At 73.4% G+C, this 54,716-nt stretch carries 52 protein-coding genes and 3 pseudogenes; 23 read left to right on the top strand and 32 right to left on the bottom strand.

Annotated elements, in window-relative coordinates; translation table 11 throughout:
- Positions 1 to 182: 182 nt before the first annotated feature.
- The 3 genes from ACF08F_RS18610 to ACF08F_RS18600 form a co-directional block, all read right to left on the bottom strand.
- Entirely contained in the window at positions 183 to 1,748 is a 1,566-nt protein-coding gene (locus ACF08F_RS18610) for an oxidoreductase (RefSeq protein ID WP_392299592.1), read from the bottom strand.
- 152 nt (positions 1,749 to 1,900) lie between these two features.
- Positions 1,901 to 2,392: a pyridoxamine 5'-phosphate oxidase family protein gene (locus ACF08F_RS18605; RefSeq protein ID WP_392299591.1), complete on the bottom strand. Its 492-nt coding sequence runs from the start codon at positions 2,390 to 2,392 to the stop codon at positions 1,901 to 1,903.
- 35 nt (positions 2,393 to 2,427) lie between these two features.
- Positions 2,428 to 3,870 (bottom strand): MFS transporter, encoded by a 1,443-nt coding sequence (locus tag ACF08F_RS18600; RefSeq protein WP_392299590.1) that lies wholly within the window; start codon positions 3,868 to 3,870, stop codon positions 2,428 to 2,430.
- 239 nt (positions 3,871 to 4,109) lie between these two features.
- Here ACF08F_RS18600 and ACF08F_RS18595 point away from each other — a divergent pair.
- Together ACF08F_RS18595 and ACF08F_RS18590 are read left to right on the top strand one after the other, a co-directional pair.
- A pseudogene (locus ACF08F_RS18595) lies at positions 4,110 to 4,265 on the top strand (RNA polymerase subunit sigma-24); the annotation flags it as partial.
- Positions 4,259 to 4,420, top strand: a pseudogene (locus tag ACF08F_RS18590) (RNA polymerase subunit sigma-24); the annotation flags it as partial. The pseudogenes ACF08F_RS18595 and ACF08F_RS18590, both read left to right, overlap by 7 nt.
- 41 nt (positions 4,421 to 4,461) lie before the next feature.
- Here ACF08F_RS18590 and ACF08F_RS18585 read toward each other — a convergent pair.
- The 3 genes from ACF08F_RS18585 to lepB form a co-directional block, all read right to left on the bottom strand.
- Positions 4,462 to 5,292: a hypothetical protein gene (locus ACF08F_RS18585; RefSeq protein WP_392299589.1), complete on the bottom strand. Its 831-nt coding sequence runs from the start codon at positions 5,290 to 5,292 to the stop codon at positions 4,462 to 4,464.
- Entirely contained in the window at positions 5,276 to 6,511 is a 1,236-nt protein-coding gene (locus tag ACF08F_RS18580; RefSeq protein ID WP_392299588.1) for a hypothetical protein, read from the bottom strand. Before ACF08F_RS18580 ends, ACF08F_RS18585 begins: the two co-directional genes overlap by 17 nt.
- A 71-nt stretch (positions 6,512 to 6,582) precedes the next feature.
- Positions 6,583 to 7,206 (bottom strand): signal peptidase I, encoded by a 624-nt coding sequence (gene lepB / locus ACF08F_RS18575; protein WP_392299587.1) that lies wholly within the window; start codon positions 7,204 to 7,206, stop codon positions 6,583 to 6,585.
- Between the two features lie 184 nt (positions 7,207 to 7,390).
- Between lepB and ACF08F_RS18570 the strand changes: the two genes are divergently transcribed.
- A complete protein-coding gene (locus tag ACF08F_RS18570; protein ID WP_392299586.1) occupies positions 7,391 to 9,226 on the top strand; it encodes an endonuclease/exonuclease/phosphatase family protein in 1,836 nt (611 codons plus the stop codon).
- Positions 9,227 to 9,329: 103 nt separating this feature from the next.
- Here the strand turns inward: ACF08F_RS18570 and ACF08F_RS18565 are convergent, their stop codons facing one another.
- Positions 9,330 to 9,551 carry a helix-turn-helix domain-containing protein gene (locus ACF08F_RS18565; RefSeq protein ID WP_392299585.1) on the bottom strand — a complete coding sequence of 74 codons (222 nt, stop codon included), beginning with the start codon at positions 9,549 to 9,551 and terminating at the stop codon, positions 9,330 to 9,332.
- Positions 9,551 to 10,036 carry a DUF2975 domain-containing protein gene (locus ACF08F_RS18560; protein ID WP_392299584.1) on the bottom strand — a complete coding sequence of 162 codons (486 nt, stop codon included), beginning with the start codon at positions 10,034 to 10,036 and terminating at the stop codon, positions 9,551 to 9,553. Before ACF08F_RS18560 ends, ACF08F_RS18565 begins: the two co-directional genes overlap by 1 nt.
- A 188-nt stretch (positions 10,037 to 10,224) precedes the next feature.
- Here ACF08F_RS18560 and ACF08F_RS18555 point away from each other — a divergent pair, with 188 nt between their 5' ends.
- Positions 10,225 to 10,698 carry a carboxymuconolactone decarboxylase family protein gene (locus ACF08F_RS18555; protein WP_392299583.1) on the top strand — a complete coding sequence of 158 codons (474 nt, stop codon included), beginning with the start codon at positions 10,225 to 10,227 and terminating at the stop codon, positions 10,696 to 10,698.
- A gap of 102 nt (positions 10,699 to 10,800) precedes the next feature.
- The gene (locus tag ACF08F_RS18550; RefSeq protein ID WP_392299582.1) at positions 10,801 to 11,727 is read left to right on the top strand and encodes an RNA polymerase sigma-70 factor; all 927 of its coding nucleotides are present in this window, start codon (positions 10,801 to 10,803) and stop codon (positions 11,725 to 11,727) included.
- A gap of 40 nt (positions 11,728 to 11,767) precedes the next feature.
- Here ACF08F_RS18550 and ACF08F_RS18545 read toward each other — a convergent pair whose 3' ends face one another.
- Both ACF08F_RS18545 and ACF08F_RS18540 read right to left on the bottom strand, forming a co-directional pair.
- Positions 11,768 to 13,831, bottom strand: a complete 2,064-nt coding sequence (locus ACF08F_RS18545) for a calcium-binding protein (RefSeq protein ID WP_392299581.1) — start codon at positions 13,829 to 13,831, stop codon at positions 11,768 to 11,770.
- 246 nt (positions 13,832 to 14,077) lie between these two features.
- Complete coding sequence (locus ACF08F_RS18540; protein WP_392299580.1) at positions 14,078 to 15,088, bottom strand: YncE family protein; 1,011 nt, start codon at positions 15,086 to 15,088, stop codon at positions 14,078 to 14,080.
- Between the two features lie 121 nt (positions 15,089 to 15,209).
- On the opposite strand from ACF08F_RS18540, the gene ACF08F_RS18535 reads away from it, so the two are divergent.
- Positions 15,210 to 16,271 (top strand): ArsR/SmtB family transcription factor, encoded by a 1,062-nt coding sequence (locus tag ACF08F_RS18535; RefSeq protein ID WP_392299579.1) that lies wholly within the window; start codon positions 15,210 to 15,212, stop codon positions 16,269 to 16,271.
- 27 nt (positions 16,272 to 16,298) lie between these two features.
- Here the strand turns inward: ACF08F_RS18535 and ACF08F_RS18530 are convergent, their stop codons facing one another.
- Positions 16,299 to 16,865, bottom strand: a complete 567-nt coding sequence (locus ACF08F_RS18530) for a SixA phosphatase family protein (protein WP_392299578.1) — start codon at positions 16,863 to 16,865, stop codon at positions 16,299 to 16,301.
- A gap of 97 nt (positions 16,866 to 16,962) precedes the next feature.
- Positions 16,963 to 17,424 (bottom strand): RrF2 family transcriptional regulator, encoded by a 462-nt coding sequence (locus ACF08F_RS18525; protein ID WP_392299577.1) that lies wholly within the window; start codon positions 17,422 to 17,424, stop codon positions 16,963 to 16,965.
- Between the two features lie 344 nt (positions 17,425 to 17,768).
- Between ACF08F_RS18525 and ACF08F_RS18520 the strand changes: the two genes are divergently transcribed.
- The 3 genes from ACF08F_RS18520 (at position 17,769) to ACF08F_RS18510 (ending at position 21,404) form a co-directional block, all read left to right on the top strand.
- A complete protein-coding gene (locus ACF08F_RS18520) occupies positions 17,769 to 20,456 on the top strand; it encodes an FAD/NAD(P)-binding protein (protein ID WP_392299856.1) in 2,688 nt (895 codons plus the stop codon).
- 178 nt (positions 20,457 to 20,634) lie between these two features.
- Positions 20,635 to 20,880, top strand: a complete 246-nt coding sequence (locus ACF08F_RS18515; RefSeq protein ID WP_392299576.1) for a helix-turn-helix transcriptional regulator — start codon at positions 20,635 to 20,637, stop codon at positions 20,878 to 20,880.
- A complete protein-coding gene (locus tag ACF08F_RS18510; RefSeq protein WP_392299575.1) occupies positions 20,880 to 21,404 on the top strand; it encodes a hypothetical protein in 525 nt (174 codons plus the stop codon). The genes ACF08F_RS18515 and ACF08F_RS18510 overlap by 1 nt, the downstream gene beginning before the upstream one ends.
- A 56-nt stretch (positions 21,405 to 21,460) precedes the next feature.
- On the opposite strand, the gene ACF08F_RS18505 is transcribed toward ACF08F_RS18510, so the two are convergent.
- The 6 genes from ACF08F_RS18505 to ACF08F_RS18480 form a co-directional block, all read right to left on the bottom strand.
- Positions 21,461 to 22,186: a VOC family protein gene (locus tag ACF08F_RS18505; protein WP_392299574.1), complete on the bottom strand. Its 726-nt coding sequence runs from the start codon at positions 22,184 to 22,186 to the stop codon at positions 21,461 to 21,463.
- 72 nt (positions 22,187 to 22,258) lie between these two features.
- The gene (locus tag ACF08F_RS18500) at positions 22,259 to 22,894 is read right to left on the bottom strand and encodes a TOPRIM nucleotidyl transferase/hydrolase domain-containing protein (protein ID WP_392299573.1); all 636 of its coding nucleotides are present in this window, start codon (positions 22,892 to 22,894) and stop codon (positions 22,259 to 22,261) included.
- 112 nt (positions 22,895 to 23,006) lie between these two features.
- Positions 23,007 to 23,810 carry a metallophosphoesterase gene (locus ACF08F_RS18495; RefSeq protein WP_392299572.1) on the bottom strand — a complete coding sequence of 268 codons (804 nt, stop codon included), beginning with the start codon at positions 23,808 to 23,810 and terminating at the stop codon, positions 23,007 to 23,009.
- Complete coding sequence (locus tag ACF08F_RS18490; protein WP_392299571.1) at positions 23,807 to 24,058, bottom strand: hypothetical protein; 252 nt, start codon at positions 24,056 to 24,058, stop codon at positions 23,807 to 23,809. Before ACF08F_RS18490 ends, ACF08F_RS18495 begins: the two co-directional genes overlap by 4 nt.
- 35 nt (positions 24,059 to 24,093) lie before the next feature.
- Positions 24,094 to 25,497, bottom strand: a complete 1,404-nt coding sequence (locus ACF08F_RS18485; protein WP_392299570.1) for an FAD-dependent oxidoreductase — start codon at positions 25,495 to 25,497, stop codon at positions 24,094 to 24,096.
- An 85-nt stretch (positions 25,498 to 25,582) separates the two neighbouring features.
- Positions 25,583 to 25,906, bottom strand: coding sequence for a plasmid stabilization protein (locus ACF08F_RS18480; protein ID WP_392299569.1), 324 nt, complete (start codon positions 25,904 to 25,906; stop codon positions 25,583 to 25,585).
- 79 nt (positions 25,907 to 25,985) lie between these two features.
- Here ACF08F_RS18480 and ACF08F_RS18475 point away from each other — a divergent pair, with 79 nt between their 5' ends.
- The 5 genes from ACF08F_RS18475 to ACF08F_RS18455 all read left to right on the top strand — a co-directional run bounded on the left by ACF08F_RS18475 (position 25,986) and on the right by ACF08F_RS18455 (position 30,310).
- Entirely contained in the window at positions 25,986 to 26,495 is a 510-nt protein-coding gene (locus ACF08F_RS18475; RefSeq protein WP_392299568.1) for a hemerythrin domain-containing protein, read from the top strand.
- A gap of 221 nt (positions 26,496 to 26,716) precedes the next feature.
- Positions 26,717 to 27,835, top strand: coding sequence for a glutamate--cysteine ligase (locus ACF08F_RS18470; protein WP_392299567.1), 1,119 nt, complete (start codon positions 26,717 to 26,719; stop codon positions 27,833 to 27,835).
- 274 nt (positions 27,836 to 28,109) lie between these two features.
- Entirely contained in the window at positions 28,110 to 28,379 is a 270-nt protein-coding gene (locus tag ACF08F_RS18465) for a CDGSH iron-sulfur domain-containing protein (protein ID WP_392299566.1), read from the top strand.
- Positions 28,376 to 29,392 (top strand): iron-containing redox enzyme family protein, encoded by a 1,017-nt coding sequence (locus ACF08F_RS18460; RefSeq protein WP_392299565.1) that lies wholly within the window; start codon positions 28,376 to 28,378, stop codon positions 29,390 to 29,392. The genes ACF08F_RS18465 and ACF08F_RS18460 overlap by 4 nt, the downstream gene beginning before the upstream one ends.
- 156 nt (positions 29,393 to 29,548) lie before the next feature.
- The gene (locus ACF08F_RS18455) at positions 29,549 to 30,310 is read left to right on the top strand and encodes a nucleotidyltransferase family protein (protein ID WP_392299564.1); all 762 of its coding nucleotides are present in this window, start codon (positions 29,549 to 29,551) and stop codon (positions 30,308 to 30,310) included.
- A gap of 87 nt (positions 30,311 to 30,397) precedes the next feature.
- Here the strand turns inward: ACF08F_RS18455 and ACF08F_RS18450 are convergent, their stop codons facing one another.
- Both ACF08F_RS18450 and ACF08F_RS18445 read right to left on the bottom strand, forming a co-directional pair.
- A complete protein-coding gene (locus ACF08F_RS18450) occupies positions 30,398 to 30,586 on the bottom strand; it encodes a CsbD family protein (protein WP_392299563.1) in 189 nt (62 codons plus the stop codon).
- Between the two features lie 24 nt (positions 30,587 to 30,610).
- Complete coding sequence (locus tag ACF08F_RS18445) at positions 30,611 to 31,195, bottom strand: type 1 glutamine amidotransferase domain-containing protein (protein WP_392299562.1); 585 nt, start codon at positions 31,193 to 31,195, stop codon at positions 30,611 to 30,613.
- 180 nt (positions 31,196 to 31,375) lie between these two features.
- On the opposite strand from ACF08F_RS18445, the gene ACF08F_RS18440 reads away from it, so the two are divergent.
- The gene (locus ACF08F_RS18440) at positions 31,376 to 32,302 is read left to right on the top strand and encodes a SigB/SigF/SigG family RNA polymerase sigma factor (protein WP_392299561.1); all 927 of its coding nucleotides are present in this window, start codon (positions 31,376 to 31,378) and stop codon (positions 32,300 to 32,302) included.
- On the opposite strand, the gene ACF08F_RS18435 is transcribed toward ACF08F_RS18440, so the two are convergent.
- Positions 32,250 to 32,735 (bottom strand): ATP-binding protein, encoded by a 486-nt coding sequence (locus ACF08F_RS18435; protein ID WP_392299560.1) that lies wholly within the window; start codon positions 32,733 to 32,735, stop codon positions 32,250 to 32,252. The genes ACF08F_RS18440 and ACF08F_RS18435 overlap by 53 nt on opposite strands.
- Complete coding sequence (locus ACF08F_RS18430; protein ID WP_392299559.1) at positions 32,719 to 33,141, bottom strand: STAS domain-containing protein; 423 nt, start codon at positions 33,139 to 33,141, stop codon at positions 32,719 to 32,721. The genes ACF08F_RS18435 and ACF08F_RS18430 overlap by 17 nt, the downstream gene beginning before the upstream one ends.
- Positions 33,142 to 33,289: 148 nt before the next feature.
- On the opposite strand from ACF08F_RS18430, the gene ACF08F_RS18425 reads away from it, so the two are divergent.
- The 3 genes from ACF08F_RS18425 (at position 33,290) to ACF08F_RS18415 (ending at position 37,464) form a co-directional block, all read left to right on the top strand.
- Positions 33,290 to 33,727: an STAS domain-containing protein gene (locus ACF08F_RS18425; RefSeq protein WP_392299558.1), complete on the top strand. Its 438-nt coding sequence runs from the start codon at positions 33,290 to 33,292 to the stop codon at positions 33,725 to 33,727.
- A gap of 22 nt (positions 33,728 to 33,749) precedes the next feature.
- On the top strand, positions 33,750 to 34,232 hold the full coding sequence (locus ACF08F_RS18420) for an ATP-binding protein (protein WP_392299557.1): 483 nt from the start codon (positions 33,750 to 33,752) through the stop codon (positions 34,230 to 34,232).
- A gap of 256 nt (positions 34,233 to 34,488) precedes the next feature.
- Positions 34,489 to 37,464, top strand: a complete 2,976-nt coding sequence (locus ACF08F_RS18415; protein ID WP_392299556.1) for a HAMP domain-containing protein — start codon at positions 34,489 to 34,491, stop codon at positions 37,462 to 37,464.
- A gap of 59 nt (positions 37,465 to 37,523) precedes the next feature.
- On the opposite strand, the gene ACF08F_RS18410 is transcribed toward ACF08F_RS18415, so the two are convergent.
- Entirely contained in the window at positions 37,524 to 39,800 is a 2,277-nt protein-coding gene (locus ACF08F_RS18410; RefSeq protein WP_392299555.1) for a SpoIIE family protein phosphatase, read from the bottom strand.
- 124 nt (positions 39,801 to 39,924) lie between these two features.
- Between ACF08F_RS18410 and ACF08F_RS18405 the strand changes: the two are divergent.
- From ACF08F_RS18405 to ACF08F_RS18385, 5 genes and pseudogenes are all read left to right on the top strand, one after another.
- Positions 39,925 to 40,389 (top strand): annotated as a pseudogene (locus tag ACF08F_RS18405) (S1 family peptidase); the annotation flags it as partial.
- A 489-nt stretch (positions 40,390 to 40,878) separates the two neighbouring features.
- Entirely contained in the window at positions 40,879 to 41,436 is a 558-nt protein-coding gene (locus ACF08F_RS18400; protein ID WP_392299554.1) for a heme-binding protein, read from the top strand.
- Positions 41,437 to 41,512: 76 nt separating this feature from the next.
- Positions 41,513 to 42,106 carry an ankyrin repeat domain-containing protein gene (locus tag ACF08F_RS18395; RefSeq protein ID WP_392299553.1) on the top strand — a complete coding sequence of 198 codons (594 nt, stop codon included), beginning with the start codon at positions 41,513 to 41,515 and terminating at the stop codon, positions 42,104 to 42,106.
- 237 nt (positions 42,107 to 42,343) lie between these two features.
- Complete coding sequence (locus ACF08F_RS18390) at positions 42,344 to 43,900, top strand: FadD3 family acyl-CoA ligase (RefSeq protein WP_392299552.1); 1,557 nt, start codon at positions 42,344 to 42,346, stop codon at positions 43,898 to 43,900.
- Between the two features lie 13 nt (positions 43,901 to 43,913).
- Entirely contained in the window at positions 43,914 to 45,527 is a 1,614-nt protein-coding gene (locus tag ACF08F_RS18385) for a flavin-containing monooxygenase (RefSeq protein WP_392299551.1), read from the top strand.
- Between the two features lie 100 nt (positions 45,528 to 45,627).
- Here the strand turns inward: ACF08F_RS18385 and ACF08F_RS18380 are convergent, their stop codons facing one another.
- The 9 genes from ACF08F_RS18380 to hsaA (ACF08F_RS18340) form a co-directional block, all read right to left on the bottom strand.
- The gene (locus ACF08F_RS18380) at positions 45,628 to 46,545 is read right to left on the bottom strand and encodes an alpha/beta hydrolase (RefSeq protein WP_392299550.1); all 918 of its coding nucleotides are present in this window, start codon (positions 46,543 to 46,545) and stop codon (positions 45,628 to 45,630) included.
- Entirely contained in the window at positions 46,542 to 47,306 is a 765-nt protein-coding gene (locus tag ACF08F_RS18375; RefSeq protein ID WP_392299549.1) for a glucose 1-dehydrogenase, read from the bottom strand. Before ACF08F_RS18375 ends, ACF08F_RS18380 begins: the two co-directional genes overlap by 4 nt.
- Positions 47,306 to 48,988 carry an FAD-dependent oxidoreductase gene (locus ACF08F_RS18370; protein WP_392299548.1) on the bottom strand — a complete coding sequence of 561 codons (1,683 nt, stop codon included), beginning with the start codon at positions 48,986 to 48,988 and terminating at the stop codon, positions 47,306 to 47,308. The genes ACF08F_RS18375 and ACF08F_RS18370 overlap by 1 nt, the downstream gene beginning before the upstream one ends.
- Positions 48,989 to 49,050: 62 nt before the next feature.
- The gene (locus ACF08F_RS18365) at positions 49,051 to 49,920 is read right to left on the bottom strand and encodes a MaoC/PaaZ C-terminal domain-containing protein (RefSeq protein ID WP_392299547.1); all 870 of its coding nucleotides are present in this window, start codon (positions 49,918 to 49,920) and stop codon (positions 49,051 to 49,053) included.
- Complete coding sequence (locus ACF08F_RS18360) at positions 49,920 to 50,402, bottom strand: flavin reductase family protein (protein WP_392299546.1); 483 nt, start codon at positions 50,400 to 50,402, stop codon at positions 49,920 to 49,922. The genes ACF08F_RS18365 and ACF08F_RS18360 overlap by 1 nt, the downstream gene beginning before the upstream one ends.
- Positions 50,390 to 51,283, bottom strand: coding sequence for a VOC family protein (locus ACF08F_RS18355; protein WP_392299545.1), 894 nt, complete (start codon positions 51,281 to 51,283; stop codon positions 50,390 to 50,392). Before ACF08F_RS18355 ends, ACF08F_RS18360 begins: the two co-directional genes overlap by 13 nt.
- 86 nt (positions 51,284 to 51,369) lie before the next feature.
- A complete protein-coding gene (hsaD, locus tag ACF08F_RS18350; RefSeq protein ID WP_392299544.1) occupies positions 51,370 to 52,245 on the bottom strand; it encodes a 4,5:9,10-diseco-3-hydroxy-5,9,17-trioxoandrosta-1(10),2-diene-4-oate hydrolase in 876 nt (291 codons plus the stop codon).
- A 17-nt stretch (positions 52,246 to 52,262) separates the two neighbouring features.
- Positions 52,263 to 53,429 (bottom strand): 3-hydroxy-9,10-secoandrosta-1,3,5(10)-triene-9,17-dione monooxygenase oxygenase subunit, encoded by a 1,167-nt coding sequence (gene hsaA, locus ACF08F_RS18345; protein ID WP_392299543.1) that lies wholly within the window; start codon positions 53,427 to 53,429, stop codon positions 52,263 to 52,265.
- 222 nt (positions 53,430 to 53,651) lie between these two features.
- A complete protein-coding gene (hsaA, locus tag ACF08F_RS18340) occupies positions 53,652 to 54,662 on the bottom strand; it encodes a 3-hydroxy-9,10-secoandrosta-1,3,5(10)-triene-9,17-dione monooxygenase oxygenase subunit (protein ID WP_392299542.1) in 1,011 nt (336 codons plus the stop codon).
- Positions 54,663 to 54,716: the final 54 nt, after the last annotated feature.

The following is a 54,716-nucleotide window of genomic DNA, read 5'->3' as shown; positions in this document are numbered from 1 at the left end:
GGGGCCCTGGGGGCCGGCTAGGACCTGTCCGGTCGATCAGGGTCGGCAAGGCCGCGGCGGTCGGCGCGGTGCATCGCAAGGCGCCAGAGCGGCGCGATAGCGGAGCTATCGGGCCGTTTCGGCAACGCGGCGAGGTGCCGTGCCGGCTGCCGCGGCCCCGGCCATGATCGACCGGACAGGTCCTAGTTCCTCTGCAGGGTGCGGGTGACGCCAGCGATGACGGCGGTCGTCAGCACCCAGCCGAGGGCGATCAGCAGGTAGGCCAACCACTGGAGGCCGCTGTCCGTCCAGTACCAGTTCATGCGCTGTCCCAGACCTCCGATGGGGATGAGGAGGTCGAGGGTGTAGACGAGGGGCTGGAACGGGGCGCCTTCGCCTTGTTTCACCGGGTGCGGGGTGTCGGTACGGAAGGACAGCGCGCCCAGCAGGACCAGCGCGAGGAGCCAGATGCCGGCCAGCCAGGGGCGGTAGCCGTAGCCGACGGTCACGTCGAGGAGACGGCCCCAGGCGCGGGACGCCAGGGACAGGGTGCGGCGCCGGTGCCGCTGCTTGGCGAGGAGGACGCGGCGGGCGTCGTCGTCGTGGCCGGCCTTGCGGTACCAGGCCGCCAACTGCTCGTACGGCTGGGGGTTGTAGCCCGGACTGCTGCGTATCCACGCCAGGCGACGATCCACGGTCCGCCGGTCGCCCACGGCCTCGTGGCGCTCGTCGTTCGCGCCGGCCGCCTTGATGGAGCCGTAGACGAAGCCGTCCAGCTCGACCCTCTCCGGCCAGGTGTGCTCGTTCTCGTGGAGGTACGACACCTGGGCGCCCCGCAGGTCCAGGGTGCCCGACGGGCGTCGGGCGAGGGTGAGGTCGAGGTCGACGGCCTGGAGGTGCATGGCGACGAGGGCCGGGGCCGTTCCCGCTTCGGTGCTCGGGCCGTTCAGGACGGCTCCGTCGAAGGTCACGTTGTCCGTGACCCGGGTGCCGTTCAGCCGTACCGTGCCGTTCGCGGTGAAACCCTCGGAGAACTTGAGCGACGAGGCCACGGCGTTGTCCAGTGCGAGCGCCACGCCACGGGGGCCGGTTCCTTCCAGCCGGGCGCCGTGCATGACCAGGGTGCCGGGCAGCTGCGCACCCACCAGGCTCACCTCGCCGTGGGCGACGAACCCGTTCCGGCAGAAGACGCCGCCTTCCACGGCCAGTCCGCCGGCCGACAGGGCCCACCCGTCGGGTGCGTTCAGCCGGGCGCCGTTGAGCAGGAGTCCGCCGTTCACCCGGGCGTCGGTGAGCGAGAGCGCGGTGATCCTGCGGGTGAAGGGGGTGGGGGCGCCGCTCTCCACCACGCCGTACCGCAGGGAGAAGTTGCCCTCGACGCGGGCCGAGTCGGCCTCGATGCCGGGTATCCGGCTCTCCGTGAACACCAGGGCCTGCGTCGACGCCCCGAGGAGGTTCACGGGCCCCTCGAACCAGCAGTTCTCCAGCCACACGGCGTGGTCGATCTGTGCGCCGGCCAGGTCCAGGGTTCCGGAGATCCTCGCCCCGGTGAGCCTCAGGCGCGCGACCGCGCCCGGCGGCCCGGTGTTCGCGCCCAGCAGCAAGGCGGCGATCACCGACGCCCGTACCGTCCGTTCGGGTCCCCACCGGCCGCCGTCGGCGACCCGGTCCTCCTCGGGCGTACCCGTACGCAGGTCCACCCGCCGTCCTTCGGGGAACGCGTCCCACAGCTCGCGCTCGGGTGAAGTCAACTCGTCGTAGGAAAGCACCCGTACAGCGTAGTGATCTTGCCTCGGGTTCGGCTCGCCCACCGCCCGTTCCGCGGGAAAGGGAAGCGGCCCCTTCCGCCGGTCGGTGGCCGGGCGCTCTCGCGCGCCGGTCCCGCCCCAGGAAGGGGCCGTGCCGTCGTCCCTGCCGCCGGTCAGCGGTGGTCCTCGTCGGTCCAGATGCGGCTCTTGAGGTCCGAGCCGCGGAGCACCTGCACCCACCAGGGGTCGATGCGGAGCGCGTGGTAGCCGGGGTCCTCGGGGCCGCCGCGCCAGAAGCCGATCGGGTCGTAGCCCACGCCCGCGGGGCTTCCCTCGCGGTAGAGGTCCCAGGCGTGCCGCCGGGACTCCGGGTCGGTGGCCCAGGTGGAGACGCTGTCGATGAACACGGCGTTCTGGCGGGGGTTCCAGTAGGAGTAGGTCGTGTGCGGGTTGTGGGCCAGGTGGGCCGCCTTGACGGGCGTCTTGTAGGCCGCGAGCCAGCCGACCGGTCTTCCGTCGACCATTTCCCAGACGGGGAGGAGCACACGGGCTCTGGGGCGGGATTTCCTGTCCACCGTGATCATGGTGCAGTAGACGATGTCCTGGATGTAGGCGAAGAACTTCTCCTCGATCTCCGAGAAGGACTCCACGGTGGCCGCGGGCATGTCGTTTCCTTTCGTGGTCGCGGAAAGTGCGGGGATCAGCGCGCCGCCTCGACGGGCGCGCTCTTCTCGGGAGCCGGGGCGGTCGGTACGGAGGGGCTGTCGCCGTCGCCCGCGCCCGCTCCGGCGCGGCGCAGGCCGAAGGCGCTGATGACGACGGCGGCGAGGGCGGCGGCCAGCGGTACGACGAGGGCGGCGCGGTAGCCGTCGAGGAGGGCCGCCGGGGACGTCCCGTCCGTCGCGCCGATGTTCACCGCCGCGACGAAGGACAGACCGAGGGCGGCACCGAACTGGAAGGAGGTGTACAGCAGGCCGCCGGCCACGCCCTGCTCCTCCTCCGCGACGCCGTCGGTGGCCAGGATCGTGAGCGGCCCGTAGGCGAGGGAGAAGGCCAGGCCCAGGATGATCAGGCTCGGGAACATCGCCCCGTACGTCCAGTCCGCGCCGACCGGCAGGAACAGGGCGTACGAGAGGGCCGCGAGGAGCAGACCGCCGAAGATCACCTTGGCGTTGCCGAACCGGGCCACGAGCCGGGGCGTGAGGGTCGGGGAGAGGATCGCGTCCACCCCGATGACGATGAGGGCGAAGCTGGTCTGCAGGGACGACCAGCCGCGCAGTTCCTGCAGGTAGAGCACCGCGATGAACTGGAAGCCGAAGAAGCCCGCGGCGAAGAGCAGGCCGGCCAGGTTCGCGCGGACCAGCGAGCCGCTGCGGAAGATCCCCAGGCGTACGAGCGGCGAGGCCGCCCGCCGCTCGATCGCGACGAACACGAGGAACAGGACCAGGCCCGCCCCGATCGTGGCCGCCGTCCAGGCCGCGGGGGCGTGCGCGGCACGCTCGACGCCGAAGACGAGGAGCAGGATCGCGCCGGTCACGCTGAGCGCGCCGGCCAGGTCGACGCTCTGGCCCCGGCGGTCCGGGCTCGGGGACCTCGGGATGAGCACGAGCGCCGCGACGAGGATGACGAGGGTGAGGACGACCGGGGCGAAGAACACCCAGCGCCAGTTCACCGCGGCCAGCAGACCGCCGACGACCAGGCCGATGGAGAAACCGCCGGCGGCCGTGCCGGAGTAGACCAGGAGTGCCTTGTTGCGCTGCGGGCCCTCCTCGAAGCCGGTGGTGATGATGGACAGGCCCGCCGGCGTCATGAACGCGGCCGCCACACCGGTGACGAACCGGGCGACGATCAGCATCCAGCCCTCCGTCGCGAGGCCGCCGAGACCGGAGAACAGCAGGAAGACCACGAGCCAGGTCACGAACATCCTGCGGCGCCCGAACAGGTCGGCGGCCCGGCCGCCGAGCAGCATGAACCCGCCGTAGCCGAGCACATAGGCGCTCATGACCCACTGGAGCATGCCCGTGGACATGTCCAGGTCCTCACGGATCGCGGGCAGGGCCACATTGAGCATGGCCACGTCGATGCCTTCGAGGAAGATCGCACCGCAGAGCACGAGGAGCACACCCCACGCACGCCCGCTCATACGTCCGACGTCACTTCCGGAAATCGATTGCGGTGTGGACACAGAATTATCTCCTTGTAGGCGGGGGGAATAATTCCGGGGAACGGCCTGCATTCCGGCCGTGGGCGGGCGGAATTCCCTGGACGTGCGTGAGAGGGCCGGATTTCCGTGCCCTCTCTCTGCACCACCGAAATCATGCGGGGGCGGCGGGAGACGCGGAAGAACGCACTTCGAAGTCACCCAGGCACCTCGAAGGAACCATGTGCGGGGCACGGGCACGGCCCAGGAGCGAGAGGAAGCGGGAAGTCCTCGTCCGCCGCGGAGCCGACTTCGCGGCGGACGAGGACGCCGTGCAGGAAGCCCTCGTCGAGGCCGTCCGCGTCTGGCCGGACGACCCGCCCCGCGAACCGACGGGCCCCGGGCCGGCCTAGGGCATGTTGCGAAAGTAGCGCCGGCCGCCCGAAGGCTCCACGAACGCGACGGCGACGTGGTGACCGCCGCGAAGCTCTACGCCGAGGCCGCCCGGAAGGCGCCGAACCTCGCCGAACGCGACCACCTCACGCGCCGGGCCCCCGGCTCGACACGGGCCGGAGGGACGGATGAGACAGGAGGTCAGAGGGGTGGCAGCAGATCGCTCTCGCTGACGGTGTACGTCAGCCGCGGGTAGTCGAAGTCCGTCTCCCGGTTCTCACGGCGCCGCAGCCGGTAGAACTCCCGGCTCTGCTCCTCGTCGGCGGGGAGGAGGCGCTGCCCTTCCGGCAGGTACGCCTGTCCGTCGCGGAACCGGACGAGGGTCTTCGACGTTCGGAACGTCACGCCGAGCCATCGGTTGTCCGGCGCGTCTCCGGGCGTGTCCAGGACGATCCGGTGCCTGAGCCGCCGGTTCGACTCGACGGAGAACGCGACGAATGCGTTGTGGGTGAGAGGGATCTCGAACCTCTCGCCGTCGGACCCGTCGCGATCGGGCGTCTCGCGATCGGGCGTCTCGCGATCGGATCCCTCGCCTTCCGACCCCTTCGGCTCGAAGACGAGCCTTCTCGGCGGGCCCGCCTCCGGGTTCCGGTAGCAGGAGAAGACGGCGATGAACGACCCGTCGGCGAGGTCGAGGGCCTGGTCGGAATGGGCGCCCATGGTTCGGTAGGCGTTCGTGTAGTTCTCGACGAGCGCGTTGTTGAAGCCGACCGGCAGTGCCGCTCGTTCCTGGATCTGCCGCGCCAGCCGTTCGTGCACCGACCGGAAGCGCTGCGCCGGGCTGCCGTACCGCGTGGTGGTGCGTACGAGGGGCACGCCCCCCGATTCGTCGACCCTGGTGAGCACGGCGCCCTGCCGGCCCTTTCCCACGCCCTCCAGTCGAGCCGAGGCCGAGAGCTCCGCGAAGATGTCGCCGTCGACGGGCAGGGTGTACGAGGCGATCCGGTCCGCGATCCTAGATTCGGGGGGCAACGTAGTCTCCCGTGTTCATGCTGAAGAGGAAGGCGTCGCCGTAGTCGATGAAGGACGAGGTCCTGTTCTCCTCGGCGTACAGCCTGCGCAGCTCGTCCATGCCGTCCTGTGTGGGCGGCTCCAGCTTCACGAGCTCTCCGGCCGCCCTCTTGAGGAAGGTCTGGCCGTCCTTGTGGACGGCTTCGGCGCTCGAACAGCGCACGACGTATCCCAGGCGGGTGGGGAGCAGCTCGGCGTCCAGGGCCGCGGGGCGGATCTCGTGCGTGTACAGGCGGTTGGTGGAGAGCGGCACGAAGAAGACGGAGCCGGGGTGGAGGGCCACGCTGAACTGCGTGGGGAGAGCGGTCCCGCCGTGGGTCTCGACCGGCTCCTTGAGACGGAAGTGGAGTCTGGTCATCCCGCTGACGCCCTTCACTCCGCGGTCGAAGGCGTCCCCGGGCAGGGGCTGCAAGGTGTCGAGCCCGTCGTAGAAGGTGCAGAAGGCCATGATGCCGTTGACGGGCATGTCCTTGGTCTTGTCGGCGTGGGACGAGATCCTGGCCTTGGACTGCTTGCGCTCGGCCGTGGCCTGGGTGTTGTGGTAGATCTGCGCGAGGACGTGGTTCAGCGGCGCGTGGTTCCGGAACACGGCGGCGGCCTCGCGATTGAGGTCCTCGACGATGTCGGTGTCGGTCGGGCCGAAGCTCTCGGTCGGCCCCGAGAGGTTCGTGGAGCAACGGAGCAGACGGAAGTGCAGTTCGTCGTCGTCGTTCCGTGTGACGGGCGTGAGATAGATGCCGCTGCGGTGGGCCGTTCCCGGCTTGGTGGACTCCGTCAGCGACTGGAACGCGTGCTCCGCCCGGATCCGCTCGAAGTGGTCGTCGGCGAGTCCGAAGAAGCGGCGGTAGTACACGCCGACGCCGTGGACGCGGAGCGGAACCCGGCCGAGGCCGACCGGGGTCCACCCGCTGTCGCGGTCGTCGTGGTCCCCGTGCGACAGCTCCCGGACCACGAACACCCGCGCGGCCCCTTGCAGGAGGCCGCTGTCGATCGCGGACACGTCGCCGCACAGGTAGACGGTCCTCGCCGTGAGGTCGAGCGCACCGGAGGCGAGCTCCTCCGGTGTGACGGTGGACCCGAGGAAGTCCCTGACCAGGTCGTCGTCGTGCATCGACGAAGGCGCGACCAGGACGGTGGCCGCCTCCTCGATGCGGGCTTCCGTCAGCTCGGTTGTGTCCATCGAACGGCACCTGTCTTCCGCGGATCTTGGTGTATGGCTCAGAGACGTGGGTACGGCGAAGACCCGGGCAACTAGGGCGTGTTGCGAAAGTCCCGCCTGCCCCGGTACCAGAGGCCGGCGCCCGCCAGGGTCAGTGCGGCTCCGAGAGCCGCTGTCGTCGTGACCACCGGTGGCGCTCCCTCGGTGACGCGCCCGAGGACGGCGGAGGTCGCGACGCCGCCCGAGTGGTCGTCGAGGAAGTACCGCGAGTCGTTCGCGTTGCCCCGGTTGTCGCCCAGCAGGAACAGGTACCCCTCGGGCACGCGCACGTCGTACGGCTCCGCCGCCGGTCCTACGGAGGCGTTCGTCGCGTACGGCTCGTCCGCGGGGCGGCCGTTCACCGTGATCCGGGTTCCGTCGGACACGACGTGGTCACCGCCCGTCCCGACGACCCGCTGCAGGACCGGAGCCTCCCGGTACCGGTCGGGGACGCGGATGAGGACGACGTCGCCCCGGCCTATGGCCTCGGCGTCGACGCGCTCGGTGAACAGCCGCTCGCCCATGCGGTACGTGGGCTCCATCGAGGCGCCCATGACCTTGACCCCTCTGTGGGTCACGAGGAAGGACGCGATGCCGCCCAGTGCCAGGAGCAGTCCACCCAGCACCATGACGAGCCCCGCGGTCCTCGGTCGACCGACCGACACCTGCCGCCGCATGAACGTTCCTCCCTCGTGCCGCCCTCGGATCGGACGGACCTGCCGAGGGTAGAGGGTTCCGGCGCGCCGGGTCGCCCGACTTCCGTGGCGCGAACTCGCGTTCGAGTAGTGTTCACCGTTTCTGCGACATTCCGTCAGGGGGATTCCCATGCCAAGATCCGGGCCTTTCCGTGCCCTTCTCGCCGTGCTGGCCCTGGTGTGCGCGGTCACCACGGTGACGGTGCCTCGGGCGCGGGCGGCGGACACGGTGACCTCGTCGACGGCGCCGCCCGTCAGGACGTTCACGTACAACCTCTGCGGCAGCGGCGGGACTCAGGGGTGTCTCGTCTCCGCCGCGGAGAACAAGGCCCGGCACGACGCGGTCGTGGCCGAGACCTCGGGTGCCTGGAGCGCGGACTACATCTTCCTGGTCGAGATCTGCCGGTACCAGTACGACGCCGTGAACACCAGTCTGCGGCCCCGCGGTTACACGGGCCGGTACGTCGAGACCGTCCCCGCCGGCAGCCTCGGCCCGGCGTGCAAGGATCCGGCCGGCGGCACCACCCCGAGCTACGGGATGGCCGTGTTCGTCAGGGGGCAGTTCGTCGCCGGTACCGACCTCACCCTGGACACCAGGGCCGCGATCCTCGACACCGTCGGCCCCGTCACCCTCGGCCCCGTCACCGCGGAGGACATCAAGGCGCCCTGCGTCAAGGCCTGGGTGCAGTACAGGCAGACCTGGGCCTGCTCCGTACACCTCTGGTGGGGAACCCCGACGGCCCCGGTCCGCCCCGATCCCGCCACCCCCGAGGACCTCGCCGTGTACGAGGACAGGGTCGCGCGGCACGCGGTGATGGTCCGCGAGGCCGATCTCCTGGCCCGCAAGGCCAAGGAGTGGGAGGACTCGGGCGTCCCCGTCGTCCTCGGCGGCGACTTCAACTCCTCGCCCCGGGGCGACGTGCTCGACCGGTTCTACGAGCCGGGCGCCGGCGGGGGCGCGTACGGCACGTTCGTCGAGGCCGACGAGACCGATCGCGACCACTTCGGCCGGATCGGCACCTGCGCCGACCCCTCGGTAGTGCGGTGCCGCACGGGCGACCTCACGAAGTTCGACGCCGCGCACACCACGAGGGTGCAGAAGCTCGACTACACCTTCTTCGGCTCCCGGTACTTCCGCGGTGTCGTCGGTGACGTGCCAGCCGAGCCCCGGACCCCGGGAGGCCAGTGGATCTCCGACCATCTGCCGGTCCGCGCCGCCGCCTTCTGGCAGGACTGCGGCCCGTACGGCACCGCTCCCGGCGCGGTGTACCGGCGGGACGCCGTCGGCGGCCTGTACCGCTACGAAGGCCGCGCCGACGGTGGGAGCGCCGCTCTCGCCAGGCCGTGCAAGGTCGGCACCGGATGGACGGGCATGAAGGCGGTGGCCCGTCAGGGGACGACGCTCGCCGCCGTCGACGCGGCGGGCGGCCTGTGGCACTACCCCGTGAGCGCGGAGGACGGTTCGTACGCGGGCGGCGCCCGCCGCCATGCCGCCGGTACCGGCTTCCAGGGCGACGACCTGCTCCTCGCCCCGGGTGACTTCGACGGGGACGGGACGGCCGACCTGATCACCCGTGACACCACGGGCGGTTTCTGGCTCCACCGGGGGACGGGCGAGCACAGCTACGCCCCGCGCACGCGGATCGCCGGCGTCGGCGGCGACCCTGCCACGTACCGCTCCGCGGTCGCCACGGACTTCACCCGGGGGACGGGCGCGGCGCAGGGCGCGGCCGACCTCGTCACGGTCGACAGGCTCGGCGTCCTCTGGCTGCAGGAGGGGAACGGCGACGGGACGCTCGCGGAGCGCAGGGCCATCGGCAACGGCTGGCAGATCTACGAGGTCCTCGCGGCGCCCGGCGACCTGAACGGAGACGGGAAGGCCGATCTGACCGGCCGGGACGCCGGGGGCGACCTCTGGTTCTACAAGGGCGACGGTGCCGGCGGCTACGCCCCGCGCGTGAAGGTCGGGTCCAGCTTCCCCGCCGGAGAGCTGCTCTTCTGACCCGGTCCGATCAGGCCGCCGGGCGGGCGGCCCGTCTCCGGGCCCCGGGCGGGCGGGCGGCGGCCCGCCCGGGGCCCGGTGACGGGAGGAGGGCGCGCGGACGTCAACCGTCCGTGTCGTCCTCCGGCTGCCAGCGCAGCAGGTCGCCCGGCTGGCAGTCGAGCACCTCGCAGAGCGCGGCGAGGGTCGCGAAGCGCACGGCCTTCGCGCGGCCGTTCTTGAGTACCGCCAGGTTGGCGGGGGTGATCCCGACGCGGTCCGCGAGCTCGCCCACGGACATCTTCCGCCTCGCGAGCATCACGTCGATGTCGACGGCGATCGGCATCAGATCACCTCGTCCAGCTCGGCCCGCATCCGCGTCGCCTCGACGTCGCGGGCGACGGCCTGGACGAGCAGCATCCGCAGGACGAGCACGATGAGCGCGACGCCCAGGATCGCCAGGCCGACCCCGGCCATGATGACGGTGACGCCCGGGTCCTCCCGCTGGCCCGGCGCGTTGACGGCCGTGACCGCGAACCAGACGAGGGAAGCGGCCACGATCGCGCCGATCACGCCGTCCACGTACCGGAAGGCCGCGTGGGAGAACACGGTTCCGCGTCGCACCATCGCCACCAGCCGCCAGACGCAGACCAGGGCGACCTGGGCCGCCAGCATGCCCAGCATGGTGAGCACCCGCAGCGGGGTCAGCGGGAGCGTCCCGTCCTCGGGGTCGGTGGCCAGCGCCCACACCATCGACACCTGGACGAACACGGTGCCGACGAGCACCACCGCGAGCACGGCGCGCAGCGCACGCACGGTCAGCTTTCCCATGATCCAGCCACCTTCCATCGATTCACGATGGGAATCTATCGATTGTCGATAGGCAAGGCAAGAGTGGAGGCCGCTCTTCGACTTTCGGCCGGCGGAGTGGCCCAGGTCACATCCCTTCGTGTCACAGGGTGGCGGGCTGTCTCGTCTCGGGGGTGCAGCCACCTTCCGGCACCGCAAAGGAGCACACCATGGACGCGCGACTCGACTTCTTCGCCAGCCCCGCCTCCGGCAAGGCCCTCAAGCACGTCATGACGGCGGGCAGGGCCGTCAAGGACTCGACGCTCCCCGCCACGACGCAGGAACTGGTGTCGTTGCGCGTGAGCCAGATCAACGCCTGCGCCGTCTGCATCGACATGCACACCAAGGAGGCGGCCGCCGCCGGGGAGACCGCGGTGCGGCTCAACCTCGTGACGGCGTGGCGGGAGGCCACCGTGTTCACCGAGGCCGAGCGTGCCGCGCTGGAGCTCGCCGAGCAGGGCACCCGTACCGCCGACGGCGCCGGCGGGGTGGACGACGAGGTCTGGGCGCGTGCCGCCCTGCACTACGACGAGGAGCAGCTCAGCGCCCTGGTGCTCCTGATCGGCTTCATGAACCTGGCGAACCGCCTGAACGTCATCACCCGGCAGCCCGCGGGCGACTACCGGCCCGGCTCGCTCCACTGACCGCCTTCCGGACGCCGGGTGGTCCGGACGATCATGGCAGGGGCCCGTGCCGCCGGAGTCCGGCCGGGCCGTGGAGCCTCATTCACGGGGAGAGGAACGCGCATGAGCAAGGTCGAGGAGTTCGAGGAGCTGCGGCCCCTGCTGTTCTCGATCTCCTACCGGATCCTGGGCAGTGTCAGCGAGGCCGAGGACGCGGTGCAGGAGACCTGGCTGCGGTACGACGGTTCGGGCACCCGGCCGACGTCGGCCAAGGCCTTCCTGTCCGCCACCGTGACGCGCATCTCCATCGACGTGCTGCGCTCCGCGCGCGTGCGGCGCGAGGCGTACGTGGGCCCCTGGTTCCCCGAGCCGTTGCTGAACGACCCGTACGAGGACCCCGCGCGGTCGGCGGAGCTCGCGGACTCGGTGTCGATGGCGGCCCTGCTCCTGCTCGAACGCCTCAGCCCACTGGAACGGGCGGTGTTCCTGCTGCGCGAGGTGTTCGGCTTCGCCTTCGAGGACGTCGCCGAGGCGGTGGGGCGCTCCGAGGCCGCGTGCCGGCAGCTGCTCGTACGGGCGCGGCGGCACATGCGGGCGGGACGGCCCCGGTTCGCCGCGGACCGCGAGGAGCGGCAGGAGCTGGCGACCCGGTTCTTCGACGCGCTCAAGGACGGCGACGTCGACGGACTGCAGACCCTGCTCGCCGCCGACGTGCAGCTCCTCGGTGACGGCGGCGGCAAGACACCGCAGTTGGCGAGGGCCGTCGCCGGTGCGCAGAACGTGGCCCGTCTCCTGGCCTCGGTCTTCCCCTGGCTGCTCCGGATCGACGTCTCGCTCACGCCGGCCGAGGTCAACGGCGAGCCCGGTGCCGTCTTCCGCGACCGGGACGGAAGGATTCTGCACACCATGTCCCTCGACGTGGCCGACGGCCGGATCCAGGCCATCCGTTCCGTGAGCAACCCCGACAAGCTCGGTCACCTCGGGCCCGTCGGCGACGCCTGGGCCGTCAGCGACGAGGTCAAGCGGGCCCGGCGCCGTCGCACACCCTGACAGGAGGGGCGTACGACGGCTTCGGGGGGCCGGGCGAGGGTCAGGGGCAGCTGACGCGGGTGTCGCCCGGGTCGGTGGTGCAGGTGTCGGTGCCGAGGCCGCCGTTGGCGGTGTCGTTGGCGGTGACGCCGTCGGTGGTCGTGAGGCGGTCGTTGCCGTACGAGCCCGTCAACGTGTCGTTGCCGGGGCCGCCGTTCATCGTGTCGTCGCCGAACGAGCCGTCGAGGTTGTCGTTGCCGTGGCCTCCGTGGACGGTGTCGTTTCCGTAGCTCGCGCGGACGGTGTCGTTTCCGCCGAGGCCGCAGATCACGTCGTTGGCGTAGCCGCCGGTCAGGGTGTCGGCGCCGCTGGTGCCGATGATCGTGCAGCCGCGGGCGTTGTTCACCGACGTGGTCGTCGTGGCCGTGTTGTCGGAGGTCATGGGGTCCGTCGGGCTGCCCGCGACGGTCGCCGTGTGCGTGAGGGTGCCGGTCGAGCGGGGTTCCGCCGTGAGCGTGAGCGTGGTGCTCGCACCCGGGGCGAGCGACCCCAGGGCGCAGGTGGCCCGGGTCGCGGTCGTCGTGCAGGTGCCCTGCGTCGGGACGGCGGAGATCAGGGTCGTACCGGCGCCCGCGAAGGTGTCGGTCAGGCTGATGCCGGTCGCGGTGGCGGTGGAGCTCGCCTTGTTGGAGACGGTCACCGTGTACGACACCCGGTCGCCGATGCTCACCGCGGCCGCGGTGCTCGTCGTCACCGCCAGGTCGGCGCGCGGCGGCGGTGGCGTCGTGCCGTCGCCTCCCTCGTAGCGGGCGAGCGCGAAGGCGAAGCCCGCCCCGTAACCGGCCGCGACGACCTTGCCGTCCGGCTGGACGAGCACCCCGCGGGCCTCGTCGAAGTCCCCGAACCCGGTCACCACGAATCCGTCGCCGCCGAAGCCGGTGTCCACCGAGCCGCCGGGGAGGAATCGGGCGAGCCCGAAGTCGTTCGCCTCGACGCTGTTCGGGTCGTCGGCCCGGCCGGCCAGGACGATCTTGCCGTTCGACTGCAGGGCCATCGCGTACGCGGTCCCGCCGCCCCCGGGAAAGCCGACCGAGGTACGGCCGCCGGTGCCGAAACTCCCGTCGGGGCTGCCGTCCGCGTTGTAGCGGAGGAGCGCGAAGCCGGCGCCGCCGGAGCCCGCGGCGAGGATCTTGCCGTCGGGCTGGACCGCGACCGCGTTGCCGAACTCGGTGCCGCCGAAGTCGGCGGTGGCCATGCCGTCGCCGCTGAAGCCGGTGTCGAGGCTGCCGTCGGGCAGGTAGCGGACGACGCCGATGTCGAAGGCGGTGTTGCCCACGTAGCCGACGGACACGACCCTGCCGTCCGGGAGGAGGGCCGTGCTCCGGGCGATGCCGCCGGCTTCCTGGGGCGAGGAGGGCGTGAACCCGGCGACGACCGCGCCGTCGCCGCCCAGGCTCGGGTCGAGGTTCCCGTCCGGGTCGAGGCGGACCAGGGCGAACCCGCCGCCCCCGCCCTTGCCCGCGGCGACGATCCGGCCGTCGCTCCGCACCGCCACGTCCGCGCCGTCCGCGGACCCGCCGAACTCCTCGACCCGCACGAGGCCGCCGTCGCCGAACGCCGGGTCCAGCGTGCCGTCGGGCAGGTAGCGGGCCACGGAGAAGAAGCAGCAGCCACCGCCCTCCTCCCCGAACACCTCGGTGGTTCCCGCCACGACGATCTTCCCGTCGGCCGGCTGGATCGCGACCGCGTTCGCCGAGTGGGCGCCACCGCCGAAGTCGCTGGTGACGAGGCCGCCGGTGCCGAAGGCCGGGTCGAGGCCGCCGCCGGGCAGATACCGCGCGAGTGTGAACCCGCCCTCGCTCAGGCCCGCCACGACCAGCTTGCCGTCGGCCTGCCGCGCGATGTCGTGTCCCTCCGCGTAGCCCGGGAAGGGGGTGACCACCCGGCCGTCGGGACCGAACGTCGGGTCCAGGTCCCCGGGCGCGGCCCATGCCGCACCGGGCAGCGCGAGGGCGAGGACGGTGGCGAGCGCGGACGAGGCGGCGGCCCTCCCCCGCGCCCTGGCTCTCGTCTTGGCCCTCGCCTTGCGGCGCCACCGTGCGGGTCTCGGATGTTCTGGGGTCATCGGCGTACGGCCTCCGTCGTCGAAGGGGATGCGGACAGCAGCGGCGCACAGCTTCGTGACCGAGGCCCGCCCGCGTACCGCAGGCACCGCCGTACTGCGCCCACTGGCCCTCTCGAACCACCCCGGCGAGGGAGCGTGAACGGAGCGGCCGGCCGCCCGCCGGACGGGCGATCCCCCGGCGGGACGCGCTCCCCCGCCCGTCCGGCGGGCGCGTCCTTCCGCCTCCCGTGGTCCTTCCCCCTCCCGTCAGTCGTCGCCGCACGTCGGGTCGGTGATCGCGCTCACCGTGTACGGGGGCCGGCCGGGCCTGTCGTCGAGCTGGCTGTTGACCACGTACAGGCGGCAGCCGTGCCGGGCGAGCGTGGTCGGCAGGTCGAAGGGGCCATCGGTGAGGCGATGGGTCACCGTTCCCGACCGCAGCTCCTCGTCGAGCCGGGCGACGTACACGCCGTGCGGGGCGCCGTAGTTGAGCACGGCGTACAGGGTCCGGCCGCGCAGCAGCATCCCGTCGGGGCCGAAGGACTCCCCGCCCAGTTCGAGCCGGCTGACGTCCCGGTCGGCCGTGCCGACGCGCCAGACGGCCTCGGTGCCGTTGGACGCGACGAGCAGGGCCGTGCCGGACTCGTTCGCGACGATGCCGTTCAGCAGCCAGTACCGGGCGGGGAACTGCGGGAACGCGGAGCGGATGTCGAGCCAGGGTTCGAGCGGACCGATCGTGCCGCCGCGCCGGATCTCCGCCCGGAGGACCACGGGGTTGGCCCAGTCGGTCACGTACACCGCGTCCTCCGTCACCGCCAGGTCGTTCAGGTCGGGTGCGCCCAGCGGACCGGCGGGGGCCAGCCGTGCGGCCAACAGCCGCCCGTGGCGGTCGTGGACGGTGAGCGTCTCACCGCCGACCGAGAGGACACGGCCGCGCCGGTCGGTGTGGACGCCCCGGGAACTGGGGCGGCCCTCCAGGCCGCGCGCCGGGAAGGGCTTCATCTCGGGGGCGCCGACACGGCCGCGGTAGAGGGCCCCCGTGCCGTCGGAGGAGACGTACATGGTGCCGTCCCGGGTGATCGCCACGCCCTCCGGGAGCACGCCGGGCTCACGGGAGACGACGTAGGAGTCGGGCAGTTCGCGGGCGGAGGCCGGGCCGGGCACGGCGGAGAGGGCCGCGAGGAGGGTCGTGGCGGCGGTGAGGCGGACCGCCGAGCGGCGGGCGACGGAGCGGAAGGTGCAGGGGCGGGAGGTGACGCGGGCACGGATTCGGCGCATCGGGACGGCCTCCGGTACGGGGTCGACGACGTGGACACCGGGAGCGTGCACCGGAGTCCGCGGTGACGCATCGCCTTTCCCCTCTGGGTAAAAGGGTCCGCCGCGCCGATAATCGGTTCGCATGATCCGCCTTCACTTCACGGCCGACGATCTGCGCCGGATCACCCTCGCCCCGGCGGCCAACGCGCTCTCCGAGACCGCCCTGAGCCTGCGGCTCAGCCTGCGCCTGCGGGCGGACGGTGCACGCGAGGGCGGCGGCGTCGGTGGCGGCGGTCGTCACGGGTACGGACTGTGGGACAGGCCGCGGCCCGCCGCCCGGCAGTGGCACCGGTCCCTGCGCGGGGCCCCGAGCGCGCGGGCCGGCGTCCTCGCCGAACTGGTCACCGAGGACGGGTTCCTGCCGGACTTCCTGCTCCAGCCGTCCCTGCCCGGCTTCGCCGACGCGCTCGAGGCGGCCGTCTCGACGCCGGCGGAGCAGCTCGCGAGCGACCTCGGGATCCCCCGGCCGGCGGGCCGGAACGGCCGTCTGACCCGGCCCGGACCGTGGGCCCTGGAGCTCGCCCAGGGCTCGGCGAGCGCGACCCGCGCGCTGCTCGACGACACCCGCCGGTACTTCCGTACCTCCGTCGAGCCGCTCTGGCCACGGATTCGCGGCGACGCCCTGACCGATCGCGCGCTGCGCTCCGAGATGCTGCTGCGCGGAGGCGTGGACGCCCTGCTGACCACCTTGGCGCCGGCCTGGCGTTGGGAGCCGCCGACGCTCCACCTGCCGTCGGCCTCGGCGTACGACATCCCGCTGTGCGGTCGCGGACTGCTGCTCGTGCCCTCCTGGTTCGCGACCGGCCCGCTGGTCATGTACCGGCCCGCGGCGGCGACCGTGCTCGTCTACCCGCTGCACGACGGATCGGAGGGCGGCTCCCGCGGCGCTGCTCCCGGGGCCGCCAGGAGTGGGACGGAGGCGCTGGCCGCGCTCCTCGGCGGCACCCGCGCGCACGTGCTCGCCCTGCTCCGTACGCCGGCCACGACCACCGCGCTGGCCGAGCGCGCCGGCATCTCGCTGCCGGCGGCGAGCCGGCACACGCGGGTGCTGCGTGAGGCGGGACTCGTCGCGACCACCCGGACCGGCGTCGCCGTCCTCCACACCCTCACGCCCCTGGGGCACGGCCTTCTGGCCGGAAACTGACGGTCGGCACCCGCCTCCGACGGGAGTTCACGGGGCCTTAGGGCCGCGCGGAATCACCAGGCCGGTCAGGAACGCCCCGCCCGGCCGGAGTTCCGGCCAGCTGCCGTGCCAGGTCAGGACGGCCGTCACGGAGGTCGGGAACTTGGTCCGCACGCGGTCCAGGGCGTCCCCGGCGCCGTCGGCCGCGAGCAGCAGGACGAGGTCTTCGAGGCCCGGGTTGTGGCCGACGAGCAGCAGGGTTCCGGTCTCGTCGGGCACGCCGTGGAGGACGTCGAGGAGCTCGTCGGCGTCCGCCCCGTAGAGGCGGGGGTCGTGGCGGACCGGTGGAGCAGCGGCCAGTTCGGCGGCGGCCAGGTCCCAGGTCTGCCGGGTGCGACGGGCCGGGGAGCACAGGACGAGGTCGGGCAGCACTCCGGTCTCCGCCAGGGAGCGCCCGGCCGCCGGGGCGTCCCGCAGACCGCGGGGGCCGAGGGGCCGGTCGAGGTCGGGGACGCCTTCCGGCCAGGCGCTCTTGGCGTGCCGGAGGACGACGAGCCGGCGCGGCCGGACTTCGGCGGTGCGGGAGGGCGCAGGCGTTTCGGTGGGGTGTGTCACGTGCCCGAGGGTAGGGGGCGGTCCCCTCGGAGGGCCATGGACGCCACGGACCCCCGGGGCGCGCGCTGCCAGTGGGGTGCCAGGGGTGCGTGGGGTGTCAGGGGTACGTGCGGACGTCGTCGTTGTAGTCGCGGGCCCGGTCCCGTACGAGATCGGGCAGCGTGCCCGCGGCGAGATCCGCGAGGGTCGTGCCCTCCAGGACCTGGCGCAGACTCGTCCGCACGGCGCGCCACACGTCCGGCATGGGCGCCGCCGCGCCCTGGTACTCCAGGCCCGTCAGCTTCAGGTCGCGCACGCTGACCATCGGTCCGTCCATCGCGCGGATGACGTCGGCGAGGGTGATCTCCTCGGGCGGGCGGGTGAGGGTGTAGCCGCCCTCGGGGCCGCGCACGCTGCGTGCGAGTCGCGCCTGCCTGAGGTCGCCGAGCACGACGAAGAGGAACCGGACGGGGATGTCCTGACGGCCGGCGATGTCCTCGGCCTTGAGGGGGCGGTCCGGGGAGCAGGCCAGCTCGGCCATGGCCCGGATGGCGTAGTCCGTTCGTGCAGAGATCCTCACGCACTCAATGTCTCACGACCGGCCCTCATCCCGACCTGGGCGGCTTGTCACGGACTCGCCGACAGGTCCGCCCGGAGGTCCGTCGGCGGACCGGCCGCCGGGCTCGCCGACACGCGGGCGGCGCGGGCTTCTTGTCCGGAAGCGGCGTTGCCACTGCACTTTGTTCATCGAGATAGTGAACATTGCTCGTGCCGTGCACGTCCCCCCTCGTTTCGGAGGTCTTCGTGGAGTCCGTGGAGTCCGTGGTGTCCGTGGTACCTGTCGTGTCGTCGTCGGCCGTCGCGTCGGCCGAGTCAGCCGAAGTCCCGGAACCCGCCGCGCCCGTGCGGCCTCCACGCCCCACCGTGGCCGTCGTCGGCGCGGGCGCGGCCGGTGCGCTCGTCGCCGTCCAGCTGTGCGAGGCCGCGGCCCGCCGCCGCATCGCCCTCGACCTCGTCCTCGTCGACCCGGCGCCGGAGGCGGGCCGGGGCGTCGCGTACGCCACCGAGGTCCCCGAACACCGGCTCAACGTGCCCGTCGGGGGCATGAGCTGCTACCCGGACGACCCCGGGCACTTCCGTCGCTGGCTCTGCCGCCACGGCGAATCCACCGTCACCGCGGCGGACTTCGCCTCCCGGTACCGCTACGGCTCGTATCTCGCCGACACGCTCGGGCGCGCCGTCATCGCGGCGCACGGCACGGTCTCCGTGCGGCGGCTGCGCACCCGGGCCACGGGCTGCGCCGACGCGGCCGGCGGACGGCTCGCACTGCGGCTGGCCGACGGCGGCACGGTGACGGCCGACAGCGTCGTCCTCGCCACCGGGCCCGCGGCGGGCGGGGCGGCCTGGGCGCCGGCCGAGCTCGTCACCTCCGACCGGTTCGTCGCCCGCCCGTGGTCCCCGGGCGCGCTCGACGCCGTCGGCGAGGCGGACGACGTCCTGCTCGTCGGCACCGGTCTCACCGCCGTCGACCTCGCGCTGGTCCTCGACCGCCCCGGCCGCACGGTGCACGCGGTGTCGCGCAGCGGGCTGCTCCCCCAGCCGCACGCCGTCGCGCCGCTGCCGGCCGTACCGCCGCCGCCGGGTCTCGCCGGGCTCCCGTTCCACCGCCTCCGCCGGGAGCTGACGCGGCACTTCGCCGCCACCCGGCGGCTGCACGGCGACTGGCGGCCCGCGCTCGACGGGCTGCGGCCCGAGATCGTACGGCTCTGGCAGGGCCTCACGGACGACGAGCGGGCGGAGTTCCTGGGCCGCGACGCCACCCCGTGGAACGTGCACCGCCACCGCATGGCGCCGTCCACGGCCGAAACGGTCGCCCGGGCCCGAGCCGCCCGCAGGCTCCGGATCCACGCCGGCCGGATCGCCGCCGCGGCACCGGGTCGGGACGGCGGCCTCGTCGTCTCCCTCGCCGACGGCCGGGAGCTGCGCGTGGGCTGGGTCGTGGACTGTACGGGGCCGGGGCTGCGGGCCGACGCCGGCGGCGATCCGCTGTGGTCCGGGCTGCTCGCCGACGGGCTCGCCGTCCCCGGGCCGCTCGGCATCGGCGTCTCCACCGAGCGGGGACGGCTGCTGGACGCCGAAGGCCGGCCGGAGCGGCCGCTGTTCACCCTGGGGGCGCCCCGCCGGGGCGAGCTGTGGGAGACGACCGCGATCCCCGAGATCCGCGCGCAGGCCAAGGAGGTCGCCGAGGCCGTGCTCGCCCCGCTGACGGGCGCTCCCCGGCCGGTCCGCCGGCGGCCCACCGACCAGTTCGGGCTGCCGCTGTCCACGCACGCCGCCGCGGCGGCGTCCTTCCGGAGCGGGCTCGGCCGGGTGATCACCGTACGGGCGAAGGCGGCGGAGGCGTTCGCGCGCGCCACCGAGCTGGATCCCGGGTTCGCGCTCGGGCACGCCGCGCTCGCGCTGCTCGGGCACGAGTGCGGGGCGGACGTGGACGTCGCCCGGGAGCTCGCGGACGCGCAGCGCAGCGTGCGGGAGCGGGGGGACGAGCGGGAGCGGTCGTTCGTCGACGTCGTCGCGCGCCGCGTCACGGAGCACGACGCCCGGGGAGCCGGTGCGGGCCGGGGCGCGGGTGACGGCGACACGGCGCTCTTCGAGCACCTCGACCGCTACCCCGGCGACGCTTTCGCCCTCGGGATCGCGGTCCCCACCATCGCGTTCTCCGGTGTCGCGGACCTCGACGGGAGCCTCGCGCTCGGGCTGGTGGAGCGGGCCGCGCCCGCCTACGAGGGGCACTGGTTCCACACCTCGCTCCTCTCGTTCGTCCGGCAGGAGCAGGGCCGGATCGGGGAGGCCGGGGAGCTGGCGCGGGCGGCGCTCGCCGAGGAACCCGCCTCCGGCCACGCCGTGCACGCCCTCGCCCACGTCCACTACGAGTCCGGGGAGCACGGCACCGGGCGGGACTGGCTCGACGGCTGGATCGGCAACCAGGGGCGGGGAGCGGTGCACCGGGCGCACTTCTCCTGGCACGTGGCGCTCCACGAGCTGGCCCTCGACGACTCCGCCGCCGTGCGCCGCCGATGGTTCGCGCAGCTGGCGCCGGGTCAGGTGAACGGGGTGCGGGCACTCGTCGACTCCGGGTCGCTGCTGTGGCGGGCCAGGATGTCGCGGAACTGGACGGGCCGCGTGCCCGTCGACGGGGTGCTCGACGCCGTCGCCCGCGAGCTCGTCGAGCGGCCCGCGACCGCGTTCACCGCGCTGCACAGCGCCGTCGCGCTCACCGCCGCGGGCGACCTTCCGGCGCTCCGCCGCCTGAGCACGCACGCGGCGGGCGCGGACGCGGTGCAGCGGGAGGTCATCGTCCCGCTGTGCGGCGCGCTGGAAGCCGTACTGGAGGAGGAGTGGGCGACGGCGGTGCGCGGACTGCGCGGGCTGCTGCCCTCGCTGCGCCGGGTGGGCGGCAGCGCGGCGCAGCGCGAGGTCATCGAGGAGACGCTGCTGTACGCGCTGGTCGAGGCGGGCCACAGCGACACCGCGCGCGATCTGCTCGAACAGCGCCTGGACCGGCGCGCGTCGCCGCTCGACCGACGGAGGCTGGCCGGGCTCAGCGCCTGACGGAGGCGACGCCGGCGGCGCTCACGGAGGCGGCTCACGCGGAAGTGACGGAGGTGGCGTCGGCGAAAGAAGCCACGCCGTCGGCGATGTGAGGTGTCGTCACAGGAGGGGCGGGGACTTCGGTCCCCGCCCCTCCTGCATGTTGCGTCCCTACTCCCAGATGTAGTACTTCTTATACATGAGCGAGCAGGTGCACAACAGGCTGGCGGTCGTTCGGGCCGAGCGGAAGGTGTCGCGACAGGCACTGGCCGAGGCAGTGGGCGTCCACTACCAGACCATCGGCTACATCGAGCGCGGCCAGTACAACCCCAGCCTCGACCTGGCCCTGAAGGTGGCCAAGTTCTTCGGGCTGCCGGTGGAGGCGTTGTTCTCCCTGGAGCCGTTCCAGCCGCTCACCGACGAGGTCTACGGGAGGAAGCAGTAATGACCACGACGCGCTACGACCGGCACATGTACGCGCTGATGAACGACCGCCGCGCGGCTGCGGTCCACGCCAACACGACCCGGCGCCGGCTTGCCGTCACGGCCCATGTCGCCCTGACCGTCGTCGGGGTGGGCGCCTGGATCGGCACGGTCTTCGGGCCCGGCTGGGGACCGGCCCTCGTGGTCGCGGGCGCGCTGCTGCCCTGGGTCCTGCTCACCGGCGTCCTGAACGGCTCCACCCGCGGGCTCCTCGAACTCCGGGGCCGGATGCTCGACGAGCGGCAGCTCGTGGAGCGCGACCGGGTGCGGGCCCTGGCCCACCGGATCACCCTGTGGCTGCTGGTGGCTGCGGCGATCGGGGCGGGCGCCTACAGCGCCCTGGCGGATGCGCCGCTGCGTGCGGCCGTGACGCCGGTCCTCGTCGGCGTGCTCGCCGTGCACTGGATGATGCCGCTGTGGGTGGCGGCCCTGCGTGTCCAGGACGAACTCGGAGAAGCGGAGGACGAGTTCGCCGACGCACCCTGAACGAAGCGCGCCGCCCGAGGAGGTGTCGACTCGGGCGGCGCGGCGGAGAGCCGATCTCAGCGGGGAGTCAGTACGCGGAACTCGTTGCCGTCGGGGTCGGCCAGCGTCACCCAACCGGTCTCGGCCCCGGACGTCTCGACACGCGTCGCCCCGAGTGCGACGAGCCGGTCGACCTCCGCCGCCTGGTCACCGCCCGCCGGGGGCGCGAGGTCGAAGCGCAGCCGGTTCCGGCCCTCTTCCCTCGGCATCATCGGCGGACCGCCCCAGGTGACCTTCGGCCCGCCGTGCGGCGAGCGGATCGCGGTCTCCTGGTCCTGGTCCCAGACCAGCGGCCAGCCCAGCGCCTCGCTCCAGAAGTAGCCGACGGCCTGCGAGCCGTCGCACGCGAGCGCCCCGATGAACCCGCAGTCGGCCAGGAAGTTGTTGCCCGGCTCGATCACGCAGAACTCGTTGCCCTCCGGGTCGGCGAGCACGACGTGCTCGTCCTCCGCGGTCTGGCCGACGTCGATGTGGCGGCCGCCGAGCGCGAGCGCCTTGGCCACGACGTCCCGCTGGTCGTCGAGCGACGCACTGGTCAGGTCGAAGTGGATGAGGTTCTGAACCGTCTTCTTCGCCTGGCTCGGGACGATGCGGAGCCGGAACCCGGTGTCGTCGGCGGGCAGGAGCACGATGCCGTCGTCGGTCCCGGCGCTCTCCTCCCAGCCCAGGAAGGAGGCCCAGAACCGAGCGAGGAGAGCCGGGTCGTTCGCGTCGATGCTGAGCGCGTGCAGGTGGGACGTCATTCCCCGGAGCCTGCCCGACGGGCGCCGAACGATCAACCGAATATCCCGGTGCCTCGAACGGCGGCTCGCCGGTCAGACGTTCGCGAGGAGGTCTTCCAGCGGGGCGGGCACCTGCCCGTCGTCGAGGGCCTCGACGAGAAGGGTTCCGTAACGGATCTTGCGCCCCTTCTTCGTCCCGAGGAAGCGGCGCAGCTGCTGGTGCCGGGGGCGGCCCTGCTGCGCGGGCTGGTGCAGGAAGGTCTGCCAGGGGCGGAGGTCGCCCTCGGTCTCGACGATCTCCTCGACCTTCGCCGTGCCGAGGGCGCGGATGAGCTCGTCCTCCAGGTCCGCCGCGCAGACGAAGACGTCCCGCTCGGACGCCCTCGCCCGGGCCCGTTCCAGACCCCGGTCGTAGTAGGGCCGTTCGCGCTCGTCGCACAGTCCCGTGAGGCGGAGGCCGAGGCCGGGCGGGCCGAGCAGGGCCGCGTAACGGCCGACGTTCATCGCCCCGCCCATGGAGAGCAGGCACACGCCTTCGGCGCCCAGGTCCCGGCCGCGGCGACCGGCCAGCACGTCGACGGCGGCGAGGTCGCTCAGCCCTTCGAGCAGCACGACCGTCCGCAGCCCCAGCCCGGTCGCCAGCTCACGGGCCCGCTCCCCCGCGGGCGCGTCGGGACCGCCGCTCGCCCAGTCGCCGACCGCTGTCCGGAACGCTTCCCTCTCGTGCATGGCGCGAGTCTGCCTCTCCGCCGACGACACGGCACGCGGTTTTCTCGGCGGCCTGTCCGGACGCCCGGCACGAGCAGTGGCCCGCGCTCCACCGGGCGCGACGCGCACGGGCTCACCGGGCGGTCTCCGACCGGGGCTCCCGCCGCACCCGGTCGACCGCCGGGCGGAGCGGCAGGTGGTAGAGGGCGAAGGCCTTGCCGATGACGGGCTGGGCCACGTTGCGGACGCGTACCCCGCCCGCCGTCATGCCGTGCTCCGTCCCGAGGTGGGCGTGGCCGTGGACCGCGAGGTCGGCGCCCGCCTCGTCGATGGCCTCGGCGAGGAGGTAGCTGCCCAGGAAGGGATAGATCTCGACCGGCTCGCCCGCGAGGGTGTCCGGCACGGGGGCGAAGTGCGTGAGGGCGATCCTGGCCCCGCAGCCATCGGCGTCCAGGCCGCTCAGCGCCCGGTGCAGGTCGTCCGCCGCGCGGCGGGCGGCGCGGACGAAGTCCTTCATCTCGCGTTCGCCGAACTCGCCGGCACTGCTTCCCGCGAAGCCTCCGCAGAAGCCCTTCACCCCGGCGATGCCGACCTTCCCGGCGCCCACCGGCAGGACCACCCCGTCGCCCTCCAGGACCGAGACCCCTGCGTCGCCGAGGACGCGGGCGACGTCGGTCTCCCGCTCGGAGTGGTAGTCGTGGTTGCCGAGCACGGCGACCACGGGGACGCCGATGTCCCTCACCTCCTCGGCGACCACCTCGGCCTCGGGGACCGTCCCGTGGCGCGTGAGGTCGCCGGCGAGGAGGAGGACGTCCGCGCAGAGCGGCAGGGTCGCGAAGGAAGGACGGAGCAGACCCCGGCAGTCGGGGCTCAGATGGATGTCTCCCACCGCCGCCACCCGGACGGCGGCGCCGTTCTGTCCGCCGTCGCGCGTCACGACAGCTCCTCGGACCGCTCGGGCGGGTCCGCGCAGGCGATCAGCAGGTCCGTGCGGACCGGGATGCCGGCCAGCTCCGACGCGGCGATCCGGAGGATCTCGTCGCGGCGGTCGGCCGACGGGAGGGTGCCCCACAGCACGACGGAGTTGCCGCGCATCTCGACGCGGACGCCGAGTTCGGCCGCCTCGCCGCGCGCGAGCCGGTCCTTGAACCGGGCGATCCGGTACTCGCCCTCGTCGGTGGTCATCGTCGTCTCCTTCCGTACGGGAGGGCGGCCTGTGCTCAGTCCTCCAGCGGGCGTGTGGCCGGGCCCTGGAGGACCGTGCCGTCCGCGGCGAAGCGCGAGCCGTGGCAGGGGCACTCCCAGGTCAGCTCCGCGTCGTTGAAGCCCAGCTCGCAGCCCATGTGTGTGCAGCGGCGACCGGACGGCCTGCCGGACAGGTAGTGACCGGCGACGGCGGTCTGCCGCCGCACCACGCCGGGCACCTCGCGGACGGGCAGGTGTCGGCGGGGGTCCACGAGCTCCGTCCAGGCCGGGCGCGGCGCGCCCGTCAGGTGTGCGGTGAGCAGGCGGGCCGCGGCGACCCCGTTGCTCAGGCCCCAGCCGCCGAATCCGGTGGCCACGTAGACGTGCTGGGTGTCGGGGTGCTCGTGGCCGACGAACGGCAGGCCGTCCGACGTGTGGACGTCCTCGGCGGCCCACCGGTGACCGGTGGGCGCGTCGGCGAAGCCCGGGAGCTGGGCCCTCGCCCAGCGCTCCAGGCGTTCGAGCCGGTCGTCCGCGCCCTCGCTGCCGGGTTCGAAGGCCTCGCCCGCGACGATCAGCAGGCGTCGGCCCTCGCCCGCCGGGGCGGTGCGCACGGACCGGGTGCCGAGGTCGGAGGTCACGTACATGCCGTACGGGGCGTGGCGTTCGTCGACGGCGGCGGCGACGACGAACTCGCGCCTCAGGGAGAGCCGCATGAGCAGGGTGGTGTGGCACCGGAGCGGGAACTGGGTGGCCAGGACGACGTCACGGGCGTGGACCGTGCCCCCGCCCTCCAGGGTGAGGCGGCAGTCGGCTCCCTCCCGGAGGTCCGTGACGCGGGTGTTCTCGTGGAGGCGGACTCCGTGTGCGACGAGGTCGTCCGCGACGCCGAGGAGGAAGCGGCGTGGATGGAACTGGAGCTGGCCCTCGACGCCGACGGCCGCCGCCACCGGGAACGGGAGTCCTGTGTCGGTCACGGCGGCGGCCCGCAGACCGGCCGCGGCGGCCGCGGCGGCCTCGGCGTGGATCTCCGCCACGCGCGCCTCGTCGAGGGTGTACGTGTACGCCGGGCGGGCCTCCAGGTCCGCGTCGATCCCCAGCTCCTCGCAGATCCGCGTCACCTGCCGCAGGGCGTCCTCCTGGGCGTCGGCGTAGAGCCTCGCCGCCTCCTCGCCGTGCCGCCGGCGCAGGCGCTCGTAGCGCAGCCCGTGGAGGGAGGTCAGTTTGCCGGTGGTGTGCCCGGTGACCCCGCCCGCGATCCGGCCGGCCTCCAGGACCACCACGTCGCGCCCGGCCCGGTTCAGCTCGCGTGCGGTGCACAGACCGACGATCCCGGCTCCGACGACGACCACGTCGGCGGAGAGGTCGCCCACCAGCGGTGGGAGCGCGGCGCGGGGCGGGGCCGAATCCATCCAGTACGAGCTTCCGGTCGCGGGCATGACCTGCTCCTCTCGGCGGTAGGCCGTCAGGCGTCTACCCGCAACCGTCGCACGCAGTCGGCCGCCCCGCCGGTTCGGTGCCCCGTCAGTGCCCGAGCTCCCTCTTCAGCTCCGCCTTGTTCATGGACGACCGGCCGTGGAGGTTGCGGCGCTTTGCCTCCTCGTACAGCTGGTCGTAGGTGGGGCCCTGCGAGCCGCTGTGCGAGCGCTGCCCGCCGCGCTTCGACGACGACATGTCCTCGAGGGAGGTCTTGCTCGCGGTACGGGACTCCCCGGCACGGGCGCGTTCCTTGTTCACCGTGCGGGCGGCGATCTCCTCGGCCCGCTCGGTGCTCTCGCCGCGCTTCTCGGCACTCTCCTTGATGTGCTCGTACTGGCGTTCCCTCTTGGCGTTCGATCCTCGGGGCATGACGGCGTCCTCTCAGCGGAGTCGGAACCGGCGTGTACCCCCATGAATACGGATCAACCGCACGGGTACACGGAGAGCCATGACTGCCAAGACCGACAGGACGCAGGATCACGACGTCATCGCGGTGATCATCGAGGACCACCGCGCCATGGAAGACCTCTTCCGCCGGATGCGGAGCAACGCCGAGGACCGCTCGGCGGCGCGGGAGGAGTTCTCCGCGCTGCTCGTCGCACACAGCGAGGCCGAGGAGGCCGAGGTCTACGGGGCGCTCAAACGCTTCCGAGGCGTGGACAGCGAGGACGTGGAGCACGGCGCCGAGGAGCACGCCGACGGCACCAAGGCCCTGCTCGCACTGCTCGAAGTGGACGACGTCCGTTCCGAGGAGTGGGACACCCGGCTGGAGGAGCTGGTCGAAGCCGTCTCCCACCACTTGGACGAGGAGGAGCGGACGGTCCTCAACGAGGCCAGGGCCGGCGTTCCCGAGGGCCGGAGGGCCGAGCTGGGCGCCGCGTTCCAGAAGGAGCGCGCCAGGCAACTCGCCGCGGGCTGCGGCAGCCTGGAGAACGTACGCGGGCTCGTCCACGGCTGACCCACATTCCCGGAGGCGGTCCGGACCGCGCCGCTCCACAGTGGAGCGGCGCGGCGGCGTGCGAGTGATCCGGAGGGCGGGGCCGTCGGCGGGCCCCGCCGCTTCGAGGCGGCGTCACGGTCGCGCCGACGCCGGAGCGCCTGGGCGAGCCGGGGGGTGGTGGGGGTGGCATGACCGGGCCCTGGGCGGGTAACCGCGTGCCGAGACGCGAGGAGCCCGCCATGAAGATCCTGACCATGGGTGTCGAGGAAGAGTTCGTGCTGGTCGACCGCGTGACGCGGGCGCCGGTGAACCGGGCTCCCGAGGTGATCCGAGGAGCGACCGGTGAGCTCGGCGGACAGGTGCAGACCGAACTGTTCAACGCCCAGATCGAGATCTGCACCGGGCCGACCGGCTCCCGCGACGACCTGCGGAACGAACTCCTCTGGCTGCGCCGGGTCGTGGGCGCCGCGGCGCGGGACGCGCGGTGCGCGCCCGTCGCCTGCGGCACGCCCGTCCTGCCTCCCGAGGAGCCGCTCACGGTGACCGACACCGAGCGGTACCGGCTGATGGCCCGGCGCTTCTCCCATCTGATCACGCGCGAGGACGGCATCCCGCGCGACGACGGACTCGTCTGCGGCTGTCACGTCCACGTCGGGACCCTGGACCGCGAGCAGGCCCTCGCCCTCGCGATGCACATGCGGCCCTGGCTGCCGGTCGTCCAGGCGCTCGCCGGGAACTCCCCCTACGCCCACCGCCAGGACACCGGCTACGAGAGCTGGCGTGCCGTCGAGCACGCGCGATGGCCGACCGTGGGGCCCACCCCGGTCCTCGACGAGACCCAGTACCTCGCGCATGTCGCACGGCTCGTCCGGGACGGGACCCTCCTCGACGACCGCATGGTGTACTGGCACGCCAGGCCCTCCGAGCACGTTCCCACGCTGGAGGTCCGGGTGGCGGACGTCAACGCGGAGCTCGACACGGTGGTGCTGCTGGCGATCCTGGTCCGCGGCCTCGCCACCACCCTGCTCCCCCGCGTCGACGCCGGGGAGCAGCCGCCGCGGATCCCCGGCCCGAGGCTTCTGCGGGCCCATCGCCTCGCCGCCGAGCACGGTATGCGGGGCATCGGCCTGGACCCGGTCGCCGGCCGGGAGCGTCCGGCGGTGGAACTCGTGGACGCGCTGCTCGACTTCGCCGAGCCCGGCCTGGAGGGGGCCGGCGACACGGACTGGGCCCGCGCCCGGTGGACCCGGATCCGTGCGGAGGGCGGCGGCGCGTCCCGGCAGCGTGCCGTGTTCCGCCGGCACGGCCGGTACAAGGCCGTGGTCGACGCGCTGGCCGCCGCGACCGTGGGGAGCTGAGGGCGCCGGCCTCCACCGTCGCATCCGGTCGGAGTGCCACTCGCCGCGTCGCCGCCCCCGGCCGCACCGCCTCGTGACATCTCCCGTGCGTCGATCGCCACCGTACGGCTCGCCGCGCTGCTGCACCGCTGCCGGATCCGCGCCCTGTACGACGATCCGCGCGAGCAGGGCGTGAGCCGGGGCGGGTGCTCCTGGTCGGTCCGCGCATGGGAGCGACGGAGCCGGGCACTCGAACGGTGTCAGCAGAGACGGACGGGATCGGTGGTGTGTGGTGATGTCGGCTTCCCCGAGCGAGAGGGTCCCGCGGGTGACACCCGTCGTCGAAGGACCGCTGCTCATGGAGGGCCCGGCGGAGATCGTCCTGCCCGACGGGTCCGTGGTTCTCTGCGAGCGGCCCGTGTTGGCGCTCTGTACGTGCCGGCGGACCCTGCGCCCGCCGTTCTGCGACACGAGCCACCGTCCGCGCCTCCGGGTGACGCGTACGAGGAGGCGAGCCCCGGGCGCGGAGACGCGGGGCGCGACCGAGGAGCCCGGACCGTCATGACCGTCGTCGACCGCCCCGTGACGACGAGACCCGAACTTCCCGAGGCCCGTGGCGAGGTGTCGCGAGGGGTGCGCGACCGGCTCCTCGGCGGCCCGGGGCGGCTGCCCCGCGAGGCGGACGTCGCTCGCGCGTCCCCGTACGGCGAGGACCTGCACCTCGCCCTGCACCTCTGCTACGAGCAGCACTACCAGGGCTTCGCCCGGGTCCCCGACACCCTTGAGTGGGACCCGGACCTGCTCAGGGTGCGGGCCCTGGCGGAGCACCGGTTCGAGAGCGCGCTGCGGCACGACTGCCGGGAACTCCTGGGCGTGGAGGAGGCGTTGGCCGAACTCCTCATGGAGCCGGTCGGCGGCACGGGCGTCTCGCGCTTCCTGATCGACCACGGGGAGTTGTGGCAGCTGCGCGAGTACGCGGCGCTGCGCTCCGTGCACCAGCTCAGGGAGGCCGATCCGCATCTGTGGGTCGTCCCCCGGCTGCGGGGGCGCGCGAAGGCGGCCATGGTGGCGATCGAGTACGACGAGTACGGCTGCGGCCGGGCGGAGCGGATGCACGCGCGGCTCTGGGCGGACCTGATGGTCGACCTGGGGCTCGATCCCTCGTACGGGCACTACGTGGACGCGGCCGGGGCCGAGCTCCTGGCGGCCTCGAACGTGATGTCGCTGTTCGGTCTGCACCGGAGACTGCGCGGTGCGCTCGTGGGGCACTTCGCCGTCCTGGAGACGACGTCGCCGCCCGCCGCGGCCCGGCTCGCGGAGGCCATGCGCCGTACGGGAGCCGGTCCGGCCGCCGAGCGGTACTTCGACGAGCACGTGGAGGCCGACGCCGTCCACGAGCAGCTGGTACGCCGGGAGGTGGTGGCCGGACTCCTCGACGACGAGCCCGAGCTCGCCCCCGACGTGGCCTTCGGCATCGCCGCGACACGGCTCGTGGAGGAGCGGCTCGGCGAGCGGCTGACGGGCGCCTGGTCGCGGGGGGACAGCGCCCTCCGCTCTCCGGCCGCTCCAGGGCCCTGAGCAGGTCGTGGGGCGGTCGGGTCACCGGCTGCCGTCCCCGTCCGCGGATGACCTCCGTCCGGCGGGGTAGAGGCAGGTCCCCGCTCCGGCGGCACCCGGCACGCTCGCCGATCGAGCGGCGGCGGGGTCCGCCGACGGCGACGACAGGAGCACGCCATGAACCTCACGGAAGGCCCGTTCCCCTACCGGTCCCTCGGCGAGGCCGCGCCCGACCGGCCCTCCCGGCAGGTCACCCGCTCCGTCGGCGACGGGCCCCGCGAGGCCGGCCCGGACCGGCGGGGCTCACCGGACGAGCCGTTGCCGGCGGACGGGAGCCGCTCGACCGACCTGCCCGCGGACCACTCGCAGGCGATCCTGGAGACGACGAAGGAGGTCGGGGCCGTGCTGAAGGCCTCGGGGCTCCCCTTCGCCCTCGTGGGCGGCGTCGCCGTCTACGCGCACGGCATCCCGGTCCGACTCCAGCACGACACCGACTTCGCGGTGCGGCGGGAGGACGCCGAGCTCGCCACCCGGGCCCTGCGGGAGCGCGGCATACGGATCGTGGACCCGCCCGAGGACTGGCTCGTCAAGGCCCGCTCGGGCGGCGAGGAGATCGACCTGATCTTCGCCCTGGCCGGCCGGCCGGTGACCACCGAGCTGCTGGACCGGGCCCAGACGCTTCCCGTGGACTCCGTCCACATGCCCGTGCTCGCCCCGAGCGACCTGATGATCTCCCGGCTGCTCGCGCTGTCCGAGCACCACTGCGACTTCGGGACCCTGCTGCCGGTGGCGCGCGGACTGCGGGAGCGGGTCGACTGGGCGCGGGTCAGGGAGGAGACCGGCGGCGCGCCGATGGCCATGGCCTTCCTGTATCTGCTGGAGCTGCTGGACGTCCTGCCGCACGGCAGCGCGTCCGCGTCCCGCGGACCCACCGGGTGAGGCTTCCGCGTTCGTGGCAGGGCCCCTTGGCAGCCTGTCTGCCAGGGGGCCCTCAGGTGTGCTGTCCGTACGGCCGGGACGGAGCGGTCAGGAGGTGCGCCGCTTCATGGCGTCGGGAGCCTTCTCGGCGATCCGGCGCATGTCCTCGGCGGCCTCACGGGTCTTCCCGGCCATCTCCTCGGCCTTGCCCTCGGCCTCCATCTCCTTGTTGCCGGTGACCTTCCCCACGGTCTCCTTGACCTTGCCCTTGCCCTTCTGCATGTCGCTCTTGCGCATGGCCGTTTCCCTTCTCGTGTTCCGTCATGCCCGGTTCGCACCGGTGCCGAGGGCGTCGACGATCGCCCGCGCGAAGGCGTCGATGTCCTTGGGTCTGCGGGAGGTGATGAGCGGATGGCCTCCGGCGGCGTCGACCACGACCTCCTGGTCCCGCCACGTGGCGCCCGCGTTCTCGAGGTCCGGTCGCAGCGAGGGGTAGGAGGTCAGCTCGCGGCCCCCGGCGAGTCCGGTGTCCACGAGGATCCAGGGTCCGTGGCAGATGGCGGCGACGGGCTTGCCGGCCTCGGCGAAGGCGGACAGGAGTCGTCGCGCCTCCTCGTCGGTGCGGAGGCGGTCGGCGTTCACGGTGCCGCCGGGGACGACGACCGCGTCGAAACCCTCCGCGGCGGCCCGGGACATCGTCGTGTCCGGCCGGACGCGGTCGCCCTCGTCCCTGTCGCCGACGAGGGTCCGGATGTCACCCGGCTCCTGGGCGGCGACCGTGACGCGGGCGCCTGCCGCGCGGAGGGTGGCGATCGGTCGCGTCAGCTCGTCCTGTTCCGTCCCGTAGTTCGTGGACAGGACGAGGACGTTCTTGCCGTCGAGGACCTTCCCACCGTCGGGGTCCATCGCAGCACCTCCTCGCGGTCCCGTGACGACGCGAACGCGTCGCACGGGGCAGCTTCCCAGGGAGCTCGTGTCAAACCGTGCGATAACGGGCATCCTTACCTCAGAGCACGACACCGACGGACCCCCGCCGCGCCCTCACGGCCGGCGGCAGGCCCACCGCCACCCGTCGAAGGACTCCTCATGTCCACCGCCGCAGTCCGTCCCCGCACCTCTCGCACCCGCTCCGCCACCTCGTGGCGCACCGCCGCGCCAGGGGCGTCGGTCCGCCGGGCGGCACTGGGCGGGCTCCCCGAGCCGGACGACCCCAGGGGCGCCTCCACGGAGGACGCGCGGGCCCTGTCGGTCGACCTCTTCCAGCGGCTGCGCGAGCTGGAGGAAGGCACGCCCGAGTACGCGTACGTGCGGAACACCCTCGTCGAGCTCAACCTCAGCCTGGTCAAGTTCGCCTCCCGCCGGTTCAGGAACCGCGCGGAGCCGATGGCGGACATCCTCCAGGTCGGCACGATCGGCCTGATCAAGGCGATCAACCGCTTCGACCCCGACCGCGCCGTCGACTTCTCCGCCTTCGCCCTCCCCACGATCGTCGGAGAGATGAAGCGATTCTTCAGGGACACCAGCTGGGCCGTACGGGTCCCCCGCCGTCTCCAGGAGCTCCGCATCGACCTGGCGAAGTCCGCCGACACCCTGGAACAGCGTCTCGGCCGCCGCCCCACGCGGGCCGAGCTGGCGGCGGAGCTGGACATCACGGAGGAGGACGTCGCCGAGGGCCAGCTCGCGTCCCACGGCTACGCCGCCCGTTCGCTGGACGTCACCGCCGGTGACGACGACGACGGCCCGGGGGGCAACGCCCGGCGACTGGCGTCACCGGACTCCCCCTACGAACTGATCGAGTCCCTCACGGCACTGCGGCCGCTGCTGGCCCGTCTGGACGCACGCGACCGGCGCATCCTGGAGCTGCGTTTCGGCGAGGAGCTCACCCAGTCGGAGATAGGTCTCCGTGTCGGCCTCTCCCAGATGCACGTCTCACGGCTGCTGACCCACATCCTGGGCGAGCTCAGGACGGGCCTGCTCGACGACGGCTCGCCTGCGGAGCGGGCGGACGGCTGACCTCCAGCCACACCACCTTGCCGACCCCGTCCCCCGACGCCTTGTCCTCGCTGCCCCACGCACCGGCCAGCCGGTCCAGCACCATCACGCCGTGCCCCCCGGGCAGCGCCGGCGACCTCGTGATCTCCAGACGGGGGTGTACGGGGCTGGCGTCGGCCACCTCCACCCGGAGCCGCCCGCCATCGAGACGCAGGACCAACTCCTCGGGGCCGCCGGCGTGCAGGCAGGCGTTGGTGACCACCTCCGACACGAGCAGGAGGACGTCCTCCACCCGCTCGCTCTCCTCCTCCGTCTCCGCCGGGATCCAGCCCCAGTCCGCCAGCGCCTCGGCGGTGAAGTCCCGGCAGCGCGACACCACGCCCCGCGTCCCGTGCAGCACGAGCCTGCGGACCTGTCTCGCCTGGTTCCGGTGACCGTCAGCGCTGTCGGTCATGCGCCCCGCCGCCTTCGACGCCGCTCTCGGCGAGCGCCTCGCCCACCGACCCGTACACCCGGAAGACCGACGTGGCCCCGGTGATCTCGAACATCCGGTCCACCGGCCGTCTCAGCCCCGCGAGCTCCAGCCGACCACCCGTCTCCCGGGCGCGCAGCCGCGCCCTCAGGAGCGCGTTCAGCCCGGACGAGTCGCAGAACTCCAGGCCCGAGCAGTCGACGACGATCCGCGCGACCCCGAGGCGTTCCTCCACCGCCCGGCGCAGTGGCGCCACCGTGTCACGGTCGAGCTCTCCGGCGAGCACCAGGACGTCGGTGTCCGCGCCCGGCACGGGCCGGATCACCACCGTGAACCGGTCGCACGGCGGCTCGCCGTCGACCGTCGGCGCCGGCTCCTCGTCGCTCATCGACCCACATCCCTCCAGCCGACCGGGCCTTTCGCCCTTCATACCCCCATTGTGACGAGCGGGCTCGTCACCGCGCACGTGCCGGGGCGCGCATGTAAGGGCGTCCAGGGGGGCAGCGGCAGGCTGAGAGGGAGGCAGGTGCGAGGTGATGGGTGAGCGCACGGAGCCCGAAGAGCGCCGATTCCTCCTCGAGACCCGCCCGGGTGGCCGACCCGGCACCGTCGTCCTGGTGCTCAACGGCGAGCTCGACCACGACACCGTCGCTCCCCTGCGCACCGCGCTGACGGCGCACCGCGAGGCCGCACGGGTCGTGGTCGACTGCTCCGGTCTGCGGTTCTGCGACTCGACCGGACTGAACGTCCTCCTCAAGGCGCGCAGGCGCATGCTGGCCACGGGCGGACGCGTGGACCTCTCGGGGCTGCAGCCCCCGGTGGACCGCATGCTCCAGATCACCGGGGCCCGGTCGGTCTTCCGGGTGTACGCGGATCCCGGCTCCGCCTTCGACGACGAACCGGGAGCGGACCGTCCGGCCCCTCCGGCCGGGGAAGCGGTCCCGGAAGGAAGCCCGCCGGAGGGTTCGGCCTGAGCTGCCGGGGCAGCGGCAGGATATGACCGGCCGCGAAGCCCAGCGTGCGACCGCCCTCACCCGCCGCTACGAACTGACACAGGGCGCCGGAACGACGCGCACCTGCCGTGACCTCACCCAGCGGGCGCTGAGCGAGTGGTTCGGGCCGGCGGGCGCGCCCGGGCAGGTGGCGGCCGAGGACGCCCTGCTGCTGGTGTCGGAGATCGTCACCAATGCCTTCGTCCATGGCGGCGTCCCGTACGAACTCCGCCTCGACCGGACGGACGGCGGGCTGTGGGTCCAGGTCAGCGACACGAGTCCGGTACGTCCCCGGCCCCACGGGCCGCACCATGCGGGCGGCACGTCCGGACACGGGCTGTACCTGCTGGAACGGCTCGCGGTGGCCTGGGGGTGCGTACGCCGGGGAGAGGGCAAGACCGTCTGGTTCGAGGTGATGGTGCCGGCGTCAGGCGGCCAGGGGGCGCGAGAGCCCTCAGCCGGGGCCCGGGGGGCCTCTTCGACCTAGGGCGTGTTGCGAAAGTCCCGCCTGCCCGACGGCGCCTGGCACGCACGCTCGCCGCGTTGTCGGGATCACCCCGATACATCCAGTACCGGGGCGACCCTCCGCCTTGCGATCGCACGCACCAGACCCCGTCGGGCCCGCCCTACGGGCGACCGGCGCTACTTTCACAACACGCCCTAGAGTGGAGGGGTGGTGTAGGAGCTCCATGGCGCGACCCGCGCCCGGGCCCGTACCACGTCGTCCTTGTGCGAGGTCGTCCATGGCAGAGCGCAGACCGGTGCCCCCCGAGGGGGTGCCCCCTCCCGCGGAGCTCGGCGAGGACGGCCTCCGGCAGCTGCTCGCCGGGCTCACGGCCGTCCGCGACGGTGACCTCTCCGCCCGGCTCCCCGACGCCGGCGGCGGCATTCTGGCCGAGATCGCGGCCGTCTACAACGACATGGTCGGGCAGCTGTCGCTCGTCACCTCCGAGGTCACGCGCGTCGCCGGCGAGGTAGGCGGGCAGGGGCTGCTGGGCGGACGGATCCGTGAGCCCCGGGCGCGCGGGGCGTGGCGGGAGCTGACGTCCGGCGTCAACACGATGGCGGACAACCTGACCTCGCAGGTGCGGTCCATCGCCCAGGTCGCCACGGCCGTCGCCGGCGGCGACCTGACCCGGAAGATCCGGGTGGACGCGCGCGGCGAGATCCTGGAGCTGAAGGAGACCATCAACACGATGGTCGACCGGCTCTCCTCCTTCGCCGAGGAGGTCACGCGGGTGGCCCGCGAGGTGGGCACGGAGGGCAAGCTCGGCGGTCAGGCCACGGTCCACGGCGTCTCCGGCACGTGGAAGGACCTCACCGACAACGTCAACTCCATGGCCGACAACCTCACCAACCAGGTGCGGAACATCGCCCAGGTCACCACCGCCGTCGCCCAGGGCGACCTGACCAGCCGGATCGACGTCGCGGCCCGGGGCGAGATCCTCGAACTGAAGACGACCATCAACACCATGGTCGACCTGCTGTCGTCCTTCGCGGCCGAGGTGACCCGGGTGGCGCGGGAGGTGGGCACGGAGGGCAAGCTCGGCGGCCAGGCGGAGGTCGAGGGCGTCTCCGGCACCTGGAAGCGGCTCACGGAGAACGTCAACGAGCTCGCCGGGAACCTGACCCGTCAGGTCCGGGCCATCGCCGAGGTCACGAGCGCCGTCGCCGAGGGGGACCTGACCCGCTCGATCACGGCCGACGCGCCCGGTGAGGTGGGGTACCTGCGCGACAACATCAACGCGATGGTCGAGTCGCTGCGCGCCACGACCCGGGCCAATGAGGAGCAGGACTGGCTCCAGACCAACCTGGCCCGGATCACGGGACTCCTGCAGAGCACCCGGAGCCTGCCCGGGATCGCCGAACTGATCATGGCCGAGATGCCTCCGCTGGTCGACGCCCAGTACGGCGCCTTCTTCCTCGCCCAGGAGGGCGAGGAAGGCGTGGAACTCGTGATGACCGCCGCCTACGGCTCCCCCGACGCCCCGGACGCCGAGCCGCGCCGCTTCCGGCTCGGCCAGTCGCTGGTCGGGCAGGCGGCGCGCGACCGGCGCGCCCTCCTCGTCGAGCACCTGCCCGAGGGGTACGCCACCATCGCGTCCGGAGTGGGGTCCGGAGAGCCGAGCATGCTGATCGTGCTGCCGATCGTGGTCGAGGAACAGGTGCTCGGCGCCGTCGAGTTCGCCTCGGTCCGCCCCTTCACCCCGCTGCGCCGGGAGTTCCTCGACCGTTTCGTGGTCAGCACGGGTGCCGTCCTCAGCTCGCTGGTGGCCAACATGCGCACCGACAAGCTCCTGGGGCAGTACCGGCAGCTCGCCGACGAACTGCGCTCCCGCTCTGCCGAGTTGCAGACACGGCAGCAGGAGCTCCAGAGGTCCAACGCGGAGTTGCAGGAGAAGGCGGCGCTGCTCGCCCAGCGCAACAAGGACATCGAGTCCAAGAACCTCGTCATCGAGCAGGCGCGGCAGGAGTTGGAGGACCGGGCCCAGCAACTGGCCCGCAACTCGATGTACAAGTCCGAGTTCCTCGCCAACATGAGCCACGAACTGCGCACCCCGCTCAACAGCCTGCTCATCCTGGCCCGGCTGCTCGCCCAGAACTCCCAGGGAAACCTCACCGAGAAGCAGATCGACTACGCCGAGGTCATCCACTCCGCCGGTTCCGACCTGCTGCGGCTCATCAACGACATCCTCGACCTGTCGAAGGTGGAGGCCGGCAAGATGGACATCCGGCACGAGCCGTTCCCCCTCCGTGCGCTCCTGGAGTACCTGGAGGCGACCTTCGGCCCGGTGGCCGACGAACGGCAGCTGGAGTTCACCATCACCCGCGGGGACGACGTGCCCGAGGAGCTCAACAGCGACGAGGCACGGCTCCGCCAGGTCCTGCGCAACCTCCTCTCCAACGCCTTGAAGTTCACCGACACGGGCCGGGTGACCCTCGCCGTCGAGCGGGCGAGCGCCGCGGAGACGCCGCCCGCCCTGCGTCACGACGGCGGCCCCGTCCTCGCCTTCCGGGTGACCGACACCGGTGTCGGCATCCCCTCCGAGCAGTTGAGGCTCATCTTCGAGGCCTTCCAGCAGGGGGACGGCACCTCCGCCCGCCGGTACGGCGGCACGGGGCTGGGGCTCTCCATCAGCCGGGAGGTGGCCGGACTCCTCGGCGGCACCATCGAGGCGGCCAGCACGCCCGGCCACGGCAGCGTCTTCACCTTCTACCTGCCCGTACCCGGCCCGGCCCCGGAGGTCGCCCCGGCCGCCACCGACGGCTCCTCCCCCGTCGACCGCGCGCACGAGGACGACTTCGGCGCCGACCGGCTCGACGAAAGCGGTGCGGCGCAGCGGGCCGAGGGCGAGACGGTCCTGGTCGTGGACGACGACTCCCGCAACGTCTTCGCGCTCACCGAGGTCCTCGAAGGGCACGGGCTGCGCGTCCTCACGGCCGACAGCGGCCAGGCCGGCCTCGACGCCCTCGCCGTGCACGCCGAGATCCGGATCGTGCTGATGGACGTCATGATGGCCGGGATGGACGGGTACACCGCCATCAAGGCCACCCGGAAGCTTCCGGGACGCGAGAAGCTGCCCATCATCGCGGTCACCGCGAAGGCCATGCCGGACGACCGGGCCGACGCCCTCGCGGCGGGCGCGGACGACTACGTGTCCAAACCGGTGGACGAGGCCGAGCTGACCGCCAAGATCCGCTCCTGGCTGTCGGCCTGACGGCGTCACCCCAGCCACGCACCCCGTGCCCGTACCCGCCACCCGTTCCCCCGCGCCGTTCACCCCACGCGCACGGCGACCAGGCTCGTGTCGTCGTCGGTGTCGCCGGTCGCTGTCGTGAGCAGTTCGTCCACGAGCCGCTCCGGCGGCCGGTCCGCGAGCCGCTCCACCTCGGCGGCGAGCAGCGCCAGGCCCTCGTCCAGTCCGTCGTGCCGGCGCTCGATCAGCCCGTCGGTGTAGAGCAGCAGCGTGTCCCCGGGGCGCAGCCCGATCCGGCGCTCCCGGTAGGAGAACGGGGAGACCGCGCCGAGGAGGATGTCCCGCGGCGGGTCGAGCAGACGCGCGCGGCCGTCGCGCAGCAGCAGCATCGGCAGGTGTCCGGCGCTCGACCAGACGAGAGTGTGGTCCTCGGGGTCGTACAGCGCGCAGACCGCCGTCGCCGTCGTACCTCCTCCGGTCCGCAGCGTCACCTCGTTGAGCCAGCCCATCAGCCTGCGGGGCGGTTCTCCGGTGAAGGCGAGGGCCCGTTGGGCGTTGCGGAGGGCCACCATGCCGGTGACGGAGTCGATGCCGTGCCCGGCGATGTCGCCGACGGCCACCAGGACCTTCCCGGTCGGCAGCGCGAGGACGTCGTACCAGTCGCCGCCGACCCGGTACTCCGCCGTGGCCGGCCGGTACCGGACCGCCACGACGAGGCTGCCGGGCAGCTCCATGAGGCCGGGGACCTCGGGCACGATCGCCCGCTGGAGCTGGAGGGCGAGCTGGTGGCGTGTCTCCGCCTGGTGGTGCAGGGCGGTGAGGTGGTCGAAGGTCGCGGTCAGGGCGGCCTCGGTCCGCCGGCTGTCCGACACGTCCTGGTACACGCCGGTGATCCCGACGACCGCCCCTTCGGCGATCAGGGGCTCGGCCGCCACGCGCACATGGCGTACGGCCCCGCCGGGGAGCACGATCCTCAGGACGGCCTGCGCGCCCGTCTGGCGTTCGGTGAGCGTCCTCAGCAGGGCGGTGAGCGCGTCGCCGTCGTCCCGGTGCACGCGTCCCCGCAGGCCCAGGAGCGGTACCGGCGGCTCGTCCGGGGCCATGCCGAACACGCCGTACGCCTGCTCCGACCAGAACGTCTCGCCGCCGGTGAGGCTGTCCTGGAAGGTGGCGACGCTCTGCAGGCGTGCGGTGGCCCGGCCCGCGGCGGTGGCGGGGTCGGCCACGGTGTGCCACAGAGCGATGGCACGGTCCTCGCCGGCCGGCAGGACGCGCACGTCGAGCAGGGGCACGGGTTCGTCCGGCCGGGCGAGCGCGGGCAGTCGTGCGGCCCGCTGGACGCGCGCGGTGGCGGCGGCGCGGCGGACCATACGGGCGAGATCCGTGTGGACCAGCGGGAAGTGGCCGATCAGGGAGTGGCGGTCCTCCCGGGGGAGGCTCCCGAGCACGGCGACCGCCTCGTCGTTGAGGTGTTCCACGGTGGGTTCTTCGGTGCCGTGGACGTGGAGCAGCACGGCCGGGTGGGCGAGGGAGTCGAGGACGTCGACGAGGACGGGTACGGCGGGCCGGGACGTGTCGGCGGTGTCCAGGACGGTGCTCGCCACCTCCAGGAGCCCGGTGAGGGCCCGCCGGGCCGTGCTGTCGAGGGACCGGGGACGCGGCCAGCCGATCAGCGCGAGTCCGACGGGCTTGCCGCGGCGGATCAGCGGCAGCAGGGCACGCGCGCCGTACGGCGACGCCCCCGGCAGCAGGTCTCCGGCCGCCGGCCCCTCCTCCAGCCAGACGGGGGTGCCGTTCGTGAGGGCGGATCGGAGCGGTTCCGGGACCGCGGGGGGAATCCACTGCCACGCCGCGGCCTCCGCCGCCCCGACGCCCGCGCAGCCCGCGAGGAAGAGGCAGCCGTGGTCGGCCCGCTGCCAGAGCCAGAGGCTGTCCGCACCGAACGGGGCGAGCCCGCCGTGCAGCAGGGTCCGTGCCGCCTCGTGGACCGTGTACGCGGTCTCCGCCTCGGCGGCGGTGCGGCGGGCCCGACGGTCCTCGGCGGTCCGGCCGAAGGGCCGGGCACCGTCGGTCGTGTCGGCGGCCGCGGGGCCGTCGCTCCCGGCGACGGCGTTGACGACGTCCGCCGCGATGTCGGAGACCGACAGGCCGGTCGCCGACGCGAGGGCGGTGAGGTGTTCGGCGGCGTCGGCGGTGGACAGGCGCATCTGGGCGGCGAGCACACCGGCGGCGAGGTCGAGCAGATGGCGGTGGGCGTTCCGGTCGCGCAGCCACCGGTTCTCGGCGATCAGGGCGGCGAATCCGGGATCCACCAGAGCACCGTACGGCGGGCCCTCGGGCATCGAGGAACCGGTCACGCCGACCTCCGTTCCGCCACCACGCGGGCGTCCGGCCACGCACTCGTGTCCGTCTCGAATTTTACCCGCGCGTCCACGGCACGGCCGGGGGACAGCCCCATCGTCCTGGGACCGGCTGCCCGGAACCTTCGTCCACCCCGGCTACGTGAACGGAGAGGGCAAGGCTCCGAACAGGGACGACGTGGCGCTGGTCCGCCTCGACCGGCCGGTCACCGAGCGGCCCGTCACGATCGCGGAGGAGGCGGGGAGGCCGGGCACCCCGACCCGGCTCCTCGGCTTCGGCGGCACCGTCGACGGCGAACTCAGGTTCCCGGACCGGCTCCAGGAGCTGGACACCCGCCTGGGCGCCGCGTCCGAGTGCGCGCCCGGCTACGCCGACCCGACCCGGCTGTGCACGATCAGCACGAGGCCCGGGGCCATGGCGTGCCGCGGCGACTCCGGCGGCCCGCAGCTCGTGAAGGGCCGCGGGGGACGCTGGGAGCTCGTCGGGGTGACCTCGGGCCCCGGCGCCCCGGACGTGCCGTGCTCGCAAGGGCCGGGGCTCTACTCCAGCGCACCCGCCCACGCGAAGTGGATCCGGGAGACGATCGACGGCAACAGCGCCGAGGTACCCGTGAAGGACGGCGCCGGGCACGCCGGGACCGGGACGGACGGCAGTGCCGCCGCGCTCGTCGGCGTGGCCTCCGTGCTGCTCGTCGCCGGTGGCGGCGCGGCTGTCGCGCTGCGCCGCAGGCAGGCAGGTCCGGCTGACGTACCGGGCGGAGAGGTCTCCGGACGGGAGGAGGACGACCGCCGGCCGGGAACGCGGGGGCCTCGGTGAGGGTGCCGGAGGCGGCGGACCGCTGGGGCCCAGGACGTACAGCAGGGACAGGCCATCCGGAAAGATCCATTCCCTGTCGTCCGATCGGTTGACCCCGGGGTCCTCCGCAGGGGGCGCCGGAGGCAGCCCGTAGGTCGACCGTCCTCGGCCCCGCACGGCACCAGGATGGAGTGCAGAGCGGGAACGCAGAGCTTCCCGAACCCCCTCAGGGGTCGCATGCCGAGACCCCCGGGGTCCCCTCCCAAGGAGCTGATGTCCGTGAAGAAGCTGTCCCTGCGCACCCGCGTCCTGACCGGTACGATCGCCGCCACCGCGCTGGCCGCAGGCACCTTCGGCGCGGTCTCCGCCAACGCCGCCGCCCCGGCCGCCGCCCCCGCGGCCATCATCCGTGCCGACGCCGGCAACGACAACCTCCAGCAGTCGACGCACCTGACGATCGAGGCCGCCACCCAGGCCGCGCAGGCGACGCTGGACGCCGCCGAGAAGGAGAACCAGCGCGTCTCCGTCGCCGTCGTCGACCGCAACGGCAACACCATCGTGACCCTGCGCGGCGACGGCGCCGGCCCGCAGTCCTACGAGTCCGCCGAGAAGAAGGCGTTCACCGCCGTCTCCTGGAACGCCCCGACCTCCGTCCTCGCCGGCCGCCTCGCCCAGGCCCCGAACCTGAAGGACATCCCCGGCACCCTCTTCCTCGCGGGCGGCGCCCCCGTCACCGCCAAGGGCGCCCCCATCGCCGGCATCGGCGTCGCCGGCGCCCCCTCCGGCGACCTCGACGAGAAGTTCGCCCAGGCCGGCGTGGCCGCGCTCGCCAAGTAGGCCCACCGGCTCCGGCGGCACCCGGCCCCCCGTCCGGGTGCCGCCGGTCTTCGCACAACCGACAGGGAGGAACGACATGCGTGACCGCGACCGCCGCCTGCTGGCGGCCGCCCGCCGGGGCGACGCCGAAGAGGTCCGGGCCGCCCTGGACGAGGGGGCCCGGGTCGAGGCCCGCGACGAGGAGCTGCGCTCCCCGCTGCTGCTCGCCTCGCTCGGAAGCCATGTCGACGCGGCCCGTGTGCTGGTCGCGGCCGGGGCCGACCCGAACGCCCAGGACCGCCGCCACGACAGCGCGTGGCTCGTGACCGGTGTGACCGGGAACGTCGCCATGATGCGCGCCCTGCTGCCCGCGGGCCCGGACCTGACGCTGCGCAACCGTTTCGGCGGGGTGGCGCTGATCCCCGCGAGCGAGCGCGGCCACGTCGCCTATGTGCGGGCGGTGCTGCGGGAGACCGCGATCGACGTCGACCACGTCAACGACCTCGGCTGGACGGCCCTGTTGGAGGCCGTGATCCTCGGGGACGGCGGCCGTCCGCACCAGGAGGTCGTCGCACTCCTCCTGGCCGCCGGCGCCGACCCGGCACTCGCGGACGCGGACGGGGTCACGGCGCTGCGGCACGCGCGGCGCCGCGGCTTCGACGCGATCGCGGCCCTCCTCGAAGACGCCTGAGCCCGCGCTTCGAAGACGGCTGAGCCCGTGCTCCCCCTGTTTGCCGGAACCGGCCTCGCCGCCGCGTCCGACCGGGCCCCTCCGCATGCCCCGGTCCGAAGTTCCGCCGGCACCTTCCCGGTGAGCGGGAACTGGCTCCTGCGCCGGGCCGCCTCTCCCTGCGAGGCTCCGGACCGCTGTGGTTCCGGGCCCGTGACCCCGACGAGGGGCCGGGCGGCAGGGAGGACGTGACGGATCATGACAGGCGCGCAGACGGTCGCCGGACTCGCGGACCGGGCGGCCGAGCGGTACGGGGACGAGGAGGCCCTCGTCTTCGGCGAGGAGCGGTGGACCTTCACGGAGCTGCGGGACCGGGTCGACCGGGCGGCCCGCGGGGTGATCGCGCGAGGGGTGCGGCCGGGCGACCCCGTCGCCGTGTGGGCGCCCAACAGCGCCCGCTGGGTGGTGGCCGCGCTGGGCGCGGTGGCGGCCGGCGGGGTGCTCGTCCCGGTGAACACCCGCTACAAGGCGGCGGAGGCGGCCGACATCCTGCGACGCTCCCGCGCCCGGCTCCTCCTCACCGAGCACGACTTCCTCGGTACGGACTACCGGGCCGTGCTCGCGGCCTCCGGGGAGGAACTCCCGCTGCTCGAAGGGACCGTGACCCTGCACTCCGCGGAGTGGGACCGGTTCCTGGCGGGCGCGGAGCGCGTGACCGGACGGGAGCGGCGGGACCGGAGCGCCGCCGTCCGGCCCACGGACACCGCCGACATCCTCTTCACCTCCGGGACGACCGGCCGCCCCAAGGGCGTGCCCACCACCCACGGGCAGAACCTGCGGGTGTACGACGCGTGGGCCCGCGCGGTCACGCTCCGGCGCGGCGACCGCCACCTCCTGGTGAACCCGTTCTTCCACACCTTCGGCTACAAGGCAGGGGTCCTCGCCTGCCTGATGCAAGGGGCCACCATCGTCCCCGAGCAGGTCTTCGACGCGGAGACCGTCCTCGGCCGCATGCGCGACGAGCGGATCTCCGTCCTCACCGGCGCGCCCACCGTCTTCACCTCGCTCATCCACCATCCCCGGCGCGCCCGCTACGACCTCACGTCGATGCGGATGGCCGTCACGGGCGCGGCGAACATCCCGACCGCGCTCATCGAGCGGATCAGGACGGACATCGGCGCGCGGAGCGTCAGCACCGCGTACGGCCTGACCGAGGCGACGGGCGTGGTCGCCGTCTGCGGCCCCCACGAGTCCCCCGAGACCCTGGCCCGCACCTCCGGCACGGCCCTGGAGGGCACGGAGCTGCGCGTCGACGCCCCGCCCGGCGAGCCCGGGGAGATCCTCACCCGCGGCCCCCACGTCATGCACGGCTACCTCGACGACCCCGAGGCCACCGCCGAGGCCGTCGACCCGGAGGGCTGGCTGCACACCGGGGACGTCGGCGTCCTCGACGAGCGCGGGTTCCTGCGGATCACCGACCGGCTCAAGGACATGTTCGTGGTCGGCGGGTTCAACGTGTACCCGGCCGAGGTGGAGCAGGTGCTGCGCGGCCATCCGGCCGTCCTGGACGCGGCGGTCGTGGGCGCGCCGGACGAGCGGCTCGGCGAGGTCGGCGTCGCCTGGTGCGTACCGGCCGCGGGGGCTCGTCTCGACGCGGCGGAACTGACCGCGTACACGCGGGAGCGCCTGGCCAACTTCAAGGCCCCGCGGGCCTTCCACTCGCTGCCGGAGCTCCCGCACAACGCCGCAGGAAAGGTCGACAAGGCGGCCCTGCGCCGACGCACCACCACCCTTCGCACGGCATCCACCGGATGAGGAGAGTACGAACGTGAACGACAGCATCACCGACTCCGTCGACATCGTGGTCGTCGGAGCAGGCGTCACCGGCCTGTACGCGGTCCACCGGCTGCGCGGTCTCGGCTACCGCGTGCGCGGTTTCGAGCGCGGCGAGGACGTGGGCGGCGTCTGGTACTGGAACCGGTACCCGGGCGCCCGCTGCGACGTGGAGTCCGTGGACTACTCGTACTCCTTCGACGAGGGCCTCCAGCAGGAGTGGGACTGGAGCGAGAAGTACGCGACCCAGCCGGAGATCATGCGCTACCTGCGCCATGTCGCCGACCGGTTCGACCTGCGCCGCCACTACACCTTCGGGACCTCGGTGACCTCGGCCGAGCTGGACGAGGAGCGGCTGCGCTGGACGGTGCGCACGGACGGCGGCGAGGTGGTCTCGGCCCGGTTCTGCGTGTACGCCGTGGGGTGCCTGTCCAGCACGCACGTGCCGGACATCCCGGGGGCCTCGGAGTTCGGCGGCGCCACGTACCACACCGGCGCCTGGCCGCACGAGGGCGTGGACTTCACCGGTCTGCGGGTGGGTGTGATCGGCACCGGCTCCTCCGGCATCCAGACGATCCCGCTGATCGCCGAGCAGGCGGCCCGTCTGACCGTGTTCCAGCGCAGCGCGAACTACAGCATCCCCGCCGGCAACGCCCCGCTGGACGAGGAGACGCGCGCCCGGCAGAAGGCGGGCTACGCCGAGCGGCGCCGGCTGTCCCGGCTGAGCGGCGGCGGCTCGCCGCACGTGGGGCACGCGTCGCGGACGTTCGAGGTGTCCGAGGAGGAGCGGCGGGCGGCGTACGAGGAGCGCTGGGAGCTGGGCGGGGTCCTGTACTCCAAGACGTTCCCCGACCAGCTCACGGACCGGGCGGCCAACGACGCGGCGCGCGCGTTCTGGGAGGCGAAGGTCCGCGCCCTCGTCGACGACCCGGACGCGGCCGACCTGCTGGTTCCGACGGACCATCCGATCGGCACCAAGCGGATCGTGACCGACTCCCACTACTACGAGACGTTCAACCGTGACGACGTGCGCCTGGTGAGCCTGCGGGGGAACGCGATCGAGCGGATCGACGACGGAGGGGTGCTGCTGGCGGACGGGACGCGGGTGGAGCTGGACGCGATCGTGTTCGCGACGGGTTTCGACGCGATGACGGGGGCGATCGACCGGATCGACGTCCGGGGGCGCGGCGGCCGCCGGCTCAAGGACGTGTGGGGCGAGGGTCCCCGCACCTATCTGGGTCTGGGGACCGACGGCTTCCCGAACCTGTTCAACCTGACCGGACCGGGCAGCCCGTCCGTGATGGCGAACGTGGTCCTGTGCGCCGAGCAGCACGGTGACTGGCTCGCCGCGTGCCTGCGCCATCTCGACGAGTCCGGCTACCGGGGCATCGAGGCGAGCGCGGAGGCCGTGGAGGGCTGGGTCGCCGAGTGCCGCGAGCGGGCGGCGGCCACGCTGTTCCCGGCGGCGGACTCCTGGTACCTGGGGGCCAACATCCCGGGGAAGCCCAGGGTGTTCATGCCGTTCATCGGGGGGTTCGGGGTGTACGGGGAGATCATCGCGGACGTGGCGGAGTCCGGGTACAAGGGGTTCGACCTGCTGAGCCGCTGACTCGCCGAGCCGTGCGGGACACGGCGACAGGCCCCGCCCCATCGGATCCGGTGGGGCGGGGCCTGTGCGTGCGCGGCGGTACGGGGCGGGGGTGAGGTGCTCAGTGCGGGTCGAGGGCGGTGCGCAGGAAGCCGAAGGCCGTCGCGCGGGCCTCGGCCGCCTCGGGCAGACCGTCGACCGCCATGGTGAGGAAGCCGTGGAACATCCCCGCGTAGTGGTGGGCCGCCACGGGCACGCCGGCGGCGGTGAGGGCCTCCGCGTACGCCAGACCGTCGTCGCGCAGGGGGTCGAAGCCGGCGGTGACGACGTGGGCGGGCGGGAGCCCGGACAGGTCGGCGCCGGCCAGTGGGGCCGCGCGGGGGTCGGTGCGGTCCGCGGGCCCGCGGAGGTACGCGTCCCAGTACCAGCGCAGGTGGTCGGCGGTGAGGAAACGGCCCCGGCCGTGCTCACGGTGCGAGGGCCGGGAGCGGGCGGGGTCGAGCATCGGGTAGTAGAGCGCCTGGCAGGCGATGCGGGGGCCGCCCCGGTCGCGGGCGAGGAGGGTGAGGACGGTGGCGAGGTTGCCGCCGGCACTGTCCCCCGCGACGGCGATCGCGCCGCCGGGGAACGTCCGGGCCGCCCAGAGCAGCGCCGTGTAGGCGTCCTCGGGGGCCGCGGGGAAGGGGTGCTCGGGGGCACGGCGGTAGTCCACCGCGACGACGGTCGCGCCCGTGCCCCGGGCGAGCGTGCGGCAGAAGCCGTCGTGGCTCGCGAGGTCGCAGAGGACGAAGCCGCCCCCGTGGCAGAACAGGATCACGGGGGCGTGCTCGTGGATGCACGGGCGGTAGACGCGTACGGGTACGCCGTCGGCGTCCTCGTCCCGCACGTCGGCGACGGGCGGCGGCGGGACCGGGGGCTTCGGCCGGGCGGCGAAGTAGGCCCGTATCTCGGTGATGTCGGTCATCTCCGTGCCCAGGGGCGGGAAGTTGACCGCGGCCAGGTCGATGAGCGCCTGGACCTCGGGGGTGGGCTGGGTCACGTGTCCGGTCCTTTAGGGGGCAGGGCGGGCATCCGGCCGGCGGACGCCCCGCCGTCCACGGCGAGTTCGGCGCCGGAGAGGTAGGAGGCGTCGTCGGAGGCGAGGAAGGCGACCAGGCGGGCGACCTCCTCGGGCCGTCCTACGCGGCCGAGCGGTGCGGCCGGGTGGGCCGTGGTGCCGAGGTGGGCGGTCATCGCGGTGGCGACGGCCCCGGGGTGGACGGAGTTGACGCGGATGCCGTCCGGGCCGAGTTCGAGTGCGGCGGTCTTCGTGAGTCCGCGCAGCCCCCATTTCGCGGCTCCGTAGGCGCCGTGTCCCCAGATGCCCTGGAGTCCGGCCTGCGAGGAGATGTTGACGATGGACCCTCCGCCGTTCGCGCGCATCGCGCCGGCCACGGCGCGGATGCCGAGGAACGGGCCGATGAGGTTGACCCGGAGGAGCGCCTCCAGGCGGGCCGGGTCCTCGTCGACTATGGGCGAGGTCGAGTAGATCGCGGCGTTGTTGACGAGGACGTCGAGCCCGCCGAAGGTGTCGACGGCCGTCGTCACGGCGGTGGTCCAGGAGCGCTCGTCGGTGACGTCGTGGTGGACGAAGCGGGCGGCGGGGCCGAGGGAGGCGGCCGTCGCCTCGCCCTCGGCCCCGCGGACGTCGGTGAGGACGACCCGCGCCCCGAGGGCGACGAGGAGCCGGGCCTCGGCCTCGCCCATGCCGCGGGCCGCGCCGGTGACCAGCGCGACCTTTCCGGTGAGGTCGGCGGCCATCAGCGGCTCTCCCCGGCCTCGCGGGGGCGGGCGATGTCGTTGACGGCGAGCCAGCTGAAGGTCATGGCGGGGCCGATGGTCGCGCCGGGGCCGGGGTACGTCTCGCCCATGACGGCCGCCGAGACGTTTCCGGAGGCGTACAGGCCGTCGATGGGTGTGCCGTCCTCGCGCAGCACACGGGCCGTCGCGTCGGTGACGAGGCCGCCCTTGGTGCCGATGTCGCCCGGGTGCACGGGGATCGCGTGGAACGGCCCCTTCTCCAGGGGCGCCAGGTTGGGGTTGGGGAGCGTCGGGTCGCCGTAGTAGCGGTCGTAGACGCTGTCGCCCCGGTGGAAGTCCTCGTCGCGGCCGGCGCGGGCGAAGCCGTTGAAGCGGTCCACCGTGGCGCGCAGCCGCTCCGGGGCGACGCCGATCCGGACGGCCAGTTCCTCGACGGTGGCGGCCTTCCTGACGAAGCCGCTCTCCAGCCACGGCTTGGGGAACGGCTGGCCGGGAAGGAGGCCCATGAAGAGGTAGCGGGACTTGGCGGCGGCGTCGAGGATCAGCCAGGACGGGACGGTGGAGGCGCCGGGCCTGTCGTGGGCGTACATGGCGTCGACGAACTCGTGGTACGGGGCGGCCTCGTTGGCGTAGCGGTCGCCCGCCCCGTCGACGATCACCATGCCGGGGACGCCCCGGTCGGCGACCAGGAAGAAGGGTGCGCCGTCGGGGACGACGACCGACGGCGCACCCCAGACCTTGTCCATCAGGTCGGTGCCCGCGCCGAGGGCCGTGGCCAGCTCCAGGGCGTCGCCGGTCTGTCCGTCGGCGGCGGCGCTCCACTCGGTGGAGGTGGGGGACGGCAGGTGCTTCTCCCGGAGGCGCTGGTCGTGCGAGAAGCCGCCGGAGGCGAGGACGACGCCGCCGGTGGCCCGGACGGTGAGGTCCCGGCCGTCGCGGGTGACGCGGATCCCGGCGACCCTGCCGTCCTTCTCGACCAGGCCGGTCAGCGGCGCGGACAGCCAGAGTTCGCCGCCGAGGGCGTCGAGCGAGTGCCGCATGCGGGCGATCAGCGCCTCGCCGAGGGAGAGGAGCCGCTGCCCGGTGAGGAGGGCCTTGACCGCCCGGCCGCCGACCCTGGCGGCGGTCCGCCGGCCGGCCCAGGTGCGGCCGACCATGTTGAGCAGGCGGAAGTCCTTCGAGGTGATGGTGAGGCCGTACGTGGGGAGCCCGGCCCTGCGCATGGTGGCGCGCTGCTCCGGACCGAGCCTCTTGAAGTCGAAGATGCGGGGTTCGACGGAGCGGCCCTGCGGGTAGCCGCCGAGCCGCTCCGGGTAGTAGTCGGAGTAGCCGGGGGTGTAGACGAACCGTACGGCGGTGCGGTCGTGGAACTCCCTCACCATCCGGGGGCCGTGGGTGAGGTAGGCGTCCTTGCGCTCGGCCGGCACCCGGTCGCCGACGGTGGCGTCGAGGTAGGCGCGGGCCTTCTCGGGGGTGTCGCCGAGCCCGGCGGCGTCCAGGTGGAAGTTGTTCGGCACCCAGATGGCGCCGCCGGACAGGGCGGTCGAGCCGCCGTACACGTCGGTCTTCTCCACCACGAGGACGGTCAGCCCGCGCAGCCGGGCGGTGAGGGCCGCGGCCATTCCGGCGGAGCCGGAGCCGACCACGACCACGTCGTACGTGTGGTCCCAGGTGTCGTTCATCGGGTTCTCCCTCGTCGTGTCCGAGCGGCTCCGGCCGCCGGACCAGCGGGCGGTGCCGCGGTTCAGTGGGCGGTGACGCGGGCGTCGGTGAGGACCGGCGCGTCGTCGCGTTCCGCCGCGGTGGCCGTCAGCCGGTAGCCGTCGGCCGTGTCCCAGACGCGCAGCCGCAGGGTCTCCCCCGGGTGGAACACGCCGGCGAAGCGGGTGCGGCAGCCGGTCACGGCGCTCGCGTCGGCGTCGAGCAGACGGTCGGTGACGGCCTTGACCGCGATCCCGAAGGTGCAGAGGCCGTGCAGCACGGGGCGGTCGTAGCCCGCGCGGCGGGCGGTGGCGGGGTCGGCATGGAGCGGGTTCCAGTCCCCGGTGAGCCGGTAGAGCAGCGCCTGCTGACGGAGCGTCGGGATCTCCAGGAGCAGGTCGGGTGCCCGGTCCGGGGCGGGGAGGCGGTCGGCGGGACCGCGGTCGCCGCCGAAGCCTCCCTCGCCGTGGACGAAGATCTGGTTGCGCTGGGTGAGGAGCGGGGCGCCGTCCTCGCCGAGGAGCGTGGACTCCTGGACGATCACGGCGGCCCGGCCCTTGTCGTACACGTCGGTCACCCGGGTGACGGCGGTGCCCCGGGCGGCGGCGGGCAGCGGGCGGTGCACGGTGATCTCCTGGCCGCCGTGCAGGACGGCCGCCAGGTCGATGTCGACGCCGGGCAGGTCGAAGACCTGGAACCCGACGCCGCCCGTGCCGCCTGCGACCACCCCGAAGGTGGGCAGGACGTGGAGTCCCTCCTCGTGGCCCTCGAAGACGTAGCGCAGCTCGCGCGGATCGGTCTCGGGGACGCCCGCGCCGAGCGCCAGGTGGTAGAGGCGCACGTCGCGGGCGTCCCAGACGGCCTCGGTGCGCACGGGCGGCGCGGATGTCGCCTTGTCGACGTCGAGGGGCATCAGAAGGCCCCGACGGCGTAGCGGCTGCGGAAGAACAGCAGCGGCCTGCCGTCCTCGCGGGCGTCGAGCGCGACCACCTGGGCGGTGACCAGGGAGTGGTCGCCGGCCTCGTGGACGGAGTGGAGTACGCACTCGACGAAGGCGAGGGCCCCGTCGACGCGTACCGTCCCGTGCTCGCCGACGCTCCAGGGCACGCCGGCGAACTTGTCGGGCCCGCTGCGGCCGAGGGCGGCGCAGGTGTCCCGTTGCTCCTCGGCGAGGATGTTGACGCAGAAGCGGCCGGCCCGCTCGATCCTCGGCCAGCTGCTGGAGGACTTGCCGACGGCGAGCATGACCAGCGGCGGGTCGAGGGAGAGCGAGGCGAAGGACTGGCAGGCGAAGCCGACCGGTTCACCCTCGTCGAGCGCCGCCACGACGGTGATGCCGCTGGCGAAGCGGCCGAGGACGTCGCGGAAGGCGGCGGGGTCGATCAGCCGTTCCACTGGTGTCCCCAGAAGCTGTCGGCGGTGATCTCCTTGGCGACCCAGGTGGCGGGGTCGACGACCAGTCCGTCCCAGCCGTACTCGACCTGGAAGCCACCGGGCGCCTGGGCGTAGAACGAGACCATGCGGTCGTTGGTGTGGCGGCCGAGGCTGGAGGCGATGGGGACGCCCGCGGCCTGGGTGCGGTCGAGGCCCCGGCCGACGTCGTCGAGGGTCTCCAGCTCCACCATGAAGTGCACGATGCCGGGGGGCAGGGCGCCGGGGTAGAGGCCCAGGCTGTGGTGGCGGCGGTTGGGGCTCAGGAAGTGCATCCAGTGGAAGTCCCGCTGCTCCGCGGCGGTCGGGACGGCCTGCGGCGGGAGCTTCATGGAGTCGCGGAGCTGGAAGCCGAGGAGGTTCTCGTAGAAGTCGAGCGCCGCCTCGATGTCCGGGACCGGGAGGACGACGTGACCGAGGCCGAGGTCGCCGGTGACGAAGCGGTTGCCGTACGGGGTGACGAGCGGGGTGTGGTCCTGTGCCTGCCCCCAGTAGATCTCCAGCGGGTTGCCGCAGGGGTCCGTCGCCCGGATCAGGCCCCGCACACGGCGCTCGGCGAGCTCGGCGTCGTCCGCCGTCTTGACGGCGACGCCGGCCGCCTCCAGCTCGGCGGCGGCCGTGGCGAGCGCGGCGGCGTCGGCGACCTCCCAGCCGGCCGCGAGCAGCCGGTCGCTCTCGCCCGCCTGGATCGCGAAGCGGTACGCGCGGTCGTCGACGCGCAGGAGGAGGGTGTCGTCGGTGGTGCCGGGGGCCTGCGCCATGCCGAGGACGTCGAGCGCGTAGCGGCGCCACGCGTCGAGGTCGGTGGTCTCCAGGCGCAGGTATCCGAGAGCGCGGATGTCCATGGTGGTGCACCTTCCGTCAGGTGAGGTGAGTGGTCGGGGGTGTGTCAGCGGTCGGGGGTGTGGACGCGTGTCCGTGGTCAGGGGGGTCAGTGGGAGAAGAAGTCGAGCGCGAGGCGGTTGAACTCGTCGGCCTGCTCCGCCTGGGCCCAGTGCCCGCAGTGCGGGAAGACGTGCAGGCGGGCGTCGGGGATGGTCCTGAGGGCGACGAGTGCGCCGTCGAGGGGGTTGACGCGGTCCTCGCGTCCCCAGGTGAGGAGGACCGGCTGGGTGATCCGGTGGGCCTCGCGCCAGAGCATCACGTCCTCGGCCCAGGCGGGGTTGGCGAACGAGGCCCCCATCCGGGCGTTGCCCAGCCGGGTCTCGGGATCGTTCGCCGAGGCCCAGCGTTCCTCGACGAGTTCGTCGGTGACGGTCGACGGGTCGTACGCCATCACGCTGAGGAAGGCGCGGAGTTGCTCCTTGGTCGGCTCCGGGGAGGCGCTGAACTCGAAGAGGCGCTTGATGCCCTCGGTCGGGTCCGGGGCGAAGAGGTTGACGGACACGCCGCCGGGGCCCATCAGGAGGAGCTTGGCGACCTTGCCGGGGTGGTTCAGGGCGATGCGGACGGCGGTGCCGCCGCCGAGGGAGTTCCCGACGAAGTGCGCCCGTTCGATGCCCAGTTCGTCCATCAGCGCGGCCACGGCATCGGCGCTGTAGCTGAAATAGTCCTTGTCGGGCTCCGGCTTGTCCGAGCGGCCGTAGCAGGGCTGGTCGACGAGGAGCGTGCGGAAGCGCCGTGCGAAGACCGGGAGGTTGCGGCCGAAGTTGCTCCAGCCGGAGGCTCCGGGGCCGCCGCCGTGCAGCATGATCACGACGGGTGCCGGGGGCCCTTCGGCAGGGCCGGCCTCGTGGTAGTGGAGGGTGAGTCCCGCCGCCTTGACGGTGCGGGACGTCGACGCGTGGGTGAGCTCTGCCTCTGCCATCTGCGGCGCCTCTCGGGTCAGGCCATGGTGTCGTGGATGGTGATGCCGAGCGCGCACTGCCCGTACATGACGAGGGCCCGCTCGGGGTCGTTGGCGGCGTGGCCGCGGCCGGTGTGGGCGTCGCGCCAGGCGCGCTGGACCGGGCCGGAGCCGGTGCGCATCGCGTTGCCGCCGGCGTTCTCCATGAGGAGGTCGATCGCCGCGACGCAGCGCTCGGTGGCGAGCACCTGGTCCCGGCGGGTGCGGGTGCGGAGCTCCATCGGGAGCTCCTCGTCGCGCTGCGCGAGCGCGTACATCTCGCCGATGTTCCGGGTCATCTGCAGCCAGCTCGCGTCGATGTCGCTCGCGGCGCGGGCGATGCGGACCTGCGCGAAGGGGTCCTCGGCGACCTTCTGCCCGTAGGAGACGCGGAACCGCTGCCTGGTGGCCTCGGTGTAGGACTCGTAGGCACCCTCGGCGATCCCGACGATCGGGGTGGAGATCGTGGCGGTGAAGACGCCGGCGTACGGCAGCCGGTACAGCGGTTCCGGGTTGAGCTCGTGGCCGGGCACCTTCAGGGCGGTGACCGGTCCGAAGCTCAGGGCGCGGTGGTCGGGGACGAAGACGTCCTCGACGACGACGTCGTTGCTGCCGCTGCCGCGGAGCCCGACGGTGTCCCAGACGTCGTCCACGCGGTAGTCGGAGGCGGGGATCAGGAAGGTGCGCATGTCGACGGGGTTGCCGTCGGCGTCGGGGACGAGGCAGCCGAGCAGGGCCCATCCGACGTGGTCGCAGCCTGAGGAGAAGTGCCAGCGGCCGGAGAGCCGGAAGCCGCCGCCGACGGCGGTCGCCTTGCCGGTGGGGGCGTACGAGGAGGCGATGCGGGCCTTGGGGTCCTCGCCCCACACCTCCTGCTGGGCGCGCGGGTCGAACAGGGCGACGTGCCAGGGGTGGACGCCGACCACGGAGGCGACCCAGCCGGTCGAGCCGCACGCCTTGGCGATCTCCTTGACCGCCGAGTAGAAGACCAGCGGGTCCGCCGCCCGGCCGCCGAAGGCCCGGGGCTGGAGGAGCTGGAAGAAGCCGGTGTCCTCGATCTCCTTGACGGACGCGTCGGGTACGCGGCGCAGGGCCTCCGCCTCGGCCGCGCGCTCGCGCAGACCGGGGGCGAGATCGCGGATCGCTGCCAGGACGTCGTCGGCCATGGTGCATCCCCTTTCGGGTCGTGGTGGGGGAAGTGCCGTGACCGTACGACGCGGTGTCACGCGGCGAAATGGCGTGCTCCCACTCAGCGGGAAGCCCGCGCGGAAGCGGGGCCTGACCGCGGCTCGGCGGGGCTCGGCGGGGCTCGGCGCTGCGGGCCTCGCGCGGGTGGGGAAGGAACGGGTGCGGAAGGAGGGGGTGGGCAGGGACGACCTGTTCGGCCGTCAGAGCATCGGGTCCTGGACGGCGATGCCCAGGGCGTCCCGGCCGAAGAGGAGCAGCGCCCGCTCCACGTCGTTGGCCGCCTGCCCCCGGCCGGTGTGCAGGTCCCGCCAGGCGCGCTGGAGGACGTCCGCGCCGCCGCGCATGGGGCCGCCTCCGGCGTTCTCCATCAGCAGGTCCACGGCCGCGATCGCGCGTTCGGTGGCGAGGACCTGGTCACGGCGGGCCCGGGCGCGCAGGGAGGTGGACGGCTCGCCTCCGTCGCGGGCGACGGCGTACAGCTCGGCCGTGTTGCGGTGCAGTTGGAGCCGGCTCGCGTCGATGTCGCCGGCCGCGCGGGCCACGCGTACCTGTGCGAAGGGGTCCTCGGCGGCCCGCTGCCCGTAGGAGGCGCGGAGGCTCTCGCGGGCGGCCGTGACGTACTCCTCGTACGCGCCCTCGGCGATGCCGACCATGGCGGTCGAGATCGCGGTGGTGAAGACGGCGGCGTACGGCATCCGGTAGAGCGGTTCCGGGTTGGCCCGGTGTCCCGGGCAGCGCAGGGAGGTCACCGGGCCGAAGCCGAGGGTCCGGTGGCCGGGGACGAAGGCGTCCTCGACGACGAGGTCGTTGCAGCCGCTGCCGCGCAGGCCGACCGCGTCCCAGACGTCGTCGACGCGGTAGTCGCGGCGGGGCACCAGAAACGTCCGCAGGTCGACGGGCCGCCCGTCGGCGTCGGTGACGAGCCCGCCGAGGAGGGCCCACCGGGCGTGGTCGCAGCCCGCCGAGAGGTGCCAGCGGCCGGAGAGCCGGAAGCCGCCGTCGACCGTCGTGACCCGTCCGGTGGGGGCGTGGGAGGAGCAGATGCGGGCGGTGTCGTCCGTGCCCCACACGTCCTCCTGGGCCCGGGGGTCGAAGAGGGCCAGGTGCCAGGGGTGGACGCCCAGGACGGCCGCGGCCCAGCCCGTCGAGCCGCAGGCCTTGGCGATCTCCCCTAGATGAATGAGTCCGATTTCCGTGCTGGTCGCGACCATGGCGAAGGGCGCCCGTTGGTCAGTGTGTGAAGACAAACCTGGACGCCCTTCTGG

Source organism: Streptomyces sp. NPDC015130 (assembly GCF_043080005.1).
GTDB lineage: Bacteria > Actinomycetota > Actinomycetes > Streptomycetales > Streptomycetaceae > Streptomyces.
This window is presented reverse-complemented; position numbering and strand designations above follow the sequence as displayed.

Bases quoted from the DNA above. Each gene is read 5' to 3' on its own strand.
- ACF08F_RS18480 (WP_392299569.1), bottom strand. From the start codon at position 25,906: ATGCCCCGAGGATCGAACGCCAAGAGGGAACGCCAGTACGAGCACATC.
- ACF08F_RS18490 (WP_392299571.1), bottom strand. From the start codon at position 24,058: ATGACCACCGACGAGGGCGAGTACCGGATCGCCCGGTTCAAGGACCGG.
- ACF08F_RS18510 (WP_392299575.1), top strand. From the start codon at position 20,880: ATGACCACGACGCGCTACGACCGGCACATGTACGCGCTGATGAACGAC.
- ACF08F_RS18505 (WP_392299574.1), bottom strand. From the start codon at position 22,186: ATGACGTCCCACCTGCACGCGCTCAGCATCGACGCGAACGACCCGGCT.
- ACF08F_RS18370 (WP_392299548.1), bottom strand. From the start codon at position 48,988: ATGAACGACACCTGGGACCACACGTACGACGTGGTCGTGGTCGGCTCC.
- ACF08F_RS18475 (WP_392299568.1), top strand. From the start codon at position 25,986: ATGACTGCCAAGACCGACAGGACGCAGGATCACGACGTCATCGCGGTG.
- ACF08F_RS18540 (WP_392299580.1), bottom strand. From the start codon at position 15,088: ATGCGCCGAATCCGTGCCCGCGTCACCTCCCGCCCCTGCACCTTCCGC.
- ACF08F_RS18455 (WP_392299564.1), top strand. From the start codon at position 29,549: ATGAACCTCACGGAAGGCCCGTTCCCCTACCGGTCCCTCGGCGAGGCC.
- ACF08F_RS18445 (WP_392299562.1), bottom strand. From the start codon at position 31,195: ATGGACCCCGACGGTGGGAAGGTCCTCGACGGCAAGAACGTCCTCGTC.
- ACF08F_RS18355 (WP_392299545.1), bottom strand. From the start codon at position 51,283: ATGGACATCCGCGCTCTCGGATACCTGCGCCTGGAGACCACCGACCTC.
- ACF08F_RS18485 (WP_392299570.1), bottom strand. From the start codon at position 25,497: ATGCCCGCGACCGGAAGCTCGTACTGGATGGATTCGGCCCCGCCCCGC.
- ACF08F_RS18560 (WP_392299584.1), bottom strand. From the start codon at position 10,036: ATGGGAAAGCTGACCGTGCGTGCGCTGCGCGCCGTGCTCGCGGTGGTG.
- ACF08F_RS18460 (WP_392299565.1), top strand. From the start codon at position 28,376: ATGACCGTCGTCGACCGCCCCGTGACGACGAGACCCGAACTTCCCGAG.
- ACF08F_RS18500 (WP_392299573.1), bottom strand. From the start codon at position 22,894: ATGCACGAGAGGGAAGCGTTCCGGACAGCGGTCGGCGACTGGGCGAGC.
- ACF08F_RS18600 (WP_392299590.1), bottom strand. From the start codon at position 3,870: ATGAGCGGGCGTGCGTGGGGTGTGCTCCTCGTGCTCTGCGGTGCGATC.
- ACF08F_RS18535 (WP_392299579.1), top strand. From the start codon at position 15,210: ATGATCCGCCTTCACTTCACGGCCGACGATCTGCGCCGGATCACCCTC.
- ACF08F_RS18395 (WP_392299553.1), top strand. From the start codon at position 41,513: ATGCGTGACCGCGACCGCCGCCTGCTGGCGGCCGCCCGCCGGGGCGAC.
- ACF08F_RS18390 (WP_392299552.1), top strand. From the start codon at position 42,344: ATGACAGGCGCGCAGACGGTCGCCGGACTCGCGGACCGGGCGGCCGAG.
- lepB (WP_392299587.1), bottom strand. From the start codon at position 7,206: ATGCGGCGGCAGGTGTCGGTCGGTCGACCGAGGACCGCGGGGCTCGTC.
- ACF08F_RS18470 (WP_392299567.1), top strand. From the start codon at position 26,717: ATGAAGATCCTGACCATGGGTGTCGAGGAAGAGTTCGTGCTGGTCGAC.
- ACF08F_RS18430 (WP_392299559.1), bottom strand. From the start codon at position 33,141: ATGAGCGACGAGGAGCCGGCGCCGACGGTCGACGGCGAGCCGCCGTGC.
- hsaA (WP_392299543.1), bottom strand. From the start codon at position 53,429: ATGGCCGACGACGTCCTGGCAGCGATCCGCGATCTCGCCCCCGGTCTG.
- ACF08F_RS18440 (WP_392299561.1), top strand. From the start codon at position 31,376: ATGTCCACCGCCGCAGTCCGTCCCCGCACCTCTCGCACCCGCTCCGCC.
- ACF08F_RS18545 (WP_392299581.1), bottom strand. From the start codon at position 13,831: ATGACCCCAGAACATCCGAGACCCGCACGGTGGCGCCGCAAGGCGAGG.
- hsaA (WP_392299542.1), bottom strand. From the start codon at position 54,662: ATGGTCGCGACCAGCACGGAAATCGGACTCATTCATCTAGGGGAGATC.
- ACF08F_RS18605 (WP_392299591.1), bottom strand. From the start codon at position 2,392: ATGCCCGCGGCCACCGTGGAGTCCTTCTCGGAGATCGAGGAGAAGTTC.
- ACF08F_RS18375 (WP_392299549.1), bottom strand. From the start codon at position 47,306: ATGGCCGCCGACCTCACCGGAAAGGTCGCGCTGGTCACCGGCGCGGCC.
- hsaD (WP_392299544.1), bottom strand. From the start codon at position 52,245: ATGGCAGAGGCAGAGCTCACCCACGCGTCGACGTCCCGCACCGTCAAG.
- ACF08F_RS18435 (WP_392299560.1), bottom strand. From the start codon at position 32,735: ATGACCGACAGCGCTGACGGTCACCGGAACCAGGCGAGACAGGTCCGC.
- ACF08F_RS18580 (WP_392299588.1), bottom strand. From the start codon at position 6,511: ATGGACACAACCGAGCTGACGGAAGCCCGCATCGAGGAGGCGGCCACC.
- ACF08F_RS18415 (WP_392299556.1), top strand. From the start codon at position 34,489: ATGGCAGAGCGCAGACCGGTGCCCCCCGAGGGGGTGCCCCCTCCCGCG.
- ACF08F_RS18465 (WP_392299566.1), top strand. From the start codon at position 28,110: ATGTCGGCTTCCCCGAGCGAGAGGGTCCCGCGGGTGACACCCGTCGTC.
- ACF08F_RS18565 (WP_392299585.1), bottom strand. From the start codon at position 9,551: ATGCCGATCGCCGTCGACATCGACGTGATGCTCGCGAGGCGGAAGATG.
- ACF08F_RS18365 (WP_392299547.1), bottom strand. From the start codon at position 49,920: ATGCCCCTCGACGTCGACAAGGCGACATCCGCGCCGCCCGTGCGCACC.
- ACF08F_RS18515 (WP_392299576.1), top strand. From the start codon at position 20,635: ATGAGCGAGCAGGTGCACAACAGGCTGGCGGTCGTTCGGGCCGAGCGG.
- ACF08F_RS18550 (WP_392299582.1), top strand. From the start codon at position 10,801: ATGAGCAAGGTCGAGGAGTTCGAGGAGCTGCGGCCCCTGCTGTTCTCG.
- ACF08F_RS18555 (WP_392299583.1), top strand. From the start codon at position 10,225: ATGGACGCGCGACTCGACTTCTTCGCCAGCCCCGCCTCCGGCAAGGCC.
- ACF08F_RS18420 (WP_392299557.1), top strand. From the start codon at position 33,750: ATGACCGGCCGCGAAGCCCAGCGTGCGACCGCCCTCACCCGCCGCTAC.
- ACF08F_RS18450 (WP_392299563.1), bottom strand. From the start codon at position 30,586: ATGCGCAAGAGCGACATGCAGAAGGGCAAGGGCAAGGTCAAGGAGACC.
- ACF08F_RS18425 (WP_392299558.1), top strand. From the start codon at position 33,290: ATGGGTGAGCGCACGGAGCCCGAAGAGCGCCGATTCCTCCTCGAGACC.